Genomic DNA, 55,734 nt, shown 5'->3' on the forward strand with positions numbered 1-55,734 from the left:
GAATTTGGACTGATGGCGCTTGCCCATAATCTTCGAAAATTGAGCAGAAAACAATATAATAACTTCCAAAAAACATTTTCATGCGATTTTAAAACGTCAAAAAATGCTGTTTTTATCAAAATTGACCAATATGAACAATTATATCAAATAGCTGCTTAAAAAGAAACATTATCAACAAACGAAAGAAGCTGCCCTTTTGGGACAGCCTCATTGAGATTCATATTTTCAAACTCAGATAAAATCGTTAACGATTACTGAAGCTAACACAGTTTAGAACCTAAGCTTAGAAGAACTTAATTTTACTGATTTTATTGTTTCCTAAGATTGTGGCAATTTCAATTGTTTTTTATAGCAGTGAAGCTATGAATGAAGCAAAAGGAATGATATCGCCTCCGGCACTTGCACTTTCTAGAGATACCATATATTCGGCTCTTTTTTCGAGCGGGATAACGGTCCACGGATAGCCACCCGATGCCATCATGGAGTTCATTAGGAATCTGCCAATCCTTCCATTTCCGTCACTGTAAGGGTGTATAAAGACAAAAAAGAAATGTCCCAGCACAACTCGTACTGCTGCATTTTCTTCAGTTGCTAACAGATCAAAAAATGCTGGCATAAGATCTCTTACGGCTTCCATTGCAGGAGGAACATGTTTTGAGCCGCGTATGTAAATCGGCTGATTTCTGTAGCCGGCCAGATCAGATGGTTTTATAATACCTGCTGTTACGCTTGGTGCGAACATTTCTCTGTACCAAGTGGCATGATCATTATCTGCGGCAGTTCCCGGATTTGTACCACCCAGTATTGCTTCAATTGTTTTTTGAACCATTTGAAAAGCCTGCCAGTAGCCTCTGGCCGCCATTGCATCACGGGTCTGTCTGTCTTGTTCATTGACATCGGGCTGCCATGTGCCGCTGCGTACCCTTTCAATCAGTTCTGTATTAACTCGGTATCCTTCTATGGATAATGAGTTGTAGGCGTCATTGATGTAATTATCTTCAACTTGTTTTAGATACGCGGCTTGATTGGTTGGAAGACCTGGTGCGGGAGGAAAGATTTTTATGATTTCTTCTCGCATTTCGTTCCACATCAGTTCCATTCGGTTTACATGGGGTGAAATCTGGCGCTGTGAAAATATAATCTGGCTTTTGTGCGTAAAAGGGTCTAGTTCACGTACGTTATAATCTGCCGCTTTCATTCCATTTAGAATATCATTGGCAATTTTCGGACGATCAATGTTTTTGAATGCTCCGGCAATTCGTCCCGCAACTACACTCTTCCCGCCGTCGAGAAGCAATGCCAGTATTTCTGTGCCGTCTCGGAATGTCGAAAGAAGTGTTCTGGCATCAGTTGGATTCTGCTGGTAAAAGTTCTCGGGTAAATTTACTAAACAGGCTGAAGTACCGTAAAGACGAAGTCCGTTTTTGTCTGTGATTGTCTGGTTTTCTTCGGGAAGATTTGACCTGACTTCAAGAATTGCAGTATTATGTAGCAGATTTGTTATCTGATTTCGTCCCTGCGGCGCTCGTACTAGTAGCTGAGCTGGAACTGTTAGGTTTGCTGCATGTATCTTGGCTGATTCTTCAGGAGAGAGACACCACTCCCTGCCAAATCTTTCCGTGAGGTAAGATCCGGCAAAATTCCAATACGAGGCATACCATGAGGTGCTTTCTCCGGGAGTTTCATCCGGTCGTGAAGTTATGTACCATCCCCTCATCACCTCACGCAGAAAACCTTTTTTTACAAGACGTTCTCTGTGCGTGCGTGTAATTAAACGCGAGGGAATTGCAATGATTCCAGTCTGCTGTAGTTCTTGGAGTACCTGTAAAGATGCTGCGAGATTTTCTGATGGTGTTGCCATTGTTTTTTTACAAAGATAATAATTAGCTTTTAATGTTGTTTCTATATTAGCTTTTAATGCTGTACCAATATTAGCTTTTAGTGATGTATCAATATTAGCTTTTAGAGTTGTGTTGATATTAGCTTTTAATGCTGATATAAATATAAGTTTATGTAGATGCTACTATTTCATTTAAATATGCTAATAAAGATAATGCAGGAACTGCTGTTTCTGATAGAAGTAGAAAATCTGATAGATAAACTGTTACTTGTAGCTATAGCTGGCGGTCTTATGTCTAATTGTTTTTAAGGCTTTCAGCAATATAGAGCTCTCTTTTTTCTTCATTATCAATAGATAGCAGGAGTTTATATTGTGTCCAGCTAAATTGTGTCCGCACTGTGGACACAATTGGAAATGTAATGCAAAATATATAATGTGTTTTAATTTACTTTTTTATTCTAAATGGATTAAAGCTTTTTAAGAGACTTCAGATTCAGAAGTCTCTTGGTAAGCGCATGTTACTTAAACTTAGATTTCAGTTTCTCCATATCTTCCATTATATTCACATCCAAAACTTTCGCATAATGCTGAGTCTGTTTGGTGTTGGTATGCCCCATCATAGCAGATACGTTTTCAAGTCTTACTCCATTTCCTAGAGTGACTGTAGTGGCAAAAGTATGTCTGGCAACATACCAGGTAAGGTGTTTGTTTATGCCGCAGACATCAGCAACTTCCTTTAGATAGGCATTCATTTTCTGATTGGAAATTTTAGGGATAAGACCTTTCTGCTGATTTTTGTATTTAGAAATAATTTTCTCAATGGTAGGCAGTACCGGAACATTGGCTCTAATAGCAGTTTTTGCTCTGCTGGTCATAATCCACAAATTTCCATTTGAATCTGCAGATAAGTTTCTTTCAGTGAGCTCCAAGGCATCAACAGGTGCATATCCTGTATAGCAGCTGAAAAGAAATATGTCCTTAACCTTTTCCAGACGAGGCGTTGGAAATATTTTATTCTCGATTGTATTCAGTTCCTGCTGGGTTAGAAAAACAGCATCTTTTACGCTCAGCCTGCCGTCATAAATATTGAATGGGTTTTTTATGATCAAATCCATTTTAATGGCATAATTGCAGGCAGTTTTATACATTTTCATATACTTTACCACCGAATTGTTTTTGATGCCTGTCTGTTCTTTAAAACTGCTTTCGTATTTAAGGAACTGCTCCAGTTTAAATACAAATGAGCTTGATATCTCAGATGCTGGCAAGTCTTCCTTTTTATAGTTGTTATTGATGAAACTCAAAAGCAAGTCTTTTGCTCTTTTATACTTCTGCAAAGAAGCTGGTGCGCGCTCTCCTGAGTTTACTCTTTTGGTAAAAAATAAGGTGTAAGTGTCCATAATCTCAATTATGGTTGGGCCTTTAGGCTGGTCGATTTTGACTTTTCCTGTGAGTTCAGCTTTTAATAATTGAAGATTAACCTCAGGATCAATTCTGAAGAGTTCAGTAAATTTTTTGGCTGCATTAAGTTGGAAAAGATCAAGTAGATTTTTGATTACTATTTCCTTTTCAATTTTAAGCTGGTTTCTAAGGTTATTAGTGCTGGTCCATCTTTCTTTTGAAATGGCTTGCCCGGTTGACATTGAAATTTGTTTGTCATTGTAACTCAAACGGGCATAGATTGGAGATTCGCCGTTCTTGTTTACTCTGTCGGATTTCTGGTAAAAAATTACTTTTAACATGTTATCTAGTTTTAAAATTAATAATCAAATTGAATTAAAAATTTTAAGAGAGCCCATTGGTAGCAGGGAATTCCCCGGGAATTCTTTCTTTTTAGTTACCCATTTTTGAGAAAAATTACCTCAAAAAAAGCTGGGTAACTAATAGGGTAACCATTCTTTGATAAAACATGTGCTTTTTGAAAAGTGTGCAAAAACGAAAAAGCCTTTAAACACTAGTGTTTAAAGGCTTTTGACTTTTAAAGTTTCTTTTGAAACTTCTACTGGCGGAGAAAGAGGGATTCGAACCCCCGGACCTGTTACAGTCAACAGTTTTCAAGACTGCCGCATTCGACCGCTCTGCCATTTCTCCAGTATGTTGCTCTCATTTGCTGATTGCGAGTGCAAATATAAGACGCTTTTTCGGTTATCAAAACTTTTTTTGAAGTTTTTTTAAAACTTTTTTGGATCGATTTTCAAGTATCTAATTATCAGTATTTATGAAAGTGTAAATTTTTTAAAGATTATTCTAAATCGTCTAAAATCGGTGTTGGTTTTTTGTTTTCATCAACCGCAACAAACGAAAAAGTTCCTGAAACTACCGTTTCGCGAAGTTCAGAATACATCTGCTCCATGAAAATATCAACATGAATTTTACAGCTTGTTCTTCCTACACTGATTACTTTTGCAACTAATTCGATTAAGGTTCCGGCCGGTATTGCTTTTTTAAAATCAATTTGACCGGTGGAAATGGTTACCACTTTTTTTCTGCTGAATCTTGTAGCACAAATAAAAGCAACTTCATCCATGAGATGAAGTGCCGTTCCTCCAAATAAGGTATCATAATGATTGGTCGTACTCGGAAAAACAGCTTTAAAAATACGGGTTTCGGATTTTATAATTCTTTCTTCTAAAGTTCCCATATTAATAGTTTACATATTCTGTAATTTCTAGCCCGTAACCAATCATACCAACACGTTTGGTTTGCTGGGTATTAGAAACTAATCTGATTTTGGAAATATCGAGATCGTGCAAAATTTGGGCTCCTATTCCGTAATCTTTTGTGTCAATAACTACTTTAGGTGCTTTCATGGTGCCTTCTGCCTGCAAAGTTTTTAATTCCGAAATACGGTTTAAAAGATTGACAGCAGTCATATCCTGATTGATAAAAACCACAGCTCCTTTTCCGTCTTCATTGATGATCTTAAACATATCATCTAATTGCTGATCGACATTGTTGGTCAAAGTACCAAGTAAGTCATTATTGACCTGAGAGGAATGAATGCGTGTTAAGATGGATTCTCCTAAGTTCCAGGTTCCTTTAGTCAGGGCAATGTGTATTTGTTTATTGGTCGTCTGCTCGTAAGCTCTCAGCCTGAAGGTTCCAAAACGGGTCTCTATATCAAAATCTTCTTTTTTAACGATAAGGCTGTCGTGCTGCATTCTGTAGGCAACCAGATCTTCAATAGAAACTAATTTTAAATTGAATTTTTTAGCCACTTCAACCAACTGTGGCAAACGTGCCATTGTTCCGTCTTCGTTTAAAATTTCACAAATAACACCAGCAGACTTAAAACCGGCTAATCTTGCAAAATCTATAGCTGCTTCAGTATGGCCTGTTCTTCTTAGAACGCCTCCTTGCTTGGCGACCAAAGGGAAAATATGCCCCGGGCGGGCTAATTCATGTGGTTTCGTATTGGGATCTACTAAGGATAAAACTGTTTTTGCCCTGTCTGATGCTGAAATCCCTGTAGTAACGCCATTTCCTTTTAAATCAATTGAAACGGTAAAAGCAGTTTCCATATGATCCGTATTGTTAGTTACCATTGGTCGTAAATCTAGTTCTTTACAACGGCTTTCAGTAAGAGGGGTGCAAATTAAGCCACGTCCGTGAGTAGCCATAAAGTTGATCATTTCCGGAGTTGTTTTCTCGGCTGCAGCCAAAAAATCACCTTCGTTTTCACGATCTTCATCATCGACAACAATGATGACTTTGCCCTGACGAATATCTTCTATAGCTTCCTCAATGGTATTCAATTGTATTTTTGTTGACATAATTATTTATTGTTTTGAGCGGGGAAAAAACGCTCGGAAATTTTCTGAAATAGTTGTTGGACAGGTGTTGTAATCGCATCAAAGTTGACCAAGCCATTATCATTTGTGGCACGATACGTCAATAAAATAGCTAAAGGGGATAATATAAAGGACGACATCCATGCTCCCATAAAAGGACTCATACCTCCTTCTTGCGAAAGTCTTTTTCCAAAGGTATTAATGAAATGGAATGTAATAAAAATTAAGACTGCAAAAACGATTGGCAAACCAAGTCCTCCTTTTCTAATAATTGCCCCTAAAGGCGCCCCTATAAAAAACATTAAAAAGCAGGCAAAAGCAATAACAAATTTCTCATAAAGGGCTGTTATGTGTTTGTTTATATCGCGTTGTTTGTCTTTTAATTCTTTTTGAGTGGATTCAATAGAATAAATAGTACTTGTGACATTACTGCTTGCCATATCTAAAATCGCCTTTTTTTGCTTAGTGTCGTAAAGGGATAAGAGGTTGTCAGGTAATGACTTTTTTTTATCTTTTACTTTTGAAACTGTAGCAAATTTGGATAGTCCGACCCGTTGATTTATGTTTTCGGTAAAGGATATAACTTCATTGTCTCTGCTTTTATTTAGAGAGTCGAGTGTGTAACGCAATTCGTTAACATTCAGCATGCTGCTGGTGCTGTTGATGTTTTCGTTTTCAGTATCGGTTTTGTTTAATTCAGACAGGTCAATATTGATAATCTGCTTTTTGAAAGCTCCTTTTACAAAAGGTAATTTAGCCCTGTCTTCATACTTTTTTGGGGTAACATCCTGATAATAATAACCATCGTTAAGGACTAATTGTAATATACTGGATTTTTCACTGCTTATTAATTCTCCGTTTTTAGCTTTTATAACCGTTTTGTTTTCCCCCATATTTGAAGGTTTCTCATGAATGGTAACGCCAGTTAAAATATTCCCGTTTTCCCCTGATTTTTTATTTACTTTAATGTTATAAAAACCAACATCATTAAATTGACCTTCTGCAATTGCCATGGCAGGTTTAGCCTGAGCAATGTTTTTTCGGAAATTGACAAATTTGTATTCCGCATATGGAATTACATTGTTAGAGAACCAAAAAGCCACAATGCTTAGTAAGAAAATGAAAATAATCAGTACTCTCATCGCACGCTGAAGAGAAATGCCTGAAGATTTCATGGCTGCAAATTCATAGTTTTCTGCCAGATTTCCAAAAGTCATTATCGAAGCTAATAAAACAGATAAAGGCAAAACAAGCGGAATAATTCTCGGCATGGAGAAAAGAAGGAATTTTACAACTAATATCAAATCCAGATCCTTGCCGGCAAGTTCAGAAATAAAAAGCCAGACTGTCTGAAGAATGAATATAAAAAAAAGGATTACAAATACCGTAGTAAATGTAATCAGGAATGTTTTTAGTAAGTATTTGTCTAAAATTTTCAACCTTGTAATTAATCTAATTTATTGATGTAGTATTTCGGGTATTTACTCGCTACAAAGGTAAATTGATTTTTTGATAAAGGCTGATTGGTTTTAAAAGAATTAACGGTTAAAGTTGTTTTTGTTCCGTTTTTTCCAGTCTCAATCAAATTATAAATGTGTTTTGTCTGAGCATCAATACCTAAAAGAATTTCCTTTCTTTGATCTTTTCCGGTGGTTGGTACTAATTTGATATATTGGATTTTTCTTCCTTTGACATTTTGTACAATATCCATGGTGTATTTGTATCCGGAATTAAAAAAAGTCAGCATTTTTGAAGGAGTGATAGCATTGTCATCCTTTTCGTTTACTTTAGAGATAGTAACTTCTTCGTCCTCTGGTACAATTGTGTATGTCTTTTGGCCATCAAATATTTTAGTGACCCCCATAAAATTCAATACATATTGATTTCCTTTCATGATCACATTTCCTTTACTATCCTGATTGATGTTTTCTTTTGTGTTATTTAAGGAATATTTAAAATCAATAGAAATGTTATTATAGCTTTTAATTTTGGCGGTTACCTGGTTCAATAAATCCTTGGCTTTTTTATCCTGAGCCTGAACAGAAGTAAAACTCAAAAGCAATAAAATTGCTACTTGCAGATACTTTTTACTCATTTTCATAATAGAATTGTTTGTGATTTCCTGAATTTTAATTTTCATGATGGTTAATTTTGTTCATTATTAAAAAATTGATCAAGAGCACTTAAATCTAGGATATTTACATTACGGGCTTTACTGCCTTCAAAAGGGCCAACAATTCCGGCTGCTTCCAGCTGATCGATCAAACGACCGGCTCTGTTGTAGCCTAATTTTAGTTTTCTTTGTAATAATGAAGCTGAACCTTGTTGTGCATTGACAATAATCTCCGCTGCTTCCCTGAATAAAGTATCTCTTTCGGAAATATCCATATCAAGATTGATGCCAGTTTCCTCTCCAATAAACTCAGGAAGTAAATAAGCTGTGGCGTACGCTTTTTGTGAGCCAATAAAATCGGTTATTTTTTCGACCTCAGGAGTATCAATGAAAGCACACTGAACACGGATCACGTCATTTCCATTGGAGTATAATAAATCGCCGCGTCCAATTAACTGATCAGCTCCTTGTGTGTCGAGAATGGTTCTTGAGTCAATTTTTGAAGTTACTCTGAAAGCAATTCTGGCAGGGAAATTCGCTTTAATCAGACCAGTAATAACGTTTACAGAGGGTCTCTGCGTCGCAATAATCAAGTGAATACCAATCGCACGTGCTAACTGGGCCAGACGCGCAATAGGAATTTCGACTTCTTTACCTGCAGTCATAATCAAATCGGCGAACTCATCTACTACCAAAACAATATAAGGCAGGAATCGGTGACCAGCTTCCGGATTTAATTTTCTCGACTTGAATTTTTCATTGTATTCTTTTATGTTACGAACCATGGCATCTTTTAATAAAGAATAACGGTTGTCCATTTCGGTACAAAGCGAATTTAAAGTGTTGACCACTTTTGCATTGTCTGTAATAATGGCATCTTCTGTATCCGGAAGTTTGGCTAAATAATGTCTTTCAATTTTATTGAAAAGTGTAAGCTCCACTTTTTTCGGATCGACCAGAACGAATTTTACTTCAGCAGGATGTTTTTTGTATAAAAGCGAAGTTAAAACGGCGTTTAATCCAACTGATTTTCCTTGTCCTGTAGCACCAGCCATCAAAAGGTGTGGCATTTTAGCCAAATCGACAACAAAAGTTTCATTTGAAATTGTTTTACCCAGCGCAATTGGAAGTTCCATTTCTGCTTCCTGAAATTTAGCTGATCCGATAACGCTTTTCATGGAGACCATAGTTGGGGTTTTATTTGGAACCTCAATACCAATAGTTCCTTTTCCTGGAATTGGTGCAATAATACGAATTCCTAATGCTGATAAAGATAAAGCGATATCATCTTCCAGACTCTTAATTTTAGAAATTCTGATTCCGGCTTCCGGTACAATTTCGTATAAAGTTACAGATGGCCCAACGGTTGCCTTTATCTGTGCAATTTCAATTTTGTAGTTACGAAGTGTATCTACAATTCTATTTTTGTTTTCTTCTAATTCTTCCTGATTAATGGTAATTCCCCCAGTTGAATATTCTTTCAGTAAATCGATGGTTGGGAATTTATAATTGGATAAATCCAGAGTAGGGTCAAATAATCCGAAATCAGCAACCAAACGAGACGCCAGGTTTTCTTCGATAATATCCTCTTCTTCAGCTTTTTCAATAACAAACTCTTCGTTATGATGAGCTGGTGTTTCTGTTACTGGATTTATATTCATTTCAACCGGCTTTAAAACTGGATTCAAGTCGATTTCTGATGCGTGGGACATAGTTGGTTTTAAAGCTTCTTTGTTGATTTCGAATTGAGAGTCAACGGTTTTAAGGTGGATATTGTCCAATTCAGGATCTTCTTCTTCCTCAATAGCAAATTCTTCCAGGTTATAAGCGCTTTCAGGTTCTTGAACGGTTTTTACAGCTTTTAATTCTGATTCTAATTCATTTTTAGTAGAATCAAAATAAGACTGAATTTTTTCAGGGGATACTTTGATTTTGAAAATCAAATAAACAATTAATCCGAAAAGTAGCGTGAGTAAAGTACCTGTTTTTCCTATATAGTCCTGAAGGAATAAATTAAGTTCAAAACCAATTGTTCCTCCTAATTCAGGAGCTGATGTGGCAAAAAAACCAAAAAGTATTGAAACAATTATAATAGCAAATAAATCCCAAAACCAGGTGTTTTTAAGTTTATTGATTGAAAGTTCTAATGCCAGAAACATTCCGGTAAGGAAAAATAAACGTACAAAAACAAATGAAGCTATTCCGAAACCTTTATATACAATTAAATCGGCAAGATAAGCTCCGAATTTCCCAAGCCAGTTTTGCACCACTTCAGTACGGTCATCCAAATGGTTAACAGCACTTTGATCTGTCTGCCATTGCCCGTTAATGTAAAAAGAAACAAATGCAACTAGTAATGCAATAGAAAATAATACCAAAAGACATCCAAAAACAATTTTTTGTTGTTTGGATAACTTCCAGGACCTTTTAGTTTCGTTTTTTGATTCGCTTTTTTTATCTAAAGTTTCTTTTTTTGTTTTTGCCATTCGTGCGTATCCTGTTTTGCCTATATAAATTTTGGTATATAAATAATCAAGCCTATTGCTATTGCTGTCATTGCGGCAAAAAATACTGCTCCGGCAGCAATATCTTTAATAAATCCGATTTTTTCATGATAACTTGGGTGAATAAAATCGGCAACTTTTTCAATAGCTGTGTTCAGTCCTTCTACGCTAAGTACCAGACCAATTGCAAAGATTTGAAAAAGCCATTCCTCGTGGGAAATGTCAAAATAAAAACCGCCAATAGTCATTAGTATCCCAAGTGAAAACTGTACCATGACACTATGCTCGGTAGTGATCAGTTTTAAAGCGCCCTTAAAAGCGTATGTTACGCTTTTAAGTCGGCCTTTAACAAAAGTATTGTCTTTTTGAAATTCCATTTAATGGGATTATAATGCTGCTAATGCAGCTTCGTAATTTGGTTCGTTTGCGATTTCAGCAACTTGTTCTGTATGAACGACCTTTCCGTTCTCGTCAACTACAATGATAGCTCTTGAAAGCAGACCTTTTAAAGGTCCGTCAATGATGTCTAAGCCATTTGTTTTTCCAAAAGAACCATCCTGAAAATCAGATAAGTTTATTACATTTTCTAAACCTTCAGCGCCACAAAAACGTTTTTGAGCGAAAGGCAAATCCCTGGAAATACATAAAACAGTTGTGTTATCTAAATTACCGGCACTTTCGTTGAATTTCCTAACAGAAGTAGCACAAGTTCCTGTATCAACACTTGGGAAGATATTTAAAACTAATTTTTTACCAGCAAAGTTGCTTAATGAAGCTACTGATAAATCATTTTGTACTAATTTGAAATCGGCTAATTGTGAACCAACTGCCGGCAATTCGCCTGATGTATGAACCGGATTTCCTCCTAAAGTTATTGAAGCCATGTTTTTGTTTTAAATTAAATGAGGTTCAAAAGTAAGGATTAAAATTTGAATCTAAAAGTATTTATTATACGTTTAAGGATAGATTAAGAACGGTTTTTGGATAGGTGTGAATTCACCAGTCAGTCTTTTTATATTTGCTAAAATTATTCAATAATAACTTTTGTTTTTAGATAATATTGTGTGATTTGAAAGTAGGAATAAAAGCTGGAATTTTGGATTGTTATGGTGGCTCGCCCAAAGTATATTTAAGTCATAAAAAAAAGCGTCTCCAAATTGAAACGCTTTTCTTGTTGTGATTTTTGTTTTCTTTGAAAATTAGGCTCGATTATTTATCGATCGATCCTAAAACACGTTTCATAAACGTATTTAAAGCTTCTTTTTTATCAGTTCCCTGGGCAACTAATTTTTGAACTTCAAGAGCACCATACATATTTGAAATCAATTCGCCGATTACATCTAATTCTTCGTCTTTTAGAGAAGGAATTTCGGTCATCGCTTCCAGGACCTCAATCGTTTCAATGATATAATCCTGATCGTTTTCTTCGATGAATTGTGTTAAATGCTTTATTACTGGTAATTTCATTTTCTAGATTTTTAGATTGCTGGATGATTAGATTTTTAGATAAGATTCGAAAAATCTAACAGTCTAAAAATCTAAAGATCGATTTAAGCAATTGCGTTTACAAGATCGATTAAAACTTCTTGTTTATTGGTCTGGGTTTCGCCAACTAATTGTCCGTTTACGAAAGTAGCGAAAGTAGGCAGGTTGCTTACGTTAGCTAATTTTCTTGATTCAGGAGCATTTTCTGCATCAACCAAAACAAAAGTGATAGCTTCATTTTCTGTGGCTAATTTTTTGAATTTTGGTTTCATAATACGGCAATTCCCACACCATGAAGCTGAATATTGTACTACTACTTTTTCGTTTTTAGCAACTAAATCTGCTAACGTATCTTCGTTTAAGTCGATTAACATAAGTTTGAAATTTCAATATCAATGTCAATGTCAAAAATCAATTTTTAAGGGTACTGATATTTGAATTTAAATTGAAATTATTGTTTGTTTTTGAAGAAAATTTTAAAATTCAATGGCAAAGTCAAGATTGAATATTGAAATTGCCATTGATATTGTTATTGCAAATTAGTTTGCGCTTAAGTATTCAGCAGTACTGTTTCTGTCAGCAGTCATAGCCTCTTTACCAGCTTCCCAGTTTGCAGGACAAACTTCACCTTTAGTCTGGATGTGCGTGTAAGCATCAACCATTCTTAAGTATTCGTTTACATTACGTCCTAGTGGCATGTCGTTTACACTTTCGTGGAAGATTTTTCCAGTTTCGTCAATTAGGTAAGTAGCTCTGTAAGTTACGTTTGAACCTTCGATGATAACGGAATCAGTATCTTCGCTGTAGCTTGTAGATTCGATATCTAAAATACCTAAAATGTTAGCTAAGTTACGGTTTGTATCTGCTAAGATAGGGTAAGTTACACCTTCGATTCCACCATTGTTTTTTGGAGTGTTCAACCAGGCGAAGTGTACTTCGTTAGTATCGCAAGAAGCTCCGATTACGATAGTATTTCTTTTCTCGAATTCTGGTAAAGCAGCTTGAAAGGCGTGTAATTCAGTTGGACATACAAAAGTGAAATCTTTTGGATACCAGAACAATAGTACTTTTTTGTTATTGTTTACTGCTTCTTCAAAAATGTTGATTTTTAAGTTATCACCCATTTCTGAGATAGCATCTACTGCAATACTTGGGAATTTTTTTCCTACTAAAGACATAATATTCGTTTTAAAATTAAAGATTTATTTCTGATGCAAAAATAGGGCAGAAGTATATGTTCGTACAATAAGATGTGATTATAAAAATTTATAAGTTAATAAGTTTTGACTATTTTAAATTTTAACTTATTGAATTTCAATATTTACGGGTAAAATGCCATCGCAGGAAATATTTTCTAATAATTGTTTTCCTGCTGTTTTTTGAAATTCTTCAAAATCCTGATATACCTGAATTAATCCTGAAGCTTTTTTAAGATTTGGAATAAGTGGTAAAACATACGGATTTCCAAAAACGTAAATGATGCATTTTTTGGTTTGCAATAAGTATGAAAGGAGTTCAAAAACTTCATCATTTACTTCGAAATTATTTGCTGGCTTTGCCTTTGGAACAAATAATGAAATCAAAATAGTTTCGAAATTTTCAAGTTCTTTTTTTATTGCAGAAATATTGGAATCTTCCAAATTTTCAAAAGCAAATTCTGGTGATGGTAATTTTAAATTTAAGGTTTTAAAGAAGTCATTTTCTGTATTCTTGTATAAACTTAATTTGGCGAAATGATTGTTTTTCTGTGCTTCAAAGATTAATTCTGTAGTCGAATTATCTATGATTTTTGTAATTGCATTTTGAGCAATTTCAAGATTTAATTGGGATGTTTTTTCGAAGTTCAATTCGCCAGAAGCAAAAGTATTCCCAGACAAAATTCCCGCTTTTTCTTTGGCATTCATGATTCTGTCATAGCTTTCGAAGATTCTGTCGGGAGAAGCATTTTTATAGATTGCTTCAATTCCTTCAGGTACATTTTCGGCGAAGCACAAAACGTCGTTTCCTGCATTGAAAGCTTCCCATTCTAACTGACCTTTTGCATCGTATAATTTCGAAACGCTGTGCATGTTTAAAGCATCAGAAATTACCAAACCATCGTAACCCAATTTATTTCTCAATAAATCCTGAATCACGGCTTTTGATAAAGTTGCCGAAGTATCTTTTCCGTCATTTAAGCTTGGAACAGCCAAATGTCCGATCATAATCGAATCGACATTGTTTTCGATTCCTTTGATGAACGGAACTAATTCGTTTTCTAATAATTCTTCTAAAGTTTCTTTTAAAACCGGTAATCCTAAATGCGAATCTACATTCGTATTTCCGTGTCCGGGAAAGTGTTTCAGACAGCCTAAAACGCCAGCTTCAGACATTCCTTTTAAATATTCAACTGCAAAATTGGCTACTTTTTCTTTGTTTTCACCAAAAGAGCGATACCCAATGACTGGGTTGTTCGGATTGTTGTTGATGTCTGCCAAAGGTGCTAAATTATAATGAATTCCGGCTGCTTTTAAATCTAAACCAATTTGTTTTCCAACTTCATAAACCAGATTCGATTTGTTTGCAGGTAAAGCGCCAAGTGTAATGGCGTATGGATATTGCGGTGTTTTTTCGATGCGCATGGCCAAACCCCATTCAGCATCAATACTGATTAAAAGTGGGGTAGAAGCTGCTTTTTGATAACGAACAATCAGCGCTTTAATTTTTTCGTAACTATCATCGTTAAAAACAATTTTTTGCTTGCTTTCGTAATTCGTTGCAGCGCTCGCACGACTATGGAAAAAAGTCAGTCCGCCAATATTATAATCCCTGATTAAACGTTCGGTTTCCTGAATATTTTCTTCGGTATCGTTGATAAATACGGCAGGAAAGAAAAATTGTCCTATTTTTTGTCGTAATGCTTCGGCTGTCATTTTCATTAATTATAAAGTCTTTTTCATGCAGACACTATTATCCATTTTTTCGTAAGGCGGATAATTGGGTATGATGCTATAATTTAATTTTTGATATAAGTTGATCGCTTCAGGCTGGTTTTTACCGGTTTCGAGAATCGTATAGGTATAGCCTACTTCTTTTGCCCAGATTTCGAGTGCTGCCAAAACAGCCGATGCAATTCCCTTTTTTCGGTAATCAGGATGCACATACATTCTTTTGATTTCGGTTGTGCCGGGTTCTTTTTCGCGGAAAGCGCCACAGCCAACCGGAATTCCGTTTTCATAATAAACGATGCTATGTTTTATTGTATCCGTTTTATTATACTGATTGTAAAACGCATGATCCTCACCATCCCTAATCGCTAAATCCTGATCTAATAAAACAACCAGATTTATAAAATCGATATCGTCTGAGTTGGTGCGTTTTATTGTAGTCATGATATATCTTTGAGTTAGTTTTTCTAACACATAGAGACACAGTTTTTGGAGCGCTCAAGGCGTTTCACTTTTTATAAACAATCATAGCTATGTGTTGAGAAATAAGTTTCTCTTTATTTTACTTTTTTAAATATAGAATCTATGTTTCTATGTGTTAAAAAAAATATTTTATTTCAATTTTGCCTTTTTTTGCTTAGCCAATTGTTTTTTAGTTTCAATTGCTTTTTCCAGGCGGTTTTTGAATCTAAAAAGTTTTGGTAATCCTTCTAATCGGTCTTCGATCGTGATTTCTTCATAAACGACAATTGCTTTTTCTAAAACGCGAATTTCATTGTCTAGATCCAGTTGGTTTTTGTAAATATTAGCCAGCCTGTCGTAAGGATGGTTTCCTTTAAAGCTTTCCGCAACATTTTCTTCGTACAATGCAATTGCTTTTTCAAGATCTCCGGTTTTTTCGAACTCAGCGCCTTTCAGGTTGCGTTCGGCCTGCAAATTTTCATTGATTTCCATAGGTAAAAGTTTGATTTGGGGTTAAACTTCTTCTGATTTTTTTCCGAAATCCTTCGGGAATATTAAAAAACGTGATAAAATAAGACCAGGAATTGTAGCTATGAAAACCCAAATAAAGAAATTTTGATAACCTAAATAGTGTTGAATATAACCACTTAGCATTCCCGGAAGCATCATTCCCATAGCCATAAAACCGGTTGCCAGTGCGTAATGTGCCGTTTTTGATTCGCCTTCGGCAACATAAATTAAATACATCATAAAACCTGTAAAACCGAAACCATAACCGAATTGTTCGAGAACAACTGTAATGCAAGTATAAAGATTTAATGGAGAATTTATTTGAAGAAAACGATAATTTACATGAAGATGAAAAAGCTCTTCTGGTTGAAAATGAGCTAATCCAATAAAACCAAGTATAGGAAGGTGCATTGCCAAAAACATTGGAAACATCCATTTCGTAAGACCATGTTTAGAAATTGCCATACCTCCTAAAATACCTCCAATTGTCAGGGCTAAAATTCCCAATGTACCATAAATAATTCCAACCGATTCAGTATCTAATCCCATTCCACCAGATGCTTTTGGATCCAGTAAAAAAGGACTTAACATTTTTAGTAATTGAGATTCTCCCAGTCTGAAAACTAGGATGAAAGCTAAAACCAGTCCGATTTGTTTTTTCCTGAAGAAACTGGCAAATACAGTTGCGAAGTTTTGATTGTGATGTGCTTCTTGATTTTCTACAGCATTAATTTCAGTTTTTGGTGTAAAAATGAAATTGTAAATTGTAATTAATGTCATTAACAAACCAACTGCAATCATGGTGTACGACCAAGCTTTTGTATTATCGCCGTATTTGTGTTCCAAATATCCCGCAAACAAAACGATTAACCCGTTTCCTGCTAAAAGCGAAAGTCGGTAAAAAGTACTTCTGATACCGAGGAAAAAAGACTGCTGTTCTTTTTTTAATGCCAATAAATAAAAACCATCGCTGGCAATATCATTTGAAGCTGAAGCAAAAGCGGCAACCCAAAATATCGCTAAGGTCATCATGAAAAATCCATTTGTTGGAATTGTAAATCCGACCAGTAAAAACGCAATTGAAATTAATAACTGCATTGATAAAAACCATTTTCTCTTAGTTCCGTTCAATTCGATAAAAGGACTCCAAAGCGGTTTTATAACCCACGGTAAATACAATAAACTGGTGTAAACGCCAATGTCTTCATTTGAAATTCCCAGGTTTTTGTACATAATAACCGAAACTGAAATTATGACAGCATACGGTAATCCAGAAGCAAAATTAAGAAGCGGAATCCAAAACCACGGAGTGTTATCTGTTTTCATTTGGCTGGGCAGGAATATAGTTTTTAAAGGTCTTTTTTAAGTCGATTATTGTTGGTGTACTTTCGTTTGCAAAATAATCAATAAATGTTACAGCACAAGCTTTATACTGATTGATTCTTTGTGAAGCTACAGAAAGTAAAATTCTGCCTTCGTTTTCATGTACCCTTACTTTTTCAATAATTTGTCTGGGGTCATTAATGTCGATTTTCGAAATATGATCAGCCCCATAAATTACTAAATATCTGACTTTTGTATTTAAAGGCGATTTTATATTAAAAGTGTAACGGAGACTGTCTTTTGTGTATTCGCTGACAACCGGCGTGTCGATAATAACGCGTTTTAAGTTTGGAACTGCCGGTGGAAGTGCCGGATATTTATATTGATTTTCTTCTAAATGTCGCGCAATATCGAAGTTTTTGTCCATAAACCATTTGGCACTGAAATAGGCACTTCCGCTTACGTTTTTGAAACTTCTTAAATAATCAATCTGATTCGGTATTTCAGACATAAAATTCCAGCTTTTGTCACTGTCTCCTCTAATTTTATAGGACGCGTGACCGATGTAAATGGCTGTGTTGTTTGAATTCTCAGACCACCATTTTACTAATTTTGAGTAATTCGCCACACGATTGTTCATGCTCCAGTAAAGTTGAGGAAGGATATAATCAATCCATTTCTGATCCATCCATAAAACTGGATCGGCGTATAAATCATCGTAATTTGAAGTTGACTGAGTCTCCGAACCTTTTGGATCTACCGATTTATTTCGCCAAACCCCAAACGGACTGATTCCGAATTGTACCCACGGTTTGCTTACTTTTATAGTGGTAGAAATGGTATGAACAAAATTGCTCACATTCGCACGGCGCCAGTCGGCAAGGGATAAACCACTTCCGTATTTTTTGTAGGATGCGGTGTCGTTAAAGACTTTTCCGGGAACGGCATAGGGATAAAAATAATCATCAAAGTGAATCGCGTCGATGTCGTATTTGTCAACAACCTCTTTCACCACTTTGGTCAAATGCGATTGAACTTCCGGCAAAGCAGGATCGTAATATAGTTTTCCTCCATATTCAATCATCCATTCCGGATGTTTAAAAATATCGTGATTTGGACTTAATTGCTGTTTATTTAAATCGAAAGTTGCCCGGTACGGATTCATCCAGGCATGAAATTCAAAACCTCTTTCGTGCGCCTGCTCAATCATCCAGGCTAATGCATCGTAATACGGATTAGGGGCCTGACCTTCTTTGCCTGTCAGGAATCTTGACCACGGCGCCAGTTCTGAAGGGTAAAAAGCATCGCCCACACTTCTGATCTGAACAATTACGGCATTGTAATTCAGTTTTTTGTAAGCCTCTAAAATCCCGATATAATCTGCTTTTTCTTTCTCAACACCGTCAATAGCTGTTTTTGGCCAGTCAATGTTTACGACAGTTGCAATCCAGACACCTCTAAATTCGTTTTTAGGGTGTTTGGTTTTTTCCTGCGAATTGATGTTCCAACCAATGAAAAATAAGAATAGGATGGCGTATATTAGGTGCTGATTTTTATGCATTTCAATCTTTTTTAACAGAAACCAAAAATAGTTTGTTTTTGCCACGAATTACACTAATTGCACTAATTTTTGTTCTTAATTATTCATTTAAAAATAATTCGTGCTAATTCGTGTAATTTGTGGCAACTTTTTAGTTTAATCAGGAAACGAAATTTTCCCCATCGTTACAGATGGAACTTTGCTGTTCCCGAAATTGTAAACTCCTCCTGCAACCGTTTCGTTTGCCAAAAGTGCAAACAAGACAGCTTCTTTCGCATCGCTTAAAATCCCCAGATCATCGCTTGTTTGAAATTTGCAAGGCAATAACTCTTTCAACCATTTCACTAATAACGGATTGTTTGTACCGCCTCCCGACATATAAACTTTGAATTCCGCAATTGGTGTTCCGGTGTTTTTAACCACAAACTGAATCGCTTCGGCAATTGTTTCGGCGCTTAATCGTGTTAAAGTAGCCAGCAAATCTGGTGCCGAAATGTTTTCGAGTTTGGTTTTTGAAAGTGCCGAATTAACAAAACCTTTATTGAATAATTCCTGCCCGATAGTTTTTGGGAAACTTTTCGTGAAGAAAGAATCGTTTTTCAGTTCGGTTAAAAGAGTTTGATTTACGGTTCCGCTTTGGGCGATTTCGGCGTCTTTATCGTAACTTTTTTCAGGGAAAAAGTGTTTGGTAAAAATGTCAATTAAGGTATTTGCGGTTCCGGTATCGGTTACAAAAACTTCCTCGGCGTTTAGGGAAGCGGGCAAATAAGTGAAATTTGCGATTCCGCCCATGTTGAGCATGATTCGGTTTTCGCCTTTTTGGCTGAACAATAAATAATCGCCATAAACGGCCAAAGGCGCGCCTTCGCCACCCGCTGCAACGTGTTTTTGCCTGAAATCTGAAAGTGTGATAATTCCGGTTTTTACGGCAATATGGTCGCCATCACCAATTTGCAAAGTCGCATTTGGGAATTTTTCCTGCTGATGCAAAAACTTTGGAGCATGCAAAACTGTTTGTCCATGGGAAGCGATCAAATCAACTTCACTTGCCGGAATATTCCATTTTTGAAGGCAATCATTGACCAGACCGGCATGCAAAAGACCGATCCATTCGTTCAGCAAAGCCAAATGCTGAAAATCGATTGTTTTCTGGGCAAATACTTTACGGATTTCGGTTTTAATGTCTTCGGTATAATTGATTGTTTCGAATTCCAGAATTTTTACAGCGGTATTTTCGCCCGCACCAGAAATAGCACAAAGCGCAATATCAAGCCCGTCAAGCGAAGTACCGGACATTAAACCTATTATTTTTCGGGTCTCTTTTTGAGCAATTTCGTAAAGAGAACTTATATTTTTATTCATTAAAATGGGGTTTTAAGGAAGTATTGTTTTGGTAATGCTAAAATGGGATTTATTTGGGGATAAATTTAGGGAAAGTTGGGGATTTTTTTGGGTCGGGAAAAACGGGTATATGTACTGGGTTGTTTGGAATGGTTAATTGATATTTTTGAAAAAAGTGTTAACTGATTTTGTATATACGGTTTTCCGTAAAATATGTTGTTGGTTAAAAAGTACATTTGTTTAATATCATAATGAATCAAAGAAATCAAAAATAAAGGTTTATTATTATTTAGATTCATAAAAGAGAGATTGAATAGAAACTGTAAAAATATAAAGGATGAAAATAATATCGTTTGGAGTAAACAATTTTAGAGGAATATCTGGAGGGCTACAAAACAATACAATTGAATTTAATAATTCAAATACTATTTTTTTATTAGGTCAAAATAATGTGGGAAAATCAAGTTTTTTAAAAGCCTATGAGTTCTTTTATAAAAATACTGCACCGACTCCTGAAGATATCCACAGAGTAAATTCTGATAATGTTATTGAATTTGAATTAGTCCTTCAACTAGACAAATATGATTTTCAAAAAGAATCAATAAAAAACAAACAGGATGGATTAAAAAAATGGTTGAATGACAATAATCACCTAAAAATAAAAAAAGTTTTAAAACCAAAAGAAGGTAAGAAAATTACTTTTGAAACTACTGAGAATTTAACATGGGATTATCAAGAAAATATTTGGGTAAAGAAAAATTATGGAGGAATTGGTTTAGATAGTGTTTTTCAAGCTGCTTTGCCCACTCCTATTTTTATAAAAGCGATGCCGACAGAGTCAGAAGTTGAAACAATAATTAATACAATTTTAAAACTAAAAGCTGAATCAAATCTAAAAGATACTGAAAGACAAGAGCTAAAAGAAGCACAAGAAAAAATTCAAGAACTTCAAGATAAATTATATAATCCTGTATCTATTGATTTATACAAAAAGGAAGTTAATAAATACTTTCAAGAACTTTTTCCTAACACTAAAATTGAGCTTAGTGAAAAAGACAAAGTAAAGTGGACAGAAAATTCAATAGGCAAAAATTTTTCAATACATTTTGAACAAAAAAATATTGATGGATTAATTGACGATTCGATACCAACTACTTATGATAGGATTGGTCACGGGGCGGTTAGATCAGCAATCTTTTCTTTACTTTTAATGAAAGACATAGCGGAAGAATTTGAAAGAGTTGATAATAGAAAGGATTATATAGTTTTATTTGAAGAACCTGAGCTTTTTCTTCATCCAAAGCTTATGAAACAGTTACGGTTATTAATTTATAAGGTTAGTGAGTCGGAAACTCCTTATCAAATTCTTTGTGCTTCACATTCACCTCAAATGATTGATATCACAAAAGAAAAGTCTTCATTAGTAAGAATGGTAAAATATAATAACGGAACAAAACTCTTTCAGATAAATGATGATTTCTTAAAACAATCTAAACATATTTTTACAAAAGAACAGTTAAAACAAGAAATGAATGAAGTTCTAAGATTTAATCCTTTTATATGCGAATCTTTCTATTCAGATGAAGTAATTTTAATTGAGGGTCCAACCGAAGAAATAATTTTACGAGGTTATTTAAATGAAGTTAATCCTCTAAAAGATATTTTTATTGTTAATTGTGGTACAGTAAATAATATCCCTTTCTTTCAAAAGATTTTTTCTAAGTTTAATATTAAATATCACGTAATATGTGATTCTGATAATTCTGAAATGAAAGGAAAAGACGAATTGGATTGATAAAATTTGATAAAGGAATTCAGAAATCTATTTATGAGCAATTTAATTCAGATATTAAAAATGAGAATTATTCATGTGGGCTTTTCCAAATTCATGAAATTACTTTCGAACCTGCACATAAAAGCGTTTCTATTCCTCCTGAATTAAAATACAGTGACAATTTTAACGATAGTGATGGAAAGCCATTTAATGCTAATTTATTTTGGAAGAATATACTTCAACCAAATCTTGGACATGCTGATATTTTAAAAGTACCAATCATTAATTTTATTAAAAATATTGTCGAACACTAAAAATGTAAAAAAAATAAAACAAACAGAAATGAACGAAACCCCCAACTAGCACTCGTTTATCAACAACAAACTCTGGTGCTCGATTGCATCGAGTACCTACTTAAATTATGAAAACAAAACGTAGCGTTTGCAACGCGGGTAATTAAATCAAAATAGCTTGTAAAACCGTTGTTTCTATTTTAAAAATCAATGTCTGAAAAATACAAAGTTATCGATAGTACTGTGCCCACTTTTGTTACCATAACAGTTGTAGATTGGGTAGATTTATTTGTGAGACCTGTGTATTGCAATATTTTAGATGATTCCTTAAATTACTGTATCAAAGAAAAAGGATTAAGTGTACATGCTTACGTTTATATGTCCAGTCACATTCATTTAATTGTTTCAGCGGCTGATGGCGAACTACAAAATGTTATTCGGGATTTCAAAAAATTTACCTCAAAGAAACTCATAGAAGCGATCAAAGAATTTCCGGAAAGCAGGCGAGAATGGTTATTGCGGAAATTTAGTTTCGAAGCCCGAAAATCAGATAGGGCAAAAAATTATAAGTTATGGAAGGATGGCTTTCATCCTGTTGTATTGGATACTTTAGAAAAAATTGAACAACGAATACATTATATTCATTACAATCCTGTAGAAGCCGAAATAGTTTTTCATGAAGAGATTTTGTTAATAGCAGTTATAGAAATTATGAAGAGGATAACAAGGTTTTTTGTAATGTAATGGTAGAACGTTTGTGGTAATCTTATCCGCGTTACAAACGCTACGATTTTGTTTTCATAATTTAAGTAGGTACTCGATGCAATCGAGCACCAGAGAAATTGTTAATTGGTAAAGTGTTTAATGAATTTATTGTTTTAATTTTTATTGAACTGAAAAATTTAGAAATTTTTTGAATGTAACGGCATCTGTTTCGTAATACTTTTTCGCTTTCTGACTTTCATCATCTTCATATTCCATGTCCATACTGTAAGAATTTGCATCGTATAGATAAAATTGTACAAGGTTTTTTGCTTTAAAATAATAGATATTCAAACCTAATCTATGTTCAAAAAAATCTCGATGGTTTGAATTCTCTTTAATGTTAGAAGCTAAGTCTTTTGATATAGTTCTGTCATTAAAGGTTTGGGTGTTGATAAACATCAGAGTTCCCTCGTATAATATCCTAACTGTTGTTTTATTAAGATAATCAGCTCTTATCTCGTATGCTTTAGCTAATTCTGCTTTTGATACTACATAGTATTTACAACTGACTTTATTATTCCAGCCTTTTTGGTTGAACTATAAGTGTAAAAGCCGTCCCTGTACTTTTTAATTATAATTGCATATGTACTATCAGCTATTTTTACGTCTTTAATTTCAAGTGAATTAAAATTATCAGTACCTAAACCATACGACTCATAGTTACCTAAAAGTTTCTGATTTTCACCAAGATCTTGCGGTATTTTATTTTTTCCACTTATCCATTGCCCTGAAGAGTTTTTTAACCAACCATTAGCTAATATTAATGCGCTACTTTTTTTTGTTATTATTGGCAATGCATCATCTATTCGATTTTGGGCATTGATGGTGACTACAACTAATGTAAAAATTATAAGTAGATTTATTTTCATTAGATAATTCTTGGTATTTTAATTTTATTAATATTACGAAAGTATAGAAAATAAATTTAATAAACAGCATCTTGAACCCTATAGTGTGGATTTGTAATCCGTGCCAACCACGATTGAACATAAGAAAATCCAAAAAATATACTTTGCGGGCGCGGATTACAAATCCACGCTATCGTTGTATCAATTAGGATAAAAAAGAATATTATCATCTGATTGAAAAATATTTTTCTTAAATTAGAGAAACAATTAAATTCAAAAAACATGAATCCATCAAAAATAATAGGAATAATTCTGATCGTTATTAGTCTCTTTGTAGGGTATGTAGGTATCAACAAAATAGCTGATAATACAAAAGAAATTAATTTATTAGGTTTAAAAATTGACGCATCTAACGAAGCCGGTAAGGAACAGGGATACCTTTATTTAGGGCTGGCCGTCATTTTACTTGCGGGCGGAATTTACACGGTCAACAAATCAAAATAAAGTGCGGTAAGTTGATTAGCCATCGTTTATCAACAATTCTGTTGCTCGATGCAATCGAGCAACAGAATTAGAGGGTTAAAAGACTTATTGAATTTATTGTTTTATAATTTCATAGCCCAATTCTTTTGGCTTTGTTACGATATCACTATCAATCCATTTCGTTTTAATGAAATATTTTCCTTTATTTTCAATTAGTACAAATTCAGGATTCATTTTTGCTCCTAATTTATAACCATTTAAGTTTTTTAAATGATTTAATACTAATTCATTATTACTCTCTTTCGCAGCTAATAAATCTTTAAAACCTATCAGATAACCATCTCCGGACGCTATAATGCTATCGTTTGAAATTTCAATGTCTAAATTCCAACCAGCATTTTCTCCTCCAATTTTTCCATAACTAAAATAGGCAGTATACTTTCCAATCCATTTATTTGGAATTTTTATTTTTTGAAGCTTAACTGATTTATTACTGGCTTCTTTCTCTTGATTTTCCTTTGGCTTTTGTTGGCAAATTACAAGTTGTAAACAAAATAAAATAGTTGTGATTACGAGTGTTTTTTTCATATTTAAATTTATAGTATAATACACCTTAGAGTTCAAATACCAAAAGTCATTTGAACATTAGCTTAAATTAGTTTACTTCCTATTTAGCAAATGCCATTCAAAATCTATAAATCTTTTACTTTTTATGTAATATTGATTGTTTTCTTTCTTGATTAAGAAAGAACTTTCTTCTACATCTGAAGTACAAGTACTTTCACCATTATATATTAATTTTAAAATTCCTTTATTTTGGGTAATGCTGTAAGTCCCTTCACAATATGCTTCTAACGAATTATTCGTTCCTATGCTTAAGATAGCCTCAGCGCTCTCAAAACTAAAATAAAAAGTAATTTCAATCGGCTCTCCTGTTTTAACACTTTCAACTTTAGTCTTAATGGAATAATCACCTTTTAAATCTATACTTTCGTTGTTTTGTTTTAGAATCGAAGTGTTTGATTTGACAAAGGTATATTTGGTATTCATTATTTCTACTTCTTTTTTACATGGTGTAGCTATAAAGAATAGATATATATAGATGGAAATATTTTTCATTAATACATTATATTCAGTCATTTTTTTTTAAAGGATATTCATCATTGCCTGGATTAATAGTAGAAATTGGTGATCCAGATATAGTAAAATCTTTATTATCTTTTTGGATATATATCACCCCCATTTCATCATACTTTTTATTAAAGACAATCTCTATTTTATTATTGCCTACTATTTTTCCCACCAATCCGCTGTAAGTTTCAGTTTTTTCTCCATCACTCACATAAACAATGTTTATGTTACTTAAGTCGTTAATTGAAATTTTAAAACTGGTTTTTAAATCATCTCTATTTGATTTTTCGAATGAATAATTCCCTGTCCAATTATTATCCTTAGTATTTTTAGGTGTTGAATCATTATAAGAGTTGATTTTAATGGTATTAATCTTCCCACTATTATTATCAATTTTATATTGATTCCAGGATGTAACTTTTATACCTTCCTCATCTTCAGTTATCCCTAAAGTCCATAAATTATTATTATCTAAATAAAAATATTGGTTTAGTGTAACTAATGCTTCCGAGTAATTTTCTTCTGTATATACAATTAGTTCATCTATTTTTTTATCATTTTTATAAGTTGCTAAGTTAATAATGGTATATATGTCAGCATCTGGTTTTTGTTTATCGCTTTTTTGAAATCTTAAATACAGATTTCCCAGTTTATATTCCTCATTGGTATTTAAATTCCAATTAGCAAACTTCTCATAGTCAAATTTTATTTTAGATATAATTGCGCGTTGCAATTTCATATCGATATTATTTTTTAGCTGATTGACAAAATCATATTGTGATATCAATTTATCACCGTAAGTAATTGTATCACCTAAAATAGTTTTAGAGTTCTGGATGTTATTTGATAAAGGTTTGTCAATTTCTTTTCGACAAGAAAAGAATAAAAAAATGGTTAAAAGTAAAATTATGTTTTTCATTGATTGTTATTTTTTATTACTATGCTTTCATTATTGAAATTTCCTGAATGTAAGTGACTATTATGTAATTTTCCACCATCTTCTGCATTTTTTATTTGTTTGCAATACTTGCTATTCCCAATCAACACCTCAGTGAATTTAAATTTGATTATAGCGTCAACAAATGACTGGTCTTTTTCAAGATCATTAAAATAAATTGTATCAACACTTCGTCCATTTACATGTTCAGCACTAGGAAAACAAGAACCTTCTTTAAAACAACTTCCGGTAGTTATAACTCCTTCTGGATAACTACATTCTGCTAAAGCACCTATAAAAGCAGCAAAAACATTTGGCCCTGTGTATCTCCGTTTTGTTTTAGAAAAGCCATATTTAATTATTATTCCATTCTTAGAGTAATTTAAACTGTCTGGCATTTTAATTAATTCAATTTCATTTCCGGTAGATTTATATAATCGCCATATTAAACCTTTTGTAGGATGTTCTCCGTATTCTGCGATATCATCATTATCATATTTAATCCTTCTCGTTGTACTCCCGTCTGAAACCTTTTGGTCACTAATAATTTCAGAATGTATTGGCTTACTATTGTAAACAATCCCTGCTTCTTTCCCTTTAGTATTATACCAATCCAGAATACATATTGGATGCTCTTTTTGGTTTTTGTCATGATAAATATATTTGTATTTATTTTCATAACCTTTTTTTATTTCTTTAGGTATTATTTTTTCAATTTTTCCATTATGATATATGTTATAAGTAACAATTTCTTTTTCATTAGTATTTTTTAATATTGAAGGGCAAGTGCCCAAAAAAGAAACTTTTTTATTCATCCCTTCGTTGTAAAGATCATTTATGGCTTCTTCAAATTCCCAAACGTAAGAGCTCCCCTCTTTTCCTTCGTAATATCTTTTTTTTCCTTTTTCATCGATCCAGTATTCATTTTTCTCTCTTTTAAAAATAGGATTATCATCATATGCATCTTTTGTACTATCATAAACAACATAATCTTTTTCTGTTCCATGACCACATGCATTGGGATAGTTAACAGCCAGATATAAATCTGTTTTTGTCTTAAGTTTTCCCTCAAACTTTTTTTGTTTGAAAAACTTCTCTACATACTCTAATTGAGCAGTAGCTGTAAGTTTTACTAATTCTGACCTTTTTACTCCTAAATCTATAGCAGCAGCTTTTCCAATTTGTATTAATCCTACGTAACCATTTTTGGTGTCGTCATTGTGTTTCTTAAATGTGCCGCATTTAGGACTAAACGTCCTTTGTGTTTCTAAAGCCATTACGGCCATTAACCAATTAGCTCCTTCATTTTTTGCTTTTGGAAGTCCTAAATTATTTGCAATTTCAACAACTTTCTTTCTAAAATCACAACTCACTTTATTTCCCCAAATCAAGTCATATTCCTTACAAACACAAGTAGCAGCATCTTTCTTTTCATCCTCTTTATCAGGTACAAAAATCTTCATTACACTATTTGTAAACTCCATTGGATCAGGTAAAAATATGGGTTTTATTTTGAAAGCTTCTTCAACCCAATCGTACTTTTTAGCAGTTGCCGGAGGTTGTATTCCTCTTTTGTCTTTTTTGGATTTGCCTTTTGTTTCGGCCGGAATTGCTTTTTTGACAGGTTGCTTTTTTGATTCCGGTTGGTAATCAGAATTGATTACATTTAAATTATTGCTGCTAACTTTTTCTTGTAGAAATATTTCGGCGGTTGCATAATACTCATGGGTTTGCCCTTCATTGGCATTTCTTGCATTGGCTATTTTTTTGAAATCGGGTGTTAATTTAAAATCAATATCGGCAATTCCATTTTTTACGGTACCAGAAAGTGTTTGCGCTTTGTTTTTTTCATTTAGCTTATCATGTCCACCTCCGTCTGCATCATCTTCCCAAAGTGTAACATATACTCTCTGCCAATCCATGTGCTGGCAATGAACCCTTGCTTTAATGGTTTGCCCGTAAGCTAATGGTTTCGTTGGTTTTTTACCGTTTATATCAAGTAATTCAATACTTTGAATTTTTGGAATTTCAGCCGGATGAGTTTTTATATCCAGATAAGTGATCTGTTCACCACGTTTCGCTATAATACGAATCCCCTTTCGGGTTAGGCTTCTTTGTAAAAAAGTAAACGATACGGTGTTTCCTGTCTTTTCATTTCCTTTTGCTTTTCGCCATTTGCCAAGTTCCAAAACATAAACTTCCCATGTAACAGGATATTCAAAATGGTTAAGAGTATTTGAAGGAATCTGGTCTGAAAAAAGTCCTATTTTAGGAAGTAGGGTATTGACTGAGTAAAACTCTTCCTTGCCCACTTCTGGAGCAGGGTTTCCGGTTATTTTAAAATCTGACATTTATATCGTATTTGGGGCAACAATTGGAAATAAGATTTTTCTTTAATTATTTGACGAATATAAATATTAAATTCATTAAAATTACAATAATAAAAATAAATTTCTTACAAATAAAAATTTTAGCCCAGATGGAAGCGGCATCCTTTTGTGGCAGGGTTTGCCACAAAAGATACAGCGGACAGCTGGACGTAGCTCCTGAAAACCCTTAAAATAAAATAGCTCTATTAATGCGAAAACCCAAACGAAATACTGAGGATAATGATGCCGATTACGATGGTGGTGATAGCCACATAGAGGTAGTCTTTTTCGAGGAGAAAGGAAAATAACGACAACAACACCCGAAATACAGGCGCGAGGAACAAAAGTATGATTCCGGAGAAGATGATCGAGTCGCCTTTTCCCTGAATTAGCCCTTCGTAAATGGTAGCTATGACTTCGAAAATGTTTTTATCTTTTTCTATAAATGCAGAGTAGTCTTCGATTTCCTGGCCGTGGTGCAGCAGATAAACAATGCCTCCAATTGCAGCTACAGTTAATGCTGTCCAAACGCCGTAGCGCAATAAATTTCCTATAATGTTCTGAAAATCTTTTTCCTGAGATATATTTGGTGTCATGTTTTTAGATTTTTCCGTTAATGCCATTGTAAATCATGTTTATTGCCAGTACAAAAATGAGGCAGGCGAAGAAAATGCGTAGTTTTTTCGGATTGGTTCTCACCAGGATTTTGGCTCCTGCCATGGCTCCGAATAAAACGCCAATTACAACTGGCATACAGATTCCGGGTTCGATATAGCCTTTCTGAATATAAATTACGGAACTTGCCATTGCGGTAACGCCCATCATAAAATTACTTGTGGTGGTAGAAACCTTAAACGGAATCCGCATGATATTGTCCATCGCGATTACTTTGAACGCCCCGGAACCAATTCCTAACAATCCCGACATCATTCCGGCGATGCCCATCATGCTGAATCCACCAATTACATTTTTTGTTCCGTAGGCTATTACTTCTCCGTCATGCGTAGGGTAAGTGCCGTTAAGATGCAGTTTCTTGGCCAGCGGACTGGATTCTAAAACGATATGTTCTTCTTTTTTTCGCAGGGAATTAACAGCCGAGAAAATAAGCGTGAGTCCGAATAAAACGGCGATAAAAGAGGTCGGTGCGATGGTTGAAAGCAGTGCTCCGCCAACAGCTCCGAGAGTGGTGGCGATTTCGAGAAATATCCCGAGACGCATATTGGTGATTCCTTCTTTAACATAAGCCGCCGCAGAGCCTGATGAGGTAGCAATTACAGAAACCAATGCTGCCCCGATTGCATAATGAATATCAACTCCGAGAAGAACTGTGAGTAGTGGTATGATGATAATTCCGCCGCCTAATCCGGATAGAGAGCCTATGAAACCGGCTAAAAAAGCTCCTAAAAGCATAATGAGCGTAAATATTAATATTGTCATGGGTATGTTTTTTCTGGCTGCTAATTTACGAATACATATTGGCTATTAAAGCTTAAAAAGTACTTAAAAATTATTATTCCAAGATGAGTTTCTTATGAAAACAAACATTTTAGCCCAGATTCAAGCGGCATCCTTTTGTGGCGATGTTCGCAACAAAAGATATAGCGGACAGCTGGAATTGGCTCCATAAAATAATAATTGCAAATTCAGGGATTAAATAATAAGTATAAAAAACACACTTATAAAAACGGCTGAAATCCAAAATACAGTACAACTTCGCAGTATTCTGGCGTAAACATTGAAAAATCAGTGGCTAATTTTCTTAATTTAGAATAAAAACAAAGGAAATAAGAGTATTTTTGTACCCGAAAAACACATCCGTTTTAGGTTATAAATTCAAATCAGAATGTCAATAATTAAGGAGTTAGAACAACTGTCTGCATCATTAGAAGGAACACTTTTATACGATGATCTTCATAAAACGCTTTATTCAACCGATGCGTCGGTGTACCGAATTAAACCGAATGCGGTGGCTATCCCCAAAACGACCGAAGATATTGTCAAACTAATAAAGTTTGCAGCGAATCATAACATGTCGATTACACCGAGAACTGCGGGAACCTCACTGGCAGGTCAGGCGGTAGGAGACGGATTGGTAATTGATGTTTCGAAGCATTTTACTAAAATTATTTCGTTTGATGCCGAAAAGAAAACCGTTACGGTTCAGCCCGGTGTTATTCGCGATGAGCTGAATTTATTCTTAAAACCTCACGGTATATTTTTCGCTCCAATCACATCAACCTCAAACCGCGCCATGATTGGCGGAATGGTGGGAAATAATTCTTCCGGAACGACTTCGATTCGGTATGGTGTAACGCGTGATAAAATTGCTGAAGTTAAAGCAATTTTGAGCGACGGCTCTGAAGTGGTTTTTAAAGACCTGACTTCGGATGAATTTATAGAAAAAACAAAAGGCGAGACTTTAGAAAATAAAATATACAAAAGTGTTTACGACGAACTTTCAGTAAAAGAAAATCAGGAAGAAATTGTAAAAGAGTTTCCAAAACCTGAAATTCACAGGAGAAACACGGGTTATGCGGTTGATATTTTGCTAAAATCAGAATTGTTTGGAGGAACTGAACCGACAATTAACCTCGGAAAACTGCTTTGCGGAAGCGAAGGAACTTTGGCTTTTACAACAGAAGTGACACTGAAAGTAGATGATCTTCCACCTACACACAGTATTATGGTGGTTGGGCATTATCATACGATTCAGGAATCTTTAGAGTCGGTTGTGGTCGCAATGAAGCATCATTTGTACACCTGCGAAATGATTGACGATACTATTTTGGATTGTACCAAAACGAATCGGGAACACGTAAAAAACAGGTTCTTTTTGCAGGGTGAACCAAAAGCGATTATGATGTTTGAAGTCGCGGGCCATACTTTGGAAGATGCAGAAATACAAGCTGATGCCCTGATTGCCGATCTAGAAAAAAACAATTTTGGTTATGCCAACGTAAAGATTTACGGCGCCGATATTGACAAAGCCAACGAACTGAGAAAAGCCGGACTTGGTCTTTTAGGAAGTATTGTAGGCGACAATAAAGCGGCGGATTCAATTGAGGATACAGCTGTGGAATTGAGCGATTTGCCAGCCTATATTGCAGAATTTTCGGCGATGATGTTAAGCCACGGTCAGGAAGCGATTTATTATGCGCATGCGGGAGCGGGAGAATTACACCTTCGTCCGGTTTTGAATTTGAAGAAAACCGAAGATTTAAAATTATTCAGAACCATTGCGACAGAGGTAGCGCATTTGGTGAAAAAATACAGAGGTTCATTAAGTGGTGAACATGGCGACGGAATTGTACGCGGGGAATTTATTCCGTTTATGATTGGCGAAAAGAATTACGAATTGCTGAAAAGAATCAAACTGGCGTTCGATCCGAATTCGGTTTTGAATATCGGAAAAATTGTCAACGCTGGGAAAATGGACGAAAATCATCGTGTGATTTCGGGCAGAATTGAACCGGATATCAAAACATTTCAGGATTTCTCAGACAGTTTAGGAATTTTACGTGCAGCCGAAAAATGCAACGGTTCGGGCGATTGCAGAAAATTACCATCGGCAGGGGGAGCGATGTGTCCGAGCTATCGTGCAACCCGAAACGAAAAAGAAACCACTCGTGCAAGGGCTAATGCGTTGCGTGAATATCTGACCTATTCTGAAAAAGAAAATAAATTCGACCAGAAAGAATTATACGAAGTTTTTGAGCTGTGTGTAAGCTGTAAAGCCTGCGCCAGCGAATGTCCGAGCAATGTGGATGTAGCAACTCTAAAAGCCGAATTTTTATACCAATATCAAAAAGCAAACGGATTCTCTACCCGAAGTAAAATTTTTGCCAACAACGCCAAACTAAACAAAATGGGAAGCAAATTCCCGTCGATTACGAATTTTATTTCGAATCAGTCTTTCGTTAAAAAATCAATGGGAATTGCGCCGGAAAGACAAGTTCCGTTATTGGCGAAAAAGACTTTTAGAAAATGGTTCCAAAATCATAAGCCTTCAACTACTGATTTTCCTAACGGCAGATTATATTTGTTTGTAGATGAATTCACGAATTATTATGATGTAAATATCGGAATCGATGCTTTCGAATTATTGACAAAACTAGGCTATCAGGTTTTAGTTATCGATCACGAAGAAAGCGGAAGAACGTATCTTTCAAAAGGATTTTTGGAAGAAGCCAAGAAAATAGCCAATCATAACGTAAACGTTTTTAAAGATCTGGTTTTAGGAAATGCTCCCTTGGTTGGGATCGAGCCTTCGGCAATTTTGACTTTTAGGGATGAATATTTGCGTTTGGCAGATGATAAAGATGCTGCAGAAAAATTAGCCGGAAATACGTTTACAATTGAAGAATTCTTCAAAAAAGAAATCATCGATGGAAAAATCACCCCTGATTCTTTTTCAGAAGAAACGAAAGAAATTAAGATTCACGGACATTGTCATCAGAAATCATTAAGTTCTGTTGAAGCAACTTTTGCTATGCTGAATCTTCCTAAAAATAACACAGTGACAATTTACAATTCGGGCTGCTGCGGAATGGCGGGTTCTTTTGGATATGAAAAAGAGCATTATAAAGTCAGCATGCAAATGGGCGAGGATACATTATTCCCAAAAGTTCGTAATACTGCTGAAAGTGTAAAAATCGCTGCAGCAGGAACGAGCTGCCGTCATCAGATTTATGACGGAACTAAGAGAGAGGCTCAGCATCCGGTTTCAATTTTAAAAAGTTGTTTAAAATAACTAAGGCTTTAATTTATGTATATGAAATTTTGTTTGAGCATCATTTTATTCACAACACTTTTAGCGAAAGCACAAAATAGAGTAGATTGTTCAAAATGTTCATTGGAACTCATTGATGAGACTAAACTGGAAAATGAAGATATTAATGCTTTAAAATTTTTAAAAAACGAGATTTACGCCCGAAAGGGATATGTGTTTTCAAATCCTGAATATGCTGATTATTTCAAAAAATATAGATGGTATAAGCCTGTAAATAATAATAAAAGTATTGTTTATTCGGATATTGAAAAGAGGAATATTGCAATCCTGTCGCAAAAAATTAATGAAATTTCGCAGTTTATTTCGACTGAAAATAATAGTAAATACAAAATTATTTCAGAAGAAAAGATAAATGAAATTTTTACAAAAGAAAAAAGAAAAGAATTAGGAATCAATTTTAATATCTGGAAAGTTTACAGTTATAAGGATAAAGGGGGAGAGTATTATTTAGTTTTAACGGAAAACAAATTTAAAGAGCCAACTGGTGGAAATGTTTTTAATAATTCGGTCAAAGCATTAAATTTTAAAATACAGGACAATGGTTTGATCAAAACTTTTGAAACAAATGATGCCAAAGATAAGGAAGAGGAAAGTGTATGGTTTTGGACACGATATATCTATGTGGAAGATTTTGATAATGACGGTATCATAGAACCAATGATCATTTATGGCACCAGCGGTTATAATGGTTATAGCGATGGAAGAATCAAAATTTTATTGTATTATAAGGGTAAAAAAATTGGAGTACGAATTCAAAATGGCGTTTTAGATGATGAAAGAAATCTTAAGATAGATGCCGATTTTTATGCTCTGCCAAAGAAAATACAGGACAAAATTGTAGAGCAAATGGAGTTAATGGTTGAAAACAACCATTCGATTTTGCCTTACGGCTGGGAAAAAAAGATGGCAAAAAAGATGACTTTTATTGAAGAATAATTTCATAAAAAATACTGCCACAGATTAAAAAGATTAAAATAAACTGTAAAAAAATCTATTTAATCTGTGGCAAAAAACTATAAAACTATTTTCTTCCCGGTTTCAGCTGCTTTGTAAATTGCATTGATAATTTTAATGTCTTTCAGTCCTTCCTCACCCGTAATGTGGTTTGGGAGTTTTTTGTTTTCCAGCAACACTTTAGAAATCTCATCCAATTGTTTTTGCTGTTGTTTGATTGGAGGAAATTTAAGAGGACCTTTTGATGTCTTTCCTTCATAAGGTCCGTAACTGAGTCCAGGGCTTAATTCAAAAGAGCCAAAATCAGCAGATGCGTAGGTTCTGTCAATATTATAACCACAAGAGGTAGTTCCATTAGCCATTGCACCGCTCGGAAATACCATTTGCCAGGAAATGCTTTCTTCTGTTTCTGAAAATCGGTTTTTATCGTTTATTGTACCAAACTGTGCAGTAACCGAAATCGGTTCTTCTCCTAAAATATACCGGCTGGCCTGTATGCAGTAAATTCCAAGGTCCATTAAAGGACCGCCACCTGATAATTTTTTGTTCAGTCTCCAGTTGGCCGGACTATTTATATCAACAGGTTTTTTGGCAATGGTATCATACGTTTTATATCCCAGGGATGATTCGATGTATCGTACCTGTCCAAAAACTTTTTCTTGTCCTAATCGCTTAATTTCTAAATGAGTTGGCTCATAATGCAAGCGGTATCCAATGGCCAATTGTACTTTATTATCATTGCAGGCTTTGATCATTTCTTCGCATTCTTTCACGTCAATCGCCATTGGTTTTTCAGTGATAACATGTTTTCCGGCTTTTGCTGAACGAATAACAAAATCTTTATGCATGCTGTTTGGCAGGATAACGTAAACCATGTCTATATCTTTATTTTTTATGATCTCATCGAAATTGTCATAATTATAGATATTCTTTTCGGGAATATTATATTTCTCTTTCCATTTAATTGCTTTTGAAGGGGTTCCTGTCACTATTCCTGCAAGATTGCAATACTCAGAACCCTGCATAGATTCGGCTACAATATTGGCATAAATGCCCAAGCCGCAAAGTGCAAGATTTATTTTTTTTCCATTATAAGGAATATGTTCTGGTTCGGCTGCAGATAAAAAAGAAGGAATACTTGTCGCAATAACTGAAGCACCAACACCAATCCCGAATTTGTTTACAAATGAACGTCTGGATATTTTTTCCATAAATTTTGTCTTTATACGATATTAAATTATGATTTTAGTAGTAAGCAGTTTCAAAAAATGAATATTTATATTTTTTGTGAAGAGCTCTTAAGATAATTAACTTCAAATTAAATGATTATAATTTTATTGTCCTAAAAAAGCGACATATTTCTTGGTGAAAATAATTAAGAAAATTTGTGCAATTTGAGAGGAAAGATACAGGGTATAAACAAAATCGTTTTATATATTTGATTTCAGGATAATTTTTGCATTATTTGCAAAATAAAAGCGCAAAGTCTGAAATATATTAATTTAAAAACCAGAATCACATATGGCGTTATCAGGTTTATTCCGCAAGAAAACAGTACAGGATATTTTAAACCAAGTTGCAAAGAATGAAGCAGACGGTCATAATGCATTAGGAAAGCATTTAACAGCCAGAGATTTAACTGCATTTGGAATTGCAGCTATTATTGGTGCAGGAATTTTTAGCACCATCGGAAAAGCAAGTGCCGATGGCGGACCAGCTGTTATTTTTCTGTTTTTATTTACCGCATTAGCCTGTAGTTTTGCTGCTTTTGCTTACGCCGAATTTGCTTCAATGGTTCCGGTTTCGGGAAGTGCTTATACCTATTCTTATGTTGCTTTTGGCGAATTAATTGCCTGGATAATAGGTTGGGCGCTAATTATGGAATATGCCGTAGGAAATATAACGGTAGCCATATCCTGGAGTGATTATTTTACCGGATTGCTCCAAAGCCGCGGAGTTAATTTGCCCCAATGGATTCAGATGGATTATTTAACCGCTTCAAACGGTTTTAAAGATGCAATGGCCCTGATGCAGGGAGGCAAAACCTTTGAAAATTTAGATTCAGGATTACAGGCAGCTTATATGGCCTGGACTACAGCGCCAACAATTGGTTCTTTCCATTTTGTTGCTGATTTGCCAGCCTTGTTTATTATTGTATTAATTACCGCTTTGGTGTATCGCGGAATGAAGGAATCACGTAACGCTAGTAACTTAATGGTTGTAGTGAAACTTTGTATTGTACTTTTAGTAATTGCTGTTGGAGTTTTTTATGTGGATACGACCAATTGGAATCCATTCGCGCCAAATGGTGTTAGCGGAGTTTTAAAAGGAGTTTCTGCTGTTTTCTTTGCTTACATAGGTTTTGATGCGATTTCAACAACCGCAGAGGAATGTAAAAACCCACAGCGTGATTTACCACGCGGGATGATGTGGGCAATTATTATTTGTACTATCTTATACATTGCGATCGCATTGGTTTTAACCGGAATGGTCAAATACAACGAATTAAATGTTGGAGATCCTTTAGCATTTGTTTTTGAAAAATTAGATTTAAAATGGATGTCCGGAATTATTGCAGTAAGTGCTGTCATTGCAATGGCAAGTGTTTTACTGGTTTTCCAGATGGGTCAGCCTCGTATCTGGATGAGTATGAGCCGTGATGGTTTATTACCAAAGAAATTTTCTACAGTGCATCCAAAATTTAAAACACCTTCTTTTGCTACGATTGTAACGGGTTTTGTAGTTGCTGTTCCGGCTTTGTTTTTAAACCTGACTATGGTAACCGATTTATGCAGTATCGGAACCTTGTTTGCCTTTGTGCTGGTTTGCGCAGGCGTTTTGGTATTGCAGAATAAACCTGAAATTCCAAGGGGAAAATTCAAAACACCTTATGTAAATTCCAAATACATTCTGCCGGTTTTAATGATTGCAGGATTGTATTATGCTTTCGCTTTCAATAACAAAGCTACAATGGCTTTTATTAATAATGAAGCGCAGATTTACGATGCTACTTCTATAGTAACTTCTTTGGATAAAGAAGAAACGGTTAAAGTTTTCGATTATTTAAAAGCTATAGATGTCAATGATAAGACCACAGAAACTGCAGATTTAGAACATTTATTGGGGCAGTATGAGGACGATGAAGTAAAATATGCAGAAGTTGTAAAAGAATTGCCGATCAGGCATTCTTTAAAATACGAATCTGGTTTCAGTTTGTTCAAACATAAAATTCCAATGTGGATTTTCCTTTTTGTATTAGTTGGATTAGCCGTTTGGGCATTTAGGAAAAATTTATCTTTGATTCCGCTTTTAGGTTTAATCTGTTGTCTTTATATGATGGCGGAGTTGAGTGTGTGGAACTGGATTTACTTCACAATTTGGTTGTTAATCGGACTTTTGATTTATTTTACTTATAGCCGAAAAAATAGTAAGCTGAACTTTGTTGAGAAGTTGTAAGTTTGAATTTAAAATTATATTTGAAAATCCGTTCTTTATATTAATTTCAGAACGGATTTTTTTTTGCAACTGACTGAGGTAGGTTTATATGTTTTTTCAATTAGATTCTCCAGGGTTTGGCAAATTTAATTGTGAACAGGATCTAAGGTGTATCAGCTTAAATCTTTTTAAATCTGCGTTAAAAAAACTTTACGTAACCCATTACGACCTTACGTTAAAATTCATATCGATTCTCAATTCAAAACTAAAAAACATTAAATTTGATTTAAAATGAAAGTATAATAATGGAAACAAAAGAATTGAGACCTAAGCTTATAAAAGATTTTGGGAAATTCATTGAAGATGATTCGAAATTAGAAATTTTAGAAGATGTTTTTGATGTCATTAATCATGAGGAAAAAAAGTCAATAGTTTCCGATTCTCACTACGATGTAATTGCTGAAGAAAGAGAAAGATATATTTCTGGAGAAAATCAGTCAAGTTCCTGGGAAGAAGCTGAAAAACGTCTGAATGCTAAGTATGGCTTTTAGCATTACTATTTTACCGTTAGCAAAAAAAGAAATTGATGAATCTATTGCATTTTACGAAATCAAAAGTAAAGGTTTAGGGAAATAATTTCTAACTTATTTAAAATCTTATTTCAAGGTTTTAAAAACGAATCCAGAATTGTACGGAATAAAAAGGAATCCAGGTTATCGCGAATTAATATTGGTTAAGTTTCCATTTGTTATTATTCATGAAATTATTCAAAGTGAAGTAATTATTCATTCTGTTTTTCATACCTCAAGAAATCCTCAAAGAAAACCTGAGTTTTAACTTTAATAAAATTCACTAAATTTTCTTGCTAAAAATTTTTAACCTTTCGGGAATCAATTTACAGATTTTATAAATCCAAATTCATCAATCAAAAAATCAAAAAAGAATCACTTTCTTTTCGAAAATTAAAGAAATCATAACAAAAAACCTGAAGCTTTAAACTTTAAACAAAACTTTATTCCTTAATTTTGTAGCACTAAAAATAAAAAACAGAAAAACTATGAGTTCATTTGACGTAGTCATTATAGGTTCAGGTCCTGGCGGATATGTATCAGCAATTCGTTGCGCACAATTAGGTTTCAAAACTGCTATTGTAGAAAAATATAACTCTTTAGGCGGAACTTGCCTTAACGTAGGTTGTATTCCTTCAAAAGCATTATTATCATCTTCTCATCATTATGCAGAAATTGCTCATTTTGCAGATCACGGAATCGAAGTTTCCGGAGATGTAAAAATCAATTTAGAGAAAATGATCGCGCGCAAGCAAGCCGTTGTAGATCAAACTGTAGGAGGAATCAACTACTTAATGGATAAAAATAAAATTACTGTTTTCAATGGTTTAGGGTCTTTCATAGATGCGACTCACATTGCTGTTGCAAAAGCTGATGGAACATCTGAAACTATCGAAGCAAAATATACTGTAATTGCTACAGGATCAAAACCATCTTCTTTACCTTTCATTAAAATTGATAAAGAAAGAATCATCACTTCTACTGAAGCTTTGGCTTTAAAAGAAGTTCCAAAGCACTTAGTTATCATCGGTGGGGGAGTTATAGGAATCGAGCTTGGGCAAGTTTACTTGCGTTTAGGAGCTCAGGTTTCTGTAGTGGAATTCATGGACAGAATCATTCCGGGAATGGACGGAGCTCTTTCTAAAGAATTAACAAAAGTGTTGAAAAAACAAGGAATGAAATTCTACATTTCTCACAAAGTAAAATCGGTTGAAAGAAACGGCGATGCTGTAACAGTTCAAGCTGAAAATGCAAAAGGAGAAACTATCACTCTTGAAGGAGATTATTCATTAGTTTCTGTTGGTCGTCGTCCTTATACAGACGGATTAAATGCAGATAAAGCTGGAGTAAAAATTTCAGACAGAGGACAAGTTGAAGTAAACGATCATTTACAAACTAGTGTTCCAAATATCTACGCAATTGGTGATGTTGTCCGTGGAGCAATGTTAGCGCATAAAGCAGAAGAAGAAGGAGTAATGGTTGCTGAAATTTTAGCAGGTCAAAAACCACACATCGATTATAACTTGATTCCTGGTGTAGTTTATACCTGGCCGGAAGTTGCAGCAGTTGGACAAACTGAAGAGCAATTGAAAGCAGCTGGAGTGAAATACAAATCAGGAAGTTTTCCATTCAAAGCATTAGGACGTGCAAGAGCAAGTGCTGACTTAGACGGATTCGTGAAAATCCTTGCTGATGAGAAAACAGATGAGGTTTTGGGAGTTCACATGATTGGAGCACGTACAGCAGATTTAATTGCTGAAGCGGTTACTGCAATGGAATTTAAAGCGTCTGCTGAGGATATTTCAAGAATGAGCCACGCGCACCCAACTTTCGCGGAAGCGGTAAAAGAAGCAGCATTGGCAGCGACAGAAAACAGAGCTTTACACGTATAATTTTTTACGTAAAATATATTTCAAAACCGTCAGAATTTTATTTTGACGGTTTTTTGTTTTTTAACATGTAAGACCTATAAAAAATTCTGTAAAATGATTTTCTTTTTTAGATGTTATCTTTGATTAATTTTAAATGCCAACATCATGAAAAATAAATATATAGTTCCAGTTTTGCTTGGAGTAGGAATCGCTTTTTTGCTTTATTCCTGTGGCTCAACTATTCCGGAAAAAGCAACTGCTGTCAATAATTTTAATAAAACAAAATATTTAGGAAAATGGTATGAAATTGCCAGACTGGATTTCAAATATGAGAAGGGTTTAAATAATGTAACTGCAGAATATTCCCTAAATGATAACGGAACGATAAAAGTAGATAACAAAGGGTATGAGGTTGAAAAAAATAAGTGGAAACAAAGTATTGGAAAAGCTAAATTCGTCGAAAAAGAAAATATAGGAATGCTGAAGGTTTCTTTTTTTTGTCCTTTTTATGCGGGATATAATGTAATTGCAGTTGACCAGGATTATAAATATGCTTTGGTTGCCGGAGAAAGTTTAAAATACATGTGGATACTTTCTAGAGAAACTACAATTCCTGAAAACATTAAAACGGCTTATTTAAAAAAAGCACAGGAAATTGGATATAAAACGTCTGATTTAGTCTGGGTAAAACACGACTAAGCAAGCTAAAAAATAAACCCGGCAGATTCTTAAAGTCTGTCGGGTTTGTATTTTAAATTTGAATCTAAATCATGGAGTAAAAACGCTTTTATAATTATCCCAGTATCTGTAAATCAAAAATAAGTTTCCTAAGAATAACAAACCTGCAATTGGCAAGCCTTCCGGTGCAAGAAAATAATTGATAAACAGAATATTTACTGTTATAGGTAAAATCAAAATATTGGCTAATGTTACGAAACGTCCCGTGACGAAAGCGATTCCGCAAAGTAATTCAATAGATTTTGCCAAAGGGAGTAGATAAGTTGAGGCAACCAGGCCTACATTAAAAGCTTTAAAATTTCCGGTAACTTCTGGCTCAGGAGCCAGCTTAAAGAAAAAGCTGATTGAAGCGAAAAGTAGCAAAAGGCCGATTAAAACGCGAACAATAATGGTAGCAATTTTCATAATACTTAGGATTTTTTAAGGTTAAAAAATATATATAAGCTATTGGAAAAGATGCAAACATAAATCTCAAATTAAAAACACTACATTGTTCCTGTGTTCTTTTTTGAGAATTTTATAATTAAACAATTGTGATTTTGAGATTTGTTTAATTGTATATCAAATATAACGAATTTTTTATTATGAAATGAAGATTAACTGTTGATTATTGTTTCTTAAGGTACTTCTTATAAAGGAAAAATCCCCCAATGCTTATTAAGATAAATGGCCAAAGATTAATAAAGAAAATCAAGATAGCCTGCAAGATGTACCAGCCGCTTTTTAAAGCATCAAGAATCTGGATACCTAAATTGGGTTTATAGGCAGCGCTGTCTTTTTCACTTGCAATAGTTTCCTGTCTGATGGTTTCATTCTGATAAAGCTGTAGAGTGATAGTACTGAAATTAATCTGGTCCTGTAACGATAAATTATCAATAGTACGATTATCGTTTGCTTCTTTTTGGTTTCCTAAAGTATTTTCGGCCTCCATAATGTCATTGATTTTTTTGCCCTTTTCATCAATTGCTTTTTCAACTCTTTTTTCGGTATTAGCACTTCTTTTTTGAGAAAGCTGATTGGATAATAATTTTAATGAAACATCATCAGCCTTGATTACCCTGAAATCAAGAAAATCAATTTGTTTGGCGATGGTTTTTATAACCGTATCGAGCTGTGTATTTGGAACGCGGATGGTAATGTTGTTTTCAACTGTGTATTTAGTAGTTTCAAGCGTGCTGTCCTGACTGATTTTGGTTTTAATCTGATTCTGTATAGTGCTTTGTAAATTGGTATAGGTAACAAATCCGCCAAATTTTTGGGTAGCATTTTCAATGGCATAAGTTGAGCTGACGACATTTTTAACCTTAAATTTGATATCTGCAGTTCGAATGAATTTCTGCTTGCTGTCTTTTTTTTCGACTGCTGCCGATGATGAAATAGAGGTGCCGGATAAAACAGCTGTGCTGTCGGTTGTTGCGTAATCTGCTGTTTCTTCAGCTGTAGTATCTGCTTTTTTACAGGAAAATAATACTGCGGTAACTACTAAGGTGGTCACGCCTAACTTTGCAATTGTTTTCATAAAGTTTTTAAAGTTGATTAATAAATTTTGTATAAAGGATATGTAATGTTCTAATCAAATAGCAGGAAAATTTTTAATAATGAATATTAATTCGATATACTAAAAAGTGTGCCAATATTTTTTTAAAGATTACTTTATTGAAGGAATTTTTTTGTCGTAATTTTGAAGTCTAAATCAATTCATTTTTGAGAGTTTCCATTCACAAGCATATTCCGGATCCGGAACAGTTTAAGCAGCAGCTTTTAAGTTGGTCACAACAATTTCGAGAGGTTATTTTTTTGGATAGCAATTCCTATCCGCAAGAATATTCCAGTTTCGATTGCTTGATGGCTGTTGATGCTTTTACATCATTAAAAACCGATTTCCATAATGCGTTTGAAGATTTAAAACAATATCAACAAATAACAAAAGACTGGCTTTTTGGTTACTTGTCTTATGATCTGAAAAATGATATTGAGTCTTTGAAGTCATCCAATTTTGACGGGCTGAATTTCCCGGATTTATTTTTCTTTCAGCCAAAAAAGATTTTTTTATTGAAAGAAAATCAGCTTGAAATCAGCTATTTGTTGCTTTGTGACGATGAGGTTGAAGAAGATTTTCAGGAAATTATTCAAAATAAAAATGACTCTTTTGAATCATTTGATAAAGTCGAAATACAACAGCGAATTTCAAAAGAATTGTATCTCGAAAAAGTAATAAAAATGCTGGAACACATTCATGCAGGTGATATGTACGAAGCTAATTTTTGTATGGAATTTTTTGCTGAGGATGCCATTATTAATCCACTGGAAAAATTTCAAAAACTGAATGAGATTTCAAAAGCGCCTTTTTCGGTTTTCTTTAAAAATAATAAACAATTTTTGCTTTCTGCTTCACCGGAACGTTATCTAAAAAAAACGGGAGATACCATTATTTCCCAGCCCATAAAAGGAACTTCAAAACGATTTTCAGATGTGAATCAGGATGAAGAGTCGAAACAAAGTCTTGAAAACGACGCTAAAGAACGTGCTGAGAATATCATGATTACTGATTTGGTTCGAAATGACTTATCACATACCGCACAAAAAGGTTCGGTAGAAGTTACGGAACTCTGTAAAATTTATTCCTTTTTGCAGGTACATCAAATGATTTCTACTGTAACTTCAAAATTAGATTCGCAATATTCTCCTGTAGATGTTTTAATAACAACTTTTCCAATGGGAAGTATGACTGGTGCTCCGAAGATTTCGGTAATGAAAATTATTGAAAATCTGGAAGAAACCAAACGAGGTTTGTATAGCGGTGCAGTAGGTTATTTTACTCCAGAAGGTGATTTTGATTTTAATGTTGTAATCAGAAGTATTTTGTATAATCAGGAAAATAAATATGTTTCGTTTTCTGTTGGAAGCGCTATCACAGCTCAGTCTGTTCCTGAAAAAGAATATGAAGAATGTTTGTTAAAGGCGAAAGCAATGTCTGAGGTTTTACAGTCTTTTTAGGTTATTGAAAAGAAAATTTAAAAGTGTTTACATATGAAATTAATTTTAAGAGCATATAATCTAAAGCTAAAACACACTTTTAGAATTTCAAGGAAATCTATCGATTTTCAGCCATCGATAATAGTGGAATTGCATGAAGATGGAGTCTTCGGATATGGTGAAGCAACTTCAAATCCGTATTATAATATTACAATTGATATTTTGCAGGCGGATATTGAAAAAATCCGTGCAATTATAGAAAAAACGTCTGGCGAAACTCCTGAAGAATTTTGGCTGAAAATAAATCCGTTTTTAAAGCACAATCCTTTTGCTTTATGTGCCCTGGATAATGCCTATAATGATTTGTATGCACGAAAAAAGGGTAAAAAACTGTATGAATTGTGGAATTATGATATTAGTAATAATCCATTAACGAATTATACCATTGGGATTGACAGTATTGCAAACATGGTCCTGAAAATGAAGGGATTTCCATGGCCGATTTACAAAATAAAGTTAGGTACTTCTGAGGATATTGCAATTGTAACTGAGTTACGAAAACATACAGATGCGGTTTTTAGGGTGGATGCGAATTGCGCCTGGACTGTTGATGAAACTCTGAAAAATGCTGTTGTTTTAAAGGATTTAGGTGTTGAATTTATTGAGCAGCCTTTGAAAGCAAATGATTGGGAAGGACATAAGGAAGTTTTTGAAAATTCTGTTTTGCCTGTGATAGCTGATGAAAGTTGTATCACAGAATCAGACGTTACAAAATGCCACAATCATTTTCATGGTGTAAATATAAAATTAATGAAATGCGGAGGAATAACCCCGGGAAGAAGAATGATTACTGAAGCTAAAAAGCTGGGACTAAAAACGATGGTGGGCTGTATGACAGAATCTACTGTTGGAATTTCAGCAATAGCACATTTGTTGCCGGAATTAGATTATGTTGACATGGATGGCTCGTTATTATTAGCAGAAGATATTGCGTCTGGTGTAACGATAAAGGATGGTAAGACATATTATCCGGACCGAACAGGAACTGGTGTGATTTTATTCTAATATTTCTTTTTAAAATAGTGTAACTTTGCAAAATAAAACTGAGGGAAAAACAAATAAAACTTTAAACCTCAAACCTGAAACAAAACAAAAAAATGACAAACAACGATATCTTAAAAAAACTTCGCGTGGCTTTGATGCTTCGTGATGATCAAATAGTTGAAATTTTAGAATTGGTAGATTTTAGAATTTCAAAATCAGAATTAGGTGCTTTTTTCAGAGCTGAAGATCATCCTAATTATATGGAATGCGGTGATCAGGTTTTGCGTAACTTTTTAAACGGACTGGTTATTCATTTGAGAGGAACGAAAGAAAATCCGAAAAACCCGAATGATGTCTTAGCGAAACATAAAGCTGAAATTCCAAAGAAAGATAATGCGAAAGACAGGCCTGAATTTAAGGTAAGTCCAAAAGACAGCGAAAGAGGGAGAGGAGATCAAAGTCCTTCGAAATCTGGTTCGGCTGCTAAAAAGCCTAAAAAGAAAGAATTCCCAAAAGGTAATGGGAAAATACAAGTTGTAGAAAAAGTAGTTTACAAAAACGGTAAGAATAAGAAATAATTAACCGCAAGAGTGCAAAGGTTTACGTAAAGTTCGCAAAGTTATATGATATACCTTTGCGAACTTTGTGTTTATAATCGTAGTAGTGAGAAAAAAAATATTGCGTGCTTTGCGGTTAAAAAAAAATCCACTCCGCAAAACGGAATGGATTTTCAATATAAATTAATTTCTTATTTGATTAAGAAAGAGCGGCTTTAACCTGATCAGCAGCTTCCTGGAATTGAACAGCTGATAAAATTGGCATACCAGAGTTGTCAATTAATTCTTTTGCAATTTCAGCATTTGTTCCTTGCAAACGAACAATGATTGGCACATTGATAGCGTCTCCCATGTTTTTGTAAGCGTCAACAACACCCTGAGCAACACGGTCACAACGAACGATTCCTCCAAAGATGTTAATTAAGATCGCTTTTACGTTTGGATCTTTCAAGATGATACGGAAAGCTGTTTCCACACGCTTAGCATCAGCAGTTCCTCCTACGTCAAGGAAGTTAGCAGGTTCGAAACCAGCGTATTTAATTAAGTCCATAGTTGCCATTGCAAGACCTGCACCGTTTACCATACATCCTACAGTACCGTCAAGGTCAACATAGTTTAGACCAACTTCTTTAGCTTCAACTTCGATTGGGTTCTCCTCACGAATATCACGCATTTCAGCATATTTTGGTTGTCTGTACAAAGCGTTATCATCGATATTTACTTTAGCATCAACAGCCATAATTTTGTTGTCAGATGTTTTTAAAACCGGGTTGATTTCAAACATAGAAGCATCAGAACCAATGTAAGCATTGTATAAAGCATCGATGAATTTCACCATTTCTTTAAAAGCATTTCCGGAAAGACCTAAATTAAAAGCAATTCTTCTAGCCTGGAAACCTTGTAAACCTACAGAAGGATCAACTTCTTCAGTAAAAATTAAGTGTGGTGTGTGTTCAGCAACTTCTTCGATATCCATTCCACCTTCAGTAGAATACATGATCATATTGCGACCTGTAGCTCTATTCAATAAAACAGAAACATAAAATTCAGAAGTTTCACTTTCACCAGGATAGTAAACATCTTCAGCTACTAAAACTTTGTTTACTTTTTTACCCTCAGCAGAAGTTTGAGGTGTAATTAACTGCATTCCGATGATTTGTCCTGCAATTTCTTCAACTTGCTGTAAGTTTTTAGCAAGTTTAACTCCACCACCTTTTCCACGACCACCTGCGTGAATTTGTGCTTTAATTACATGCCATCCTGTTCCGGTTTCAGCAGTTAATTGTTTTGCAGCAGCAACAGCTTCAACCGCATTGTTAGCTACAATTCCGCGTTGAATGCGTACTCCGTAACTCGCTAGAATTTCTTTTCCTTGATATTCGTGTATGTTCATAATATAGAATTTGTCTGGTTCTGAATTTATTTCAGAATAAAAGTGCGACAAAAGTAGCAAAATTGAACTAAAAACTAAAATCTTTTTTAATTAATAATAAACCAATCTTACTTTGTTAAATTAATTTAATTAAAGTCAAAAAAAGATTAAGCCAAAATATCTTTATTGTTAATTCTAAACCACTATATCGTTTTAGAATTAACATAAAAGCAACGTATTTTAAGAGCTAATTGTTGATTTTTCTTAATATAATTTAAAACCGATTGTGATTTTGGCAATTCACAATGGGTTCTATAATATTATTATCATTTAAGAACCCTTTTTCTAATATTCCTATAAAAATATAAGGCAAAGTATAATTTTGGTACATTATATTTAATGAAATCTTTATTTTTGTAAAAAAAAAATATCAAGAATGAAACTAAAAGAACAAGGCCTTTATTTGCCAGAATTCGAGCATGAAAACTGCGGAGCTGGTTTTATCTGCAATCTTAAAGGAGAAAAGACAAACCAAATTATTCATGACGCTCTTGAGATTCTAGTTAAGCTGGAACACAGAGGTGGAGTGAGTGCTGATGGAAAAACAGGGGATGGAGCTGGACTTTTAATTGATATTCCTCATGATTATTTCAAGAGGATATGTGATTTTGAATTGCCTGCTGCACGTGAGTATGCTGTTGGAATGGTATTTTTACCAAAAATTAAGAATCAATACGATTTTTGTAAAGAGGTTTTTGAAAAAGAAATAAAAGCGCAGGGACTTTCTGTTTTAGGATGGAGAGAAGTACCGGTTGACTCTTCTCAGCTGGGAGAAATTGCTTTGGCATCAGAACCAACTATCGAGCAAATCTTTATTGGAAAAAACGAAGCTATTGAAGATGCTGTTTTTAAAGCGAAATTATATGCAGCGCGTAAAATTACAGAGCATAGCATCAGACATTCCAAAATATCCCAAAGCTCGTATTTTTATCTTCCAAGTTTATCTACTACGACTATAATATATAAAGGTATTATTATGCCTGAAGATATTGGTCCATACTATACTGATTTACAACAAACGGATTTAGTAACACGTTTGGCTTTAGTTCACCAGCGTTTTTCTACTAATACAATGCCTACGTGGGAATTGGCCCAGCCATTCAGATACATGTGTCAAAATGGTGAGATCAATACTTTGCGTGGTAACGTGAGCAGAATGCGTGTTCGTGAGGAAATTATGAAAAGCGAGGTTTTCGGACCACAAATCGATAAATTATTCCCAATCATTTTACCAGGAAAATCAGATTCAGCTTCTATGGATATGGTGGTGGAATTGTTAACACATACCGGAAGATCATTACCTGAAGTAATGATGATGATGATTCCTGAGGCATGGGAAAAACACAAAACAATGTCTCCTGAAAGAAAAGCATTCTATGAGTACAATGCTTGTATTATGGAGCCATGGGATGGTCCTGCCTCTGTGCCGTTTTCAGATGGGGATTATGTAGGGGCATTGTTAGATCGTAACGGACTAAGACCTTCAAGATATACAGTTACAAAAAGCGGTAAATTAATAATGGCTTCTGAAATTGGAGTCGTTGAAGTACCGGCAGAAGACGTTGAAAGTCATGGTAGATTAGAGCCTGGTAAAATGTTCCTTGTGGATATGAATGAAGGGCGTATTATCAATGACGAAGAAATCAAAAGCAAAATTGTTTCTGAAAGACCTTATCAGGAATGGTTGGATCAATACAGATTACACTTAAGAGATGTTCCTGAAACATCAGATGTTTGCCCGGTTGAAACTAGTGATCTGCCTACAAGAGAGCGTCTTTTTAATTATACTTTAGAAGATATTCAGGATGTAATTACGCCAATGGCCCAGACAGGTAAAGAAGCGTTGGGTTCAATGGGAATTGATACGCCTCTTGCTGTATTATCAGACAGACCACAGTTGATTCCTAATTATTTCAAACAATTATTCGCTCAGGTGACGAATCCGCCTTTGGATGGTATCCGTGAAGAAATTGTTACGGATATTGCTTTGAACTTAGGTCAGGACCGTAATATTTTTGATATTACAAGTAAGCAGTGTCGTAAATTAAGAATCCAGAATCCGGTTATTTCTAACGGTGACTTAGAAAAAATCAGAACTATTTCTATCGATAACTTCAAAGCAGAAACCTTTAAAATTTTATATCCTAAAGCAGAGGGTATGAACGGTTTAGAAAATGCTTTGGATGCTATTATTGTACAAATTACAAAAGCGGTAGAAAGAGGAACAAATATTATTATTCTTTCTGACAGAGGGGTGAATAAAGAGTTTGCTCCAATCCCGGCTTTATTGGCTTGTTCCTATGTAAATCATCAGATGAACCGTTTGCGTAAGCGTTCTTATTTTGATATTATCATGGAATCTGCAGAGCCTCGTGAACCACATCATTTTGCTACATTATTCGGATACGGTGCAAGTGCAATCAATCCTTACATGGTAAATGAAATCATTCGTGTTCAGGTTCAGGAAGGATTTATTACCGGAATTTCAGAACAAAAAGCGGTTGATAATTTCAATAAAGCAATTGGTTCAGGAATTTTGAAAATTATGAATAAAATCGGAATCTCAACTTTACATTCGTACAGAGGTTCTCAGATTTTTGAAATTGTTGGATTCAATTCTAAATTCGTTGAAAAATATTTCCCATATACCACTTCAAGAATTGAGGGTATCGGATTATACGAAATCGAAAAAGAAATTACAGAAAGATATAAATATGCTTATCCTGATAAACTAATTCCAAGCAGATTAGGTTTAAATATTGGAGGAGAATACAGATGGAGACGTAACGGAGAAAGACACTTGTTTAATCCTACAACCATTGCAAAATTACAGCAGGCAGTTCGATTGAGTGATCAGGACAGTTATGATGTGTATTCAAACACAATCAACGATCAGGCTAAGAGTTTAATGACGATTCGTGGATTATTTGAATTTGATAATTTAAATCCAATTCCATTAGAAGAAGTAGAGCCTTGGACAGAAATTGTAAAACGCTTTAAAACGGGTGCAATGTCTTACGGATCGATTTCAAGAGAAGCACACGAAAATTTAGCCATTGCAATGAACCGTATTGGAGGAAAATCCAATTCAGGTGAAGGTGGGGAAGACAGAAAACGTTTCCAGCCGGATATCAATGGAGACAGCCGTAACTCGGCTATCAAACAGGTTGCTTCCGGACGTTTTGGGGTTACTTCTCACTATCTGACAAATGCAAAAGAAATTCAGATTAAAATGGCTCAGGGTGCTAAACCTGGAGAAGGTGGTCAGTTGCCTGGAGAAAAAGTATTGCCATGGATTGCAGAAGCACGTAACTCAACTCCTTTTGTAGGATTGATTTCGCCTCCGCCACACCACGATATTTACTCCATTGAAGATTTGGCACAATTGATCTTCGACCTGAAAAATGCGAACAGAGAAGCCCGTATCAATGTGAAACTGGTTTCTGAAGTAGGTGTCGGTACAATTGCTGCCGGTGTTGCTAAAGCAAAAGCAGATGTTGTTTTAATTGCAGGTTATGACGGAGGAACAGGAGCTTCTCCTTTAACATCATTAAAACACGCAGGTCTTCCTTGGGAACTTGGATTAGCAGAAGCACAGCAGACATTAGTGTTAAATAACTTAAGAAGCAGAATTGTTGTGGAGTGTGACGGTCAGTTAAAAACAGGACGAGACGTTGCTATAGCTGCTTTATTAGGAGCTGAAGAATTTGGTTTCGCAACTGCACCTCTTGTAGCTTCAGGCTGTATTATGATGCGTAAGTGTCACCTGAATACTTGTCCTGTCGGAATTGCTACTCAGGATAAAGAGTTGCGTAAAAATTTCAAAGGAACTCCGGAACACGTTATTAATTTCTTCTACTATGTTGCAGAAGAATTAAGAGGTATTATGGCTCAGTTAGGTTTCAGAACGTTAGCTGAAATGGTAGGTCAGACAGATAAAATCAATTCAAACAAAGCTATTGAGCATTATAAAGCGAAAGGATTAGATTTGTCTTCAATACTGCACAGACCAGATGCTTACAAGAAAATGCCGATCCGTAATACGGAAAAGCAAGATCATGGATTAGAGGGAGTACTGGATTTCCAAATCCTTAGAGATTCTCACCGTGCTTTGTACAGAAAAGAAAAAATGACTTTATCATACCCAATTAACAACATTAATCGTTCTGTTGGTGCTATTGTAAGTAATGAGATTTCTAAAATATACGGTCACCTTGGATTACCTGAGGATACCTTAAATGTTAATTTTACAGGTTCTGCAGGTCAGAGTTTAGGCGCTTTTAGTGCTCATGGACTAACATTTACTGTAGAAGGAAATACAAACGATTATTTAGGTAAAGGTTTATCCGGAGCTAAATTAATCATCAAAAAGCCTGCAAAAGCAACTTTTGTAGCTGAGAATAATATCATTGTTGGAAACGTTTGTTTATTTGGTGCAATCGAAGGAGAAGCTTACATTAACGGTATAGCCGGAGAGCGATTTGCAGTACGTAATTCTGGAGCGATTGCTGTAGTGGAAGGTGTTGGAGATCATGGTTGTGAGTACATGACCGGAGGTAAAGTTGTAGTACTTGGAAACACAGGGCGTAACTTTGCAGCAGGTATGAGCGGTGGTATCGCTTATGTCTATGATCCTGAACACAAATTTAAAAACGGATTGTGTAATACGGAAACAATCGAATTTGAAACGGTTGAAGGCGATGATGCTGACGAATTAAGAAATTTGATCGAAAGACACGTTCAGTACACGAACAGTACAAGAGGTACAGCATTATTAAACGATTGGGCAGGAAGCTTAGACAATTTTGTAAAAGTGATGCCTACAGAGTACAAAAAAGCGTTGAAACGTCTGGAAACAGAAGAACAAATGGTAGAAGAATTAACAGCATAATACAATGGGAAAAGTAACAGGTTTTAAAGAATTCGAAAGACAAGACGAATCATATATAGAAGTTAAAGAACGTGTAACGAATTATAATGAATTTACGATTCCTTTGAGTGAAGCTGAAATTACTACTCAGGGTTCTCGTTGCATGGATTGTGGTATACCTTTTTGTCACAGTGGTTGCCCTCTTGGGAATTTGATTCCCGATTTTAATCACATGGTGTATCAGGAAGAATGGCAAAAAGCCTCATGGATTTTGCATTCAACCAATAACTTTCCTGAATTTACAGGACGTTTATGTCCGGCACCATGCGAAAAAGCATGCGTGTTAGGGCTTATTGAAGAGCCAATTTCTATCGAAAATATAGAGAAAAATATTGTGGAGCGTGCTTTCAGAGAAGGATGGATCAAGCCACAGCCGCCAAAAGTAAGAACTGGTAAAACAGTTGCGGTGGTAGGATCAGGTCCTGCTGGTTTAGCAGCAGCTCAGCAATTAAACAGGGCAGGTCATACTGTTACTGTTTTCGAAAGAGACAATGCAATTGGAGGTTTATTGCGTTACGGAATTCCAAATTTCAAATTAGAAAAAGGAATTATCGACAGACGTATCACTATTTTAGAGGCAGAAGGAATTACCTTTAAAGTAAACACAAATGTTGGTGTAAACTATTCAGTTGAAGATTTAAAAGCATTCGATTCAATCGTACTTTGTGGAGGTGCTACAGAAAGAAGAGGTTTGCCAACTCCTGGAGCTGATGCTGACGGTGTGGTTCAGGCAATGGATTTCTTGACCCAGCAGACTAAAGTAGTTTTTGGGGAAAAAATTGAAAATCAGGTATTGGCTACCGGAAAAGATGTAATTGTAATTGGTGGTGGTGATACAGGTTCTGACTGTGTTGGAACATCAAACCGTCAGGGCGCAAAATCGGTAACGAATTTTGAGATTATGCCAAAGCCGCCAGTTGGAAGAAGTGCTTCAACTCCTTGGCCTTACTGGCCATTGCAGTTAAAAACATCTACTTCTCACAAAGAAGGCTGTGAAAGAGACTGGTTAATCAATACAAAAGAATTTATCAAAGACGAAAGTGGTAAATTAATCGCTTTGAAAACAGTAAAAGTAGAATGGAAAATGGTTCCGGGTCAGCGTCCTGAATTACTTGAAGTAGAAGGTTCTGAACAAGTTTGGCCTTGCGACTTAGCTTTACTGGCACTTGGATTTACAGGACCTGAAAAAACATTAAGTGAGCAATTAGGACTTGAAGTTGATTTCAGAAGCAACTATAAAGCAAATAATTATCAGACAAATGTCCCTAATATATTCACAGCAGGGGATATGAGAAGAGGACAGTCATTGATCGTATGGGCTATCTCTGAAGGAAGGGAAGCTGCTCGTCAGGTGGATATTTACTTAATGGGCAAATCTGATTTACCTACAAAAGAAGGTGGAGATTTACCGGGAGTATAATAATTATGCAATAAAATTTTTAAACGGCTGTCAATATTGATGGCCGTTTTGCTTTTTAATGTTTACTTTTCACAAATTCTCAAAATGTTTTAAATTTAAATAAATTTCACAGATAGTTTAAAAAACAAACAATTTGTTATAATTTGTTATTTTTCTGTAAATTATTTGCTGGTAGATAAAAGAGTAATAAATTTGCTCAAAATAAGTTTAAAAATGCAAGCAAAAGATTTACTGCAGTTAGCAGACCAATTTGGAAGTCCATTGTATGTTTACGATGCTGAAAAAATCCAATCTCAGTACAACAGGTTAACTAAAGCTTTCTCTAAGGTGGAGAAATTAAGAGTTAATTATGCCATGAAGGCATTGTCTAACATTGCGATTCTTCAGTTATTAAAGAACATGGGGTCTGGTTTAGATACTGTATCGATTCAGGAAGTTTTATTAGGACTTCATGCTGGCTATGACCCTGACAAAATTTTCTTTACACCAAACGGCGTTTCTCTTGAAGAAATCGAAGAAGTGGCCGCAATGGGTGTACAAATCAATATTGATAATTTATCAATTTTAGAGCAATTCGGAACGAAATATCCTCAAATTCCAGTTTGTATTCGTATCAATCCGCACGTAATGGCGGGTGGAAATGCTAATATTTCTGTTGGTCATATCGATAGTAAATTCGGAATCTCTGTGCACCAGTTGCCGCATTTATTGCGAATTGTAGAGAACACCAAAATGAATATCGTGGGGATTCACATGCACACGGGATCTGATATTTTAGATATCGAAGTATTCCTGTATGCTGCTGAAATCTTGTTTGACACCGCTAAAAATTTCAAAAACCTGGAGTTTTTAGATTTCGGAAGTGGATTCAAAGTACCATACAAAAAAGACGATATCGAAACAGACATCGAAGAGTTAGGTAAAAAATTATCTAAAAGATTCAACGCTTTCTGTACAGAATACGGTAAAGACCTAACGTTGATTTTCGAACCGGGGAAATTCCTTGTGAGTGAAGCAGGTTTCTTCTTAGCAAAAGTAAACGTAGTAAAACAAACGACTTCAACAGTTTTTGCAGGAATCGACAGTGGTTTCAACCATTTAATTCGTCCCATGTTTTACGGATCTTCACACCATATCGAAAACATCTCGAACCCGAAAGGAAAAGAGCGTTTTTACTCTGTGGTAGGATACATTTGTGAAACCGATACTTTTGCCAATAACCGCAGAATCCCTGAAATTACGGAAGGTGATGTTTTAGCGTTCAGAAACGCAGGAGCATATTGTTTCTCCATGTCTTCTAACTACAACTCCAGATACAAACCAGCTGAAGTTTTATGGATGAACGGTCAGGGAATCCTGATTCGCCAAGCCGAAACATTTGAAGATTTACTTAAAAATCAAATTCCGTTGCCAGTAGAAGCAACAGTTTAAAAATAAAAAAAAAAGAGAATATCTATTGAATCCCGTTTCTTAATTGAGGCGGGATTTTTTGTTTTTAGATTTTAGATTATTCCAAGCTTCAGCCCAATCTTGTCATCCTGACGAAGGAAGGATCTTAGCAAAGTAGCCACAAAGCATAGCAACTTGAAACTTGAAACCTGAAACTTTTTTTCTTTGGGCGTGTCCCTCCGGGTCGGGCTTTCGGCTATATCTTTTATTCCGCTCCGCTTCATAAAAGGATACCGCCTCTATCCCTCACGCTGGTGGTTTCATGAGCGTCATTTGTAATTTAATTTTTAAAAACACGTATAAATACTTGGTGTTAGATTTTTAATTATTATTACACTTGCTGGAAATGAAGTTAAATAGATTATGGATTTCCGTAAAGTTTGTAATGATAAAAATGAAACATTTGTTGAATTATTGAATTTCAAATAAACTAAGAACAACAACATTATGAAAAAAACATTAACCATTGTATTAATCCTGTTTTATATTATTTCATACTCTCAAAAAGAAAATGTAGAATCTTCAACAAGACAATTTATAGATAAGGCGCAATTTACCAGAATTAATAAAGATTGGAATACTACAGCAGAATTTAAATCCGGAATTGGTGAAGTGGTAAATTTCTATCCTATTGAGGTTATTGATTTAAAAGCAGGAACCAAAGTAAATGCTTTGCAAGTAGACATGTATATTAAAAATCCTGATACATATAAGACAGCCTGGATTGGAATCGATGAAATTGAAGAATTTATAAATTTTGTAGAAGATAATGTTATTCCAAACCTTGATTTAAAGCTAAAAGACAAATCATCAGAATTTATTTTCAAGGCAAAAGAAATGACTATGTATTATTTTGTTAATGAAAGAACCAGAAGAATAAGTATAAAATTAAATAGTTATGATAATGACAAAATTTTGAATTATACTTTCTGGACTGAAACACAAGTCGATAAGATTCCTAAGCTATTGACTGTTTTAAAGAAAATTAAATAAAATGTTACCCGCTAAGCATTCTATGATAAAAAACAATTAAAAAGTGTTAAAATTTAAGATGCAAATTTATAGGTGTTTATGTATTCTGTTTCTCGATTAATAACTGCGAATATCCTGCTTATAAGTTTGCATCTAATATTG

47 protein-coding genes and 1 tRNA gene are annotated in these 55,734 nt (G+C 34.7%); 17 read left to right on the forward strand and 31 right to left on the reverse strand.

The annotated features are described in order from the left end of the window. Positions 1 to 346: 346 nt before the first annotated feature. The 19 genes from K8B81_RS18640 to K8B81_RS18730 all read right to left on the reverse strand — a co-directional run bounded on the left by K8B81_RS18640 (position 347) and on the right by K8B81_RS18730 (position 19,857). Positions 347 to 1,717 carry a Fic family protein gene (locus tag K8B81_RS18640; protein WP_223683062.1) on the reverse strand — a complete coding sequence of 457 codons (1,371 nt, stop codon included), beginning with the start codon at positions 1,715 to 1,717 and terminating at the stop codon, positions 347 to 349. A 641-nt stretch (positions 1,718 to 2,358) separates the two neighbouring features. Further along, positions 2,359 to 3,582, reverse strand: coding sequence for a site-specific integrase (locus K8B81_RS18645; protein ID WP_223683063.1), 1,224 nt, complete (start codon positions 3,580 to 3,582; stop codon positions 2,359 to 2,361). A 261-nt stretch (positions 3,583 to 3,843) separates the two neighbouring features. Next, positions 3,844 to 3,931: transfer RNA gene (locus tag K8B81_RS18650), tRNA-Ser, on the reverse strand. Positions 3,932 to 4,082: 151 nt separating this feature from the next. After that, the gene (locus K8B81_RS18655; RefSeq protein ID WP_223683064.1) at positions 4,083 to 4,481 is read right to left on the reverse strand and encodes an acyl-CoA thioesterase; all 399 of its coding nucleotides are present in this window, start codon (positions 4,479 to 4,481) and stop codon (positions 4,083 to 4,085) included. 1 nt (position 4,482) lies between these two features. Continuing rightward, positions 4,483 to 5,613 carry a 3,4-dihydroxy-2-butanone-4-phosphate synthase gene (gene ribB, locus K8B81_RS18660; RefSeq protein WP_223683065.1) on the reverse strand — a complete coding sequence of 377 codons (1,131 nt, stop codon included), beginning with the start codon at positions 5,611 to 5,613 and terminating at the stop codon, positions 4,483 to 4,485. Positions 5,614 to 5,615: 2 nt separating this feature from the next. Beyond that, the gene (locus K8B81_RS18665) at positions 5,616 to 7,070 is read right to left on the reverse strand and encodes an LptF/LptG family permease (protein WP_223683066.1); all 1,455 of its coding nucleotides are present in this window, start codon (positions 7,068 to 7,070) and stop codon (positions 5,616 to 5,618) included. Positions 7,071 to 7,078: 8 nt separating this feature from the next. Further along, complete coding sequence (locus K8B81_RS18670; RefSeq protein WP_394370726.1) at positions 7,079 to 7,726, reverse strand: LolA family protein; 648 nt, start codon at positions 7,724 to 7,726, stop codon at positions 7,079 to 7,081. A 50-nt stretch (positions 7,727 to 7,776) separates the two neighbouring features. After that, positions 7,777 to 10,230 carry a DNA translocase FtsK gene (locus tag K8B81_RS18675; protein WP_223683068.1) on the reverse strand — a complete coding sequence of 818 codons (2,454 nt, stop codon included), beginning with the start codon at positions 10,228 to 10,230 and terminating at the stop codon, positions 7,777 to 7,779. Positions 10,231 to 10,250: 20 nt separating this feature from the next. After that, the gene (locus tag K8B81_RS18680; RefSeq protein ID WP_223683069.1) at positions 10,251 to 10,625 is read right to left on the reverse strand and encodes a diacylglycerol kinase; all 375 of its coding nucleotides are present in this window, start codon (positions 10,623 to 10,625) and stop codon (positions 10,251 to 10,253) included. 9 nt (positions 10,626 to 10,634) lie between these two features. Continuing rightward, on the reverse strand, positions 10,635 to 11,132 hold the full coding sequence (gene tpx, locus K8B81_RS18685; RefSeq protein ID WP_223683070.1) for a thiol peroxidase: 498 nt from the start codon (positions 11,130 to 11,132) through the stop codon (positions 10,635 to 10,637). Between the two features lie 325 nt (positions 11,133 to 11,457). After that, positions 11,458 to 11,715, reverse strand: coding sequence for a DUF6952 family protein (locus K8B81_RS18690; RefSeq protein WP_008462029.1), 258 nt, complete (start codon positions 11,713 to 11,715; stop codon positions 11,458 to 11,460). Between the two features lie 83 nt (positions 11,716 to 11,798). Beyond that, the gene (locus K8B81_RS18695) at positions 11,799 to 12,107 is read right to left on the reverse strand and encodes a thioredoxin family protein (protein WP_031453681.1); all 309 of its coding nucleotides are present in this window, start codon (positions 12,105 to 12,107) and stop codon (positions 11,799 to 11,801) included. A gap of 165 nt (positions 12,108 to 12,272) precedes the next feature. Further along, positions 12,273 to 12,911, reverse strand: coding sequence for a peroxiredoxin (locus K8B81_RS18700; protein WP_073416931.1), 639 nt, complete (start codon positions 12,909 to 12,911; stop codon positions 12,273 to 12,275). A gap of 126 nt (positions 12,912 to 13,037) precedes the next feature. Continuing rightward, positions 13,038 to 14,651: a glycoside hydrolase family 3 protein gene (locus tag K8B81_RS18705; protein ID WP_223683071.1), complete on the reverse strand. Its 1,614-nt coding sequence runs from the start codon at positions 14,649 to 14,651 to the stop codon at positions 13,038 to 13,040. A gap of 3 nt (positions 14,652 to 14,654) precedes the next feature. Continuing rightward, positions 14,655 to 15,104, reverse strand: coding sequence for a GNAT family N-acetyltransferase (locus K8B81_RS18710; RefSeq protein WP_223683072.1), 450 nt, complete (start codon positions 15,102 to 15,104; stop codon positions 14,655 to 14,657). A gap of 168 nt (positions 15,105 to 15,272) precedes the next feature. Then, positions 15,273 to 15,614, reverse strand: a complete 342-nt coding sequence (locus tag K8B81_RS18715; RefSeq protein ID WP_223683073.1) for a hypothetical protein — start codon at positions 15,612 to 15,614, stop codon at positions 15,273 to 15,275. A gap of 21 nt (positions 15,615 to 15,635) precedes the next feature. After that, entirely contained in the window at positions 15,636 to 16,958 is a 1,323-nt protein-coding gene (locus tag K8B81_RS18720; RefSeq protein WP_223683074.1) for an MFS transporter, read from the reverse strand. Further along, complete coding sequence (locus tag K8B81_RS18725) at positions 16,945 to 18,516, reverse strand: glycoside hydrolase family 10 protein (protein WP_223683075.1); 1,572 nt, start codon at positions 18,514 to 18,516, stop codon at positions 16,945 to 16,947. Before K8B81_RS18725 ends, K8B81_RS18720 begins: the two co-directional genes overlap by 14 nt. Before the next feature lie 135 nt (positions 18,517 to 18,651). Continuing rightward, positions 18,652 to 19,857 (reverse strand): anhydro-N-acetylmuramic acid kinase, encoded by a 1,206-nt coding sequence (locus tag K8B81_RS18730; protein WP_223683076.1) that lies wholly within the window; start codon positions 19,855 to 19,857, stop codon positions 18,652 to 18,654. A 316-nt stretch (positions 19,858 to 20,173) separates the two neighbouring features. Between K8B81_RS18730 and K8B81_RS18735 the strand changes: the two genes are divergently transcribed. The 3 genes from K8B81_RS18735 (at position 20,174) to K8B81_RS18745 (ending at position 22,647) form a co-directional block, all read left to right on the forward strand. Continuing rightward, positions 20,174 to 21,631 carry an ATP-dependent nuclease gene (locus tag K8B81_RS18735; protein ID WP_223683077.1) on the forward strand — a complete coding sequence of 486 codons (1,458 nt, stop codon included), beginning with the start codon at positions 20,174 to 20,176 and terminating at the stop codon, positions 21,629 to 21,631. Continuing rightward, positions 21,628 to 21,924 (forward strand): hypothetical protein, encoded by a 297-nt coding sequence (locus K8B81_RS18740; protein ID WP_223683078.1) that lies wholly within the window; start codon positions 21,628 to 21,630, stop codon positions 21,922 to 21,924. Before K8B81_RS18735 ends, K8B81_RS18740 begins: the two co-directional genes overlap by 4 nt. A gap of 189 nt (positions 21,925 to 22,113) precedes the next feature. Continuing rightward, positions 22,114 to 22,647, forward strand: a complete 534-nt coding sequence (locus K8B81_RS18745; protein ID WP_223683079.1) for a transposase — start codon at positions 22,114 to 22,116, stop codon at positions 22,645 to 22,647. A 141-nt stretch (positions 22,648 to 22,788) separates the two neighbouring features. On the opposite strand, the gene K8B81_RS18750 is transcribed toward K8B81_RS18745, so the two are convergent. After that, positions 22,789 to 23,067, reverse strand: coding sequence for a hypothetical protein (locus K8B81_RS18750; RefSeq protein WP_223683080.1), 279 nt, complete (start codon positions 23,065 to 23,067; stop codon positions 22,789 to 22,791). A gap of 89 nt (positions 23,068 to 23,156) precedes the next feature. Continuing rightward, complete coding sequence (locus tag K8B81_RS18755; protein ID WP_223683081.1) at positions 23,157 to 23,537, reverse strand: hypothetical protein; 381 nt, start codon at positions 23,535 to 23,537, stop codon at positions 23,157 to 23,159. Between the two features lie 261 nt (positions 23,538 to 23,798). Between K8B81_RS18755 and K8B81_RS18760 the strand changes: the two genes are divergently transcribed. After that, positions 23,799 to 24,020 (forward strand): hypothetical protein, encoded by a 222-nt coding sequence (locus K8B81_RS18760; RefSeq protein WP_223683082.1) that lies wholly within the window; start codon positions 23,799 to 23,801, stop codon positions 24,018 to 24,020. A gap of 93 nt (positions 24,021 to 24,113) precedes the next feature. Here the strand turns inward: K8B81_RS18760 and K8B81_RS18765 are convergent, their stop codons facing one another. The 6 genes from K8B81_RS18765 to K8B81_RS18790 form a co-directional block, all read right to left on the reverse strand. Then, entirely contained in the window at positions 24,114 to 24,587 is a 474-nt protein-coding gene (locus K8B81_RS18765) for a hypothetical protein (protein WP_223683083.1), read from the reverse strand. 72 nt (positions 24,588 to 24,659) lie between these two features. Further along, on the reverse strand, positions 24,660 to 25,118 hold the full coding sequence (locus K8B81_RS18770; RefSeq protein ID WP_223683084.1) for a hypothetical protein: 459 nt from the start codon (positions 25,116 to 25,118) through the stop codon (positions 24,660 to 24,662). A gap of 13 nt (positions 25,119 to 25,131) precedes the next feature. Next, positions 25,132 to 26,049, reverse strand: coding sequence for a hypothetical protein (locus K8B81_RS18775; protein ID WP_223683085.1), 918 nt, complete (start codon positions 26,047 to 26,049; stop codon positions 25,132 to 25,134). After that, complete coding sequence (locus K8B81_RS18780) at positions 26,046 to 28,418, reverse strand: hypothetical protein (RefSeq protein WP_223683086.1); 2,373 nt, start codon at positions 28,416 to 28,418, stop codon at positions 26,046 to 26,048. Before K8B81_RS18780 ends, K8B81_RS18775 begins: the two co-directional genes overlap by 4 nt. A gap of 224 nt (positions 28,419 to 28,642) precedes the next feature. Continuing rightward, positions 28,643 to 29,059 (reverse strand): DUF1634 domain-containing protein, encoded by a 417-nt coding sequence (locus tag K8B81_RS18785; protein ID WP_223683087.1) that lies wholly within the window; start codon positions 29,057 to 29,059, stop codon positions 28,643 to 28,645. Beyond that, entirely contained in the window at positions 29,037 to 29,873 is an 837-nt protein-coding gene (locus K8B81_RS18790; RefSeq protein WP_223683088.1) for a sulfite exporter TauE/SafE family protein, read from the reverse strand. Before K8B81_RS18790 ends, K8B81_RS18785 begins: the two co-directional genes overlap by 23 nt. A gap of 406 nt (positions 29,874 to 30,279) precedes the next feature. Between K8B81_RS18790 and K8B81_RS18795 the strand changes: the two genes are divergently transcribed. Both K8B81_RS18795 and K8B81_RS18800 read left to right on the forward strand, forming a co-directional pair. Further along, complete coding sequence (locus K8B81_RS18795; protein ID WP_223683089.1) at positions 30,280 to 33,186, forward strand: FAD-binding and (Fe-S)-binding domain-containing protein; 2,907 nt, start codon at positions 30,280 to 30,282, stop codon at positions 33,184 to 33,186. Between the two features lie 21 nt (positions 33,187 to 33,207). Next, positions 33,208 to 34,161, forward strand: coding sequence for a YARHG domain-containing protein (locus K8B81_RS18800; protein WP_223683090.1), 954 nt, complete (start codon positions 33,208 to 33,210; stop codon positions 34,159 to 34,161). A 77-nt stretch (positions 34,162 to 34,238) separates the two neighbouring features. Here K8B81_RS18800 and K8B81_RS18805 read toward each other — a convergent pair whose 3' ends face one another. Further along, positions 34,239 to 35,390, reverse strand: a complete 1,152-nt coding sequence (locus tag K8B81_RS18805; protein WP_223683091.1) for a Gfo/Idh/MocA family protein — start codon at positions 35,388 to 35,390, stop codon at positions 34,239 to 34,241. Positions 35,391 to 35,700: 310 nt separating this feature from the next. On the opposite strand from K8B81_RS18805, the gene K8B81_RS18810 reads away from it, so the two are divergent. The 4 genes from K8B81_RS18810 (at position 35,701) to K8B81_RS18825 (ending at position 40,753) form a co-directional block, all read left to right on the forward strand. Then, on the forward strand, positions 35,701 to 37,635 hold the full coding sequence (locus tag K8B81_RS18810) for an amino acid permease (protein WP_223683092.1): 1,935 nt from the start codon (positions 35,701 to 35,703) through the stop codon (positions 37,633 to 37,635). Between the two features lie 284 nt (positions 37,636 to 37,919). Then, positions 37,920 to 38,165 carry a hypothetical protein gene (locus K8B81_RS18815; protein WP_223683093.1) on the forward strand — a complete coding sequence of 82 codons (246 nt, stop codon included), beginning with the start codon at positions 37,920 to 37,922 and terminating at the stop codon, positions 38,163 to 38,165. 506 nt (positions 38,166 to 38,671) lie between these two features. Then, on the forward strand, positions 38,672 to 40,075 hold the full coding sequence (gene lpdA, locus K8B81_RS18820) for a dihydrolipoyl dehydrogenase (protein WP_223683094.1): 1,404 nt from the start codon (positions 38,672 to 38,674) through the stop codon (positions 40,073 to 40,075). Positions 40,076 to 40,219: 144 nt separating this feature from the next. Further along, on the forward strand, positions 40,220 to 40,753 hold the full coding sequence (locus K8B81_RS18825) for a lipocalin family protein (RefSeq protein ID WP_223683095.1): 534 nt from the start codon (positions 40,220 to 40,222) through the stop codon (positions 40,751 to 40,753). Positions 40,754 to 40,822: 69 nt separating this feature from the next. Here the strand turns inward: K8B81_RS18825 and K8B81_RS18830 are convergent, their stop codons facing one another. Then, entirely contained in the window at positions 40,823 to 41,197 is a 375-nt protein-coding gene (locus K8B81_RS18830; protein ID WP_163395983.1) for a DoxX family membrane protein, read from the reverse strand. Between the two features lie 202 nt (positions 41,198 to 41,399). Beyond that, positions 41,400 to 42,311: a DUF4349 domain-containing protein gene (locus tag K8B81_RS18835; RefSeq protein ID WP_223683096.1), complete on the reverse strand. Its 912-nt coding sequence runs from the start codon at positions 42,309 to 42,311 to the stop codon at positions 41,400 to 41,402. Between the two features lie 185 nt (positions 42,312 to 42,496). On the opposite strand from K8B81_RS18835, the gene K8B81_RS18840 reads away from it, so the two are divergent. From K8B81_RS18840 to K8B81_RS18850, 3 genes are all read left to right on the forward strand, one after another. Further along, entirely contained in the window at positions 42,497 to 43,789 is a 1,293-nt protein-coding gene (locus K8B81_RS18840) for an anthranilate synthase component I family protein (protein ID WP_223683097.1), read from the forward strand. Between the two features lie 33 nt (positions 43,790 to 43,822). Further along, positions 43,823 to 44,833 (forward strand): dipeptide epimerase, encoded by a 1,011-nt coding sequence (locus K8B81_RS18845; protein WP_223683098.1) that lies wholly within the window; start codon positions 43,823 to 43,825, stop codon positions 44,831 to 44,833. A 92-nt stretch (positions 44,834 to 44,925) separates the two neighbouring features. Next, a complete protein-coding gene (locus K8B81_RS18850; RefSeq protein WP_223683099.1) occupies positions 44,926 to 45,390 on the forward strand; it encodes a DUF1456 family protein in 465 nt (154 codons plus the stop codon). Between the two features lie 178 nt (positions 45,391 to 45,568). Here the strand turns inward: K8B81_RS18850 and sucC are convergent, their stop codons facing one another. Beyond that, entirely contained in the window at positions 45,569 to 46,762 is a 1,194-nt protein-coding gene (gene sucC, locus K8B81_RS18855; RefSeq protein ID WP_031453708.1) for an ADP-forming succinate--CoA ligase subunit beta, read from the reverse strand. A 415-nt stretch (positions 46,763 to 47,177) separates the two neighbouring features. On the opposite strand from sucC, the gene gltB reads away from it, so the two are divergent. The 4 genes from gltB (at position 47,178) to K8B81_RS18875 (ending at position 55,593) form a co-directional block, all read left to right on the forward strand. Then, a complete protein-coding gene (gltB, locus tag K8B81_RS18860) occupies positions 47,178 to 51,692 on the forward strand; it encodes a glutamate synthase large subunit (protein ID WP_223683100.1) in 4,515 nt (1,504 codons plus the stop codon). A gap of 4 nt (positions 51,693 to 51,696) precedes the next feature. Next, positions 51,697 to 53,151: a glutamate synthase subunit beta gene (locus K8B81_RS18865; RefSeq protein WP_223683101.1), complete on the forward strand. Its 1,455-nt coding sequence runs from the start codon at positions 51,697 to 51,699 to the stop codon at positions 53,149 to 53,151. A 213-nt stretch (positions 53,152 to 53,364) separates the two neighbouring features. Then, a complete protein-coding gene (gene lysA / locus K8B81_RS18870) occupies positions 53,365 to 54,582 on the forward strand; it encodes a diaminopimelate decarboxylase (RefSeq protein ID WP_223683102.1) in 1,218 nt (405 codons plus the stop codon). Positions 54,583 to 55,047: 465 nt separating this feature from the next. Further along, the gene (locus K8B81_RS18875; protein ID WP_223683103.1) at positions 55,048 to 55,593 is read left to right on the forward strand and encodes a hypothetical protein; all 546 of its coding nucleotides are present in this window, start codon (positions 55,048 to 55,050) and stop codon (positions 55,591 to 55,593) included. Positions 55,594 to 55,734 lie beyond the last annotated feature (141 nt).

The sequence above is a fragment of the Flavobacterium hibisci genome (genome assembly GCF_020026925.1).
Taxonomy (GTDB): Bacteria; Bacteroidota; Bacteroidia; order Flavobacteriales; family Flavobacteriaceae; genus Flavobacterium; species Flavobacterium hibisci.

Excerpts from the sequence above, each read along its gene's own strand:
- K8B81_RS18640 (WP_223683062.1), bottom strand. The coding sequence starts at position 1,717 with ATGAGGGGATGGTACATAACTTCACGACCGGATGAAACTCCCGGAGAA.
- K8B81_RS18645 (WP_223683063.1), bottom strand. The coding sequence starts at position 3,582 with ATGTTAAAAGTAATTTTTTACCAGAAATCCGACAGAGTAAACAAGAAC.
- K8B81_RS18655 (WP_223683064.1), bottom strand. The coding sequence starts at position 4,481 with ATGGGAACTTTAGAAGAAAGAATTATAAAATCCGAAACCCGTATTTTT.
- ribB (WP_223683065.1), bottom strand. The coding sequence starts at position 5,613 with ATGTCAACAAAAATACAATTGAATACCATTGAGGAAGCTATAGAAGAT.
- K8B81_RS18670 (WP_394370726.1), bottom strand. The coding sequence starts at position 7,726 with ATGAGTAAAAAGTATCTGCAAGTAGCAATTTTATTGCTTTTGAGTTTT.
- K8B81_RS18675 (WP_223683068.1), bottom strand. The coding sequence starts at position 10,230 with ATGGCAAAAACAAAAAAAGAAACTTTAGATAAAAAAAGCGAATCAAAA.
- K8B81_RS18680 (WP_223683069.1), bottom strand. The coding sequence starts at position 10,625 with ATGGAATTTCAAAAAGACAATACTTTTGTTAAAGGCCGACTTAAAAGC.
- tpx (WP_223683070.1), bottom strand. The coding sequence starts at position 11,132 with ATGGCTTCAATAACTTTAGGAGGAAATCCGGTTCATACATCAGGCGAA.
- K8B81_RS18690 (WP_008462029.1), bottom strand. The coding sequence starts at position 11,715 with ATGAAATTACCAGTAATAAAGCATTTAACACAATTCATCGAAGAAAAC.
- K8B81_RS18695 (WP_031453681.1), bottom strand. The coding sequence starts at position 12,107 with ATGTTAATCGACTTAAACGAAGATACGTTAGCAGATTTAGTTGCTAAA.
- K8B81_RS18700 (WP_073416931.1), bottom strand. The coding sequence starts at position 12,911 with ATGTCTTTAGTAGGAAAAAAATTCCCAAGTATTGCAGTAGATGCTATC.
- K8B81_RS18705 (WP_223683071.1), bottom strand. The coding sequence starts at position 14,651 with ATGAAAATGACAGCCGAAGCATTACGACAAAAAATAGGACAATTTTTC.
- K8B81_RS18710 (WP_223683072.1), bottom strand. The coding sequence starts at position 15,104 with ATGACTACAATAAAACGCACCAACTCAGACGATATCGATTTTATAAAT.
- K8B81_RS18715 (WP_223683073.1), bottom strand. The coding sequence starts at position 15,614 with ATGGAAATCAATGAAAATTTGCAGGCCGAACGCAACCTGAAAGGCGCT.
- K8B81_RS18720 (WP_223683074.1), bottom strand. The coding sequence starts at position 16,958 with ATGAAAACAGATAACACTCCGTGGTTTTGGATTCCGCTTCTTAATTTT.
- K8B81_RS18725 (WP_223683075.1), bottom strand. The coding sequence starts at position 18,516 with ATGCATAAAAATCAGCACCTAATATACGCCATCCTATTCTTATTTTTC.
- K8B81_RS18730 (WP_223683076.1), bottom strand. The coding sequence starts at position 19,857 with ATGAATAAAAATATAAGTTCTCTTTACGAAATTGCTCAAAAAGAGACC.
- K8B81_RS18735 (WP_223683077.1), top strand. The coding sequence starts at position 20,174 with ATGAAAATAATATCGTTTGGAGTAAACAATTTTAGAGGAATATCTGGA.
- K8B81_RS18745 (WP_223683079.1), top strand. The coding sequence starts at position 22,114 with ATGTCTGAAAAATACAAAGTTATCGATAGTACTGTGCCCACTTTTGTT.
- K8B81_RS18750 (WP_223683080.1), bottom strand. The coding sequence starts at position 23,067 with ATGTTTATCAACACCCAAACCTTTAATGACAGAACTATATCAAAAGAC.
- K8B81_RS18755 (WP_223683081.1), bottom strand. The coding sequence starts at position 23,537 with ATGAAAATAAATCTACTTATAATTTTTACATTAGTTGTAGTCACCATC.
- K8B81_RS18760 (WP_223683082.1), top strand. The coding sequence starts at position 23,799 with ATGAATCCATCAAAAATAATAGGAATAATTCTGATCGTTATTAGTCTC.
- K8B81_RS18765 (WP_223683083.1), bottom strand. The coding sequence starts at position 24,587 with ATGAAAAAAACACTCGTAATCACAACTATTTTATTTTGTTTACAACTT.
- K8B81_RS18770 (WP_223683084.1), bottom strand. The coding sequence starts at position 25,118 with ATGAAAAATATTTCCATCTATATATATCTATTCTTTATAGCTACACCA.
- K8B81_RS18775 (WP_223683085.1), bottom strand. The coding sequence starts at position 26,049 with ATGAAAAACATAATTTTACTTTTAACCATTTTTTTATTCTTTTCTTGT.
- K8B81_RS18780 (WP_223683086.1), bottom strand. The coding sequence starts at position 28,418 with ATGTCAGATTTTAAAATAACCGGAAACCCTGCTCCAGAAGTGGGCAAG.
- K8B81_RS18785 (WP_223683087.1), bottom strand. The coding sequence starts at position 29,059 with ATGGCATTAACGGAAAAATCTAAAAACATGACACCAAATATATCTCAG.
- K8B81_RS18790 (WP_223683088.1), bottom strand. The coding sequence starts at position 29,873 with ATGACAATATTAATATTTACGCTCATTATGCTTTTAGGAGCTTTTTTA.
- K8B81_RS18795 (WP_223683089.1), top strand. The coding sequence starts at position 30,280 with ATGTCAATAATTAAGGAGTTAGAACAACTGTCTGCATCATTAGAAGGA.
- K8B81_RS18800 (WP_223683090.1), top strand. The coding sequence starts at position 33,208 with ATGAAATTTTGTTTGAGCATCATTTTATTCACAACACTTTTAGCGAAA.
- K8B81_RS18805 (WP_223683091.1), bottom strand. The coding sequence starts at position 35,390 with ATGGAAAAAATATCCAGACGTTCATTTGTAAACAAATTCGGGATTGGT.
- K8B81_RS18810 (WP_223683092.1), top strand. The coding sequence starts at position 35,701 with ATGGCGTTATCAGGTTTATTCCGCAAGAAAACAGTACAGGATATTTTA.
- K8B81_RS18815 (WP_223683093.1), top strand. The coding sequence starts at position 37,920 with ATGGAAACAAAAGAATTGAGACCTAAGCTTATAAAAGATTTTGGGAAA.
- lpdA (WP_223683094.1), top strand. The coding sequence starts at position 38,672 with ATGAGTTCATTTGACGTAGTCATTATAGGTTCAGGTCCTGGCGGATAT.
- K8B81_RS18825 (WP_223683095.1), top strand. The coding sequence starts at position 40,220 with ATGAAAAATAAATATATAGTTCCAGTTTTGCTTGGAGTAGGAATCGCT.
- K8B81_RS18830 (WP_163395983.1), bottom strand. The coding sequence starts at position 41,197 with ATGAAAATTGCTACCATTATTGTTCGCGTTTTAATCGGCCTTTTGCTA.
- K8B81_RS18835 (WP_223683096.1), bottom strand. The coding sequence starts at position 42,311 with ATGAAAACAATTGCAAAGTTAGGCGTGACCACCTTAGTAGTTACCGCA.
- K8B81_RS18845 (WP_223683098.1), top strand. The coding sequence starts at position 43,823 with ATGAAATTAATTTTAAGAGCATATAATCTAAAGCTAAAACACACTTTT.
- K8B81_RS18850 (WP_223683099.1), top strand. The coding sequence starts at position 44,926 with ATGACAAACAACGATATCTTAAAAAAACTTCGCGTGGCTTTGATGCTT.
- sucC (WP_031453708.1), bottom strand. The coding sequence starts at position 46,762 with ATGAACATACACGAATATCAAGGAAAAGAAATTCTAGCGAGTTACGGA.
- gltB (WP_223683100.1), top strand. The coding sequence starts at position 47,178 with ATGAAACTAAAAGAACAAGGCCTTTATTTGCCAGAATTCGAGCATGAA.
- K8B81_RS18865 (WP_223683101.1), top strand. The coding sequence starts at position 51,697 with ATGGGAAAAGTAACAGGTTTTAAAGAATTCGAAAGACAAGACGAATCA.
- lysA (WP_223683102.1), top strand. The coding sequence starts at position 53,365 with ATGCAAGCAAAAGATTTACTGCAGTTAGCAGACCAATTTGGAAGTCCA.
- K8B81_RS18875 (WP_223683103.1), top strand. The coding sequence starts at position 55,048 with ATGAAAAAAACATTAACCATTGTATTAATCCTGTTTTATATTATTTCA.